Here is a 41246-nt window from a genome sequence, read left to right on the forward strand (position 1 = left end):
TTTAATACTGCGGTTGGATTATTATTAACGGCAGGCACATCATCATTTTGTACTATTCCCTCCCCAATGTCATCAGTAATATTACCAAAACTAGGGTTTGAGATTGTAACAGTAAAACTTTCATCATTTTCAATTGAAGTGTCACCACTAACACTAACTGATATTGTTTGAGAAGTTTCTCCTGCTAATATGGTAATTGTACCTGAACCCGTCGTGATATCAGAATTATCTGTAGGATTAACTGCTCCATGAGCTATTACGTAATCAACTGTTATATTTGAACCGTAAGCATTATCTAAACCTACTGTAAAATCAAAATTTGATGTCCCTGAGTTACCCTCTGCAGCACTAATATCATTTATAGATATATTTATAGAACATGGTCCTACACCATCGTTTAAAACAATGTTATTATAATCATCAGTACATAATGTATTATCTCTTGCTATAATATTATAAGTTGAAGCCGGTAAATTTGAGAAAGTTGCAGATGACTGCCAGTCCCCTCCATTTAATTGATATTCGTAACCGGTACCTGATCCCCCAGAAACTGAAGCAATTATTTCTCCATCTGAACCTCCCAAGCATGTTGGATCTGAAGATGAACTTATACCTGCAGTTAATTCAGGATTTACGGTATAACTTGCACTGTTAGTATTAAGAGACTCACATGTTCCCGAAGATATTTTTTGCATCTTAACAGTAATCGTTTCATTACCTGTAAGCTGTTGCGTTTCTAATGTTATGTCAGAACCATTTGTTGTTGACATTACTGAAAACCCAATAGGACTTCCTGTTGAAAGATCACCTTTCCATGGTGTATATACTACAAATCCTTCAGTATTCTCAACTGTTAGAGACCCCATTTCATTATAACAAATTTCCGAAGGTGTTGGGATAATCGTTAACGTATTAGTTGGAGCGTTACATGCAACTTCAACTATAGCTGATTGATCTGATTCACAGTTCGCTCCCGTAGTTGAGGATACACTCAATTCCGCATTTGCATATAATGGAAAATCCGTATGCAATGTAATACTCCATGCTCCTGAAGCTACCACATCGGTCGCAATTACCGACTGACTTGCATCGGTATAGGCATAATATCCGTCTAAGTATAATGTTACTACATCCCCTTCAGTTCCGCTACCTGAAACAACCAAGTCGCCTTCGGTATATGAGCCAGTAACAACAGCTGTATTCGCAGAAATTGTTCCAATGATTATTGAATTGGAAACATTACTTTGTGGTCGTGAACCATCTGTAGCAAAAGCAGTGATTATGTCTGCAGGGTTTAAACCAAGTCCTGTTACAGTCCATGATCCTGTTTCAGAAATGGCTCCTGTTATTCCTGAACCCGTTCCATTTACATATATTTCTACATTTCCAGATATCTCTTCAACATATCCAGATATCTCTGTTATTGTTGTTGCAGTGCAATAATCGCCTGTTATTGTTGGCGTATTGGTTTGAGATACGACCGTTGATGTTAAAGATAAGTTGGAGGCACATAATCCAGTTTCAAAAGCTCTGGCATATACGCTTTGTCCCTCTGTAAAAGTAAGAGGTGAAGCAGTCCAACTTGTTCCCGTTGCTGTAACTGACGTTACTATTTCATCATCAACAAAAATCTCAACGATAGCTCCTGATCCTGAAGTACCATTAAGTGTGGTTGTACTAGTTAATATTGGACTAGTTGTTATTGTGGGCGTAACAGATGCAGCTACACCTCCATAACACGCACTAGCTGGGTCTGATTCACATGCCCCTGTTTGTTGCTGTGTCATTTCATAATAGCCATCAGCCAAACATGGAGAACCGCTACTACAAGACGAAGTTCCATTACAAGAAAATACCCAAAGATTATATCCTGGGTTTGCTGCATCCGGACCTAAATCAGTAAACAAGTTATTTGCATCCTGAACAATTTCCACTCCATTAAAATATGCCTTAAATATAGCTCCTGGAATATATCCTGTTCCACATACCCCTTTAGCATTTGTTGAAATACCAAACAAAGGTGAACTACATGCTGCACCAATCAATCCATAGTTACAATTGTTATATGATTCTCCATATTGCACTGAATCAGAATATGCTGTTGCATCTGCTAAAGCGCTTGCCACAATTGTATCTCCTAAAGACAAAGTAACTCCCTCCCAGGTTCCATTCCCCGTATTATCTAAAATCCAGCTTCCAATCGCTTCATCCGCAGGAGCTGTTGTCCCCAATAAAGTTAAGGCTGCTCCCACTCTTTTGTAAACTTTAATTGTTGTTGGAGCCAGATATGTTTTTCTTAAACCTGTAGTATAATTTAATTCTGGGTCATATGTCCCTGTTATTACTGTAGACTCAGCGCTGCCCACATAAGGGCAGTTGGTTCTTTGTTTTACCGGCAGGCCATTTCCTAAATCATCAATCGAAATTGGATCAAGCTTGCCGACTAACAAATCGAACATTCCATCATAATTGTAGGCATATTTATCATCATCAATACCCCCTAAATCCGATGCAGCACTATTTCCTATAACAGGATGAGGATTCATCGAAGTGGCAAATAAAAACCTTAATGGAGTACTTGGAGTTACATCTGGAAAGGCTGCTGTTATTTTTGAAAATGGAATAAAGAAATCATAAAAAACATCAATATCTCCATGTTCAGTAGTTAGTGCAACCGATTTTTGTGCATATTGATCGTACGGCAAACCACCTGAAGCTATATCATCAGCCGGATCAATAACAGTAACAGGGTTAATTAAACCATCGATATCATATAATCCAACTCCAAAATTTGTTGCTAAGTCTATTTCTATCTCAAAACCAGGGTTACCATCTACGGCATTGGGATCTGCATTGGGTCCATCAAAACCAAATTTACCATCTGTATCAATTAGTAGGTTATATGATTTTGAGTTTGGGGAAGATCCTCCTAAACGAAACCTAACCAGTAAATTATTACTAGCATCTAATCCCACAAAAACAGCATTATTAGGTTCATCTGGGTTATCTACAATATCGTTAAATGCATGATTCGGTCCCGGCCCAGGATCTGCATTGGGTTCCAACGATATCACCGGAACAGCAACATACGGCAACTCACTTTCTGCTACATCGTCCGATATAAAACCATAAGCATTTACAGATACATACCCATCTTGATTAGGGTCTAACACTAATGCTCCAGCTCCCGTTGCTGGTTTATAAATTAATCCCGGCGTTTGCGAAAATAAAGGCATCGCAAGCATGATCAATATTATCGTTACCCAAAGTTTACTCCTGTTTTGCTTCATAAAAATTATAATTATTCTTTCCTTATTTTTCTCCAAAAAAATCCAATAGCCATTGATACGCAACACTCCTTCTAGAGTTCTATTGTTTTTGCTTATTCTGATTAACAGTCGATATTACCTGACAAATTGGTATTAAAGTACTGCAATTCGATCTATAGTGGATAAATTCTGGCGAGTATACGCTGCTTACACATTGAAGTTTGTAACATTCAGTAAGCAAAAAGTAAACATTACATCTTATCATAGCTTTTTCGGGAGATAACTCTTCAGCTCAAGAAACAAGCATTTACCTACTACAAAGCAACTTAAGCCCTGTCATCATCTAGAACATTCCTCTTCATGTAGGATAACTATTTAGTGATTTTTCACTCTGAATCCTGAGTTTAATATGAAATCACATGCTTAGACCACTTGTTAAATAGACTAGTGCCCAATTTTAAAAATAGTTCTGCTTTTCAACTCCCTTGAAGTTACACTGCGATGTAAAGACCGCCTCTATTGTTTACTACCACCTTAGGATATTAAATAACTCCAGAGAGATTAACTACTAATAGAGTCTGGAATTCCAGAACAATTCTTACAATCCCTATTAAAGTGTTTTATCAGTCAGTTATATCATAAACATTAAGCCTCAAGGAAGATTCGTAATAACTGGCACACTGCTGCGCAATAAACATAGATATAAGTAAGACTAAACTCAGACCAAACTCACATAATTGTGAGTTTGGTCTGAGTTTAGTATGTGTTTCATCAGGCTTGGCACAGAACTTGTTTCGACTCATACTAGGAATAGAACCCTATGTTTTGTAACAACTAACCTTTAACTAATTCAAGCATGGCACGATTAAAAACAAATATTCTGGATGGAGGCTCAGGAACCATTGGCAATGTTGTAATGTACCAATGGAGAGGAATATCCTGTATGAGGTCAAAACCTTCTTATTATTACGACAAAAAAAGCATTGCGCAACTACGCCAAAGGCAAAAGATGACTCTAGTACATAGTTTTTTACGATGCTTTGTTCCCTATTTAAATGATACTTTCTACGAAAACGGAATAGGACGATCTCCATACCAGTCTGCACAATCATATAATCTTAAATATGGTATAAGTGGTAATTATCCCAATCAATATGTTGATTTAAGAAAGGCTTTGATCGCGAAAGGAGATCTTCCGCTGCCTAATAATTTACGTGCTGTAAAAAGTGCGGACCAATTAATAATTAGTTGGGATATCGATAACGAATTGAGTACTAACCTGCAGCATAATGGGCTTAGGCTTTATTGGAATAGAGCAGATGGCACTAGTCATGCCAAATCAATAAATACAAAAGTCAAAAGGATAGAAGGCCAATATATTTTAGATTTAATACCTTTAAAATATGCCAATGAAATAAATATTTGGGCCGTATTCTTCCATACTCAGAACAAAGAGATAAGTAATAGCCAACTATTATTGTAAACAATAGGCTTACAAATATATTTTTGACACTCATAAATACACTTGCTTTTTTGAAAGTACTTGCTGCTTTGAATTGTTGCGAGAGTAGGAAGATTATTTTATCTTAAAGCAAAAATCTACTGCTATGGAAGAAAATTCAAACATGCCTCCTATTTACATCGTTTCTGGAGGAAAAGGAGTTGCTGGAAATACCTTGGTTCAGTCTATGCTAATTCAATATCCTAAGCATAAAATACCGGTTATAATAGAACCTGAGGTGAGCACACAAGAGCAGATTGATAAAATAACAGATAAGGTGATTGAAAAAAATGGTGTAATTGCACACACCATGGTTGACCATGTAGCCCGAAGAAAACTGATTGACACCTGTGAAAAAAAGGAAATCAGGCATTTTGACCTAGTGGGTAACATGACGGATTACCTGGACACTGTGCTGGATATGAAACCCGTGGAACAGCCTGGTCTTTTCCGTTTACGCGATATGGAATATTACCGCAGGGTACGAGCCATTGAATTTACCATGCAGCACGATGATGGCCAGCATGTAGATAAATTAGCTACCGCCGATATAGTACTAGCAGGAGTTTCCAGAACAGGAAAAACTCCTTTGAGTATTTATTTAGCTATGTTTGGTTGGAAGGTAGCTAATGTGCCTATAGTACCTGGCACACCTGTACCAGAAACCTTATTCCAAATTGATCCTAAACGCGTTTTTGGTCTAACTATTTCTATGGCGTATTTAATTGCCCAACGTAGCAGTAGAGTAAACCGAATTCATATGGATCCTAACTCTGATTATATCGATCGTCGTAAGGTTAGAATGGAACTAGATTATGCAGCCAACCTATATAAAAAAGGAGGTTTTACGGTTTTAAATATCACCAATAAACCAGTTGAATTTACGGCAAATGAAATTCTAACGATCCTAACATCACGCTTTGGTAGCGAAAAATGGAAACTAGACGAAGATCAGCACTAATACCAATATCCCAATGATATTAGCGCTATAACTCCATTCTATTAAGTGTATTCTACGTTGTAAAACATCACCATAGCTATGGCTATGACTCAATTTTACGCCTTGTATAAACTTAATATCTCTGAAATTATTTAACGCTAACCTCAAAGCTAAATTGATATAAGTGACTAGATAAAGAAGGATTGACAGTTGATCAATCCTTTTTTAATATATTTTTAACATACTCGACCCTCCAACACAAACTACTGATTTACAACAACCAAAACTCATTCACCCTTCCTAAATATCATTATTGTTCACTATTTATGTAGTTTTACTTAAACAATATTTAAACTTCATCGTTCTTCTTACAAACAATAACTATTAAAAACAGTTATTTATCTTGAAGGAAATGCATTTATGACAAAGCGAGTCAGTGCAATATCTTTATTAAGAATATGTGACAACAGAAAAGAAATATTAGATATGAAGGAAGTAATTGTAAAAACAGGAATAAGAAATACAAGGCCTCATCAAGTAGATAAGGTAAGTGGATTAAAGTCTGAAAGCAATGGACAATTCGATTACTTGAAAGATTTTGTTGCGAAAAGATTTGAACAGAAATACCCGTCGATGGATTTCTTGACGGCTTGGATTGAATATAACCATCTGCAGGATTTTAAGATATCAGATAACGTAGAATCGGTTGGCGGTATATCGGAACAAGCGCACTATATTATGCGAGTGATTACCGAATATCATATTGGGCAAGCCTTTAAGGCCATGAAGATAGACATGAATGATCCTAATGTAGGTGGCGAGAAAGGTACGCCTTATCGGGTAGCTAAAATGTATTGTGGTGATGACCTAAATGATGATTCAGAATTATTATCAGGACGTTGGTCGCACAGACCCCACATGGCTAGTTTCCCTAATGAGAGTGGACAAAAATATCCCATTACAAAACGTGTGGATATCGTTTCGGTATGCTCGCATCACACTGCTCCTTTTAGTACGCTTTTCAGAGATGGATCGTATGCCGTAATTAGCTATATTCCTGACGAAAAGGTTTTGGGCATCTCAAAATTACAACGCATAGTTGATTGGGTAGCACGCAGAGGTCATTTGCAAGAGAACCTGACTAAGATGATTTACGACGAGGTTAGTAAAGCCGCAGAAACAAAATCGGTATATGTAAAACTAAGTGGATTAGTACACACCTGCGAATCATTAAGAGGAACACAAAGTAACGAGGGTGCTTTTACCAGTGAATATTACGATGGCGGGTTTACAAATTATGATTTACGAAGAGAAGTTTCTTCTCAGTAAACAGAGAGCAATTAATCAGACAACAAATAAACAAACAACATGATCATTAGAAAGAAATTTAAGTTTGAGGGGGCGCATATTGTACGGGACTGCTCAAGCGATAGATGCAAAAAATCATTACATGGCCATAGTTATGTGGTAGAGGTATTCCTTACTTCTACAAAACTTGATTTTGGCCAAATGATATACGACTTTGGCTTAACCAAAGGAACCATTAAAGATATTGTGGATAGCTTTGACCACGCCTATGCTATGTGGAGTAAGGAAAGCGATGAATTTAAAACCTTTATCAGAGGGAATAGCGATAGGGTAGTTGAAATGCCTGTATCACCATCGGCAGAGTGCTTTTCGTTAAGCTTATTATTTATGATTGATAAGATACTTAAGGCAACAGAATTTAAAAATGGAGAAGGTGAAGTGAGTGTGAAATCGGTTAGAGTGCATGAAACTGAAACAGGTTATGCAGAAGCTTTTCAGGAAGATTTGGAATGGTTTAATTTTTCTTTGGATGACATTGTTTTTAGCGATGCCATAAAAAGCGAATGGAATGACCCTAAAATGTATGATAAGTTAATTTCCTACCACAGTCAATCAACTACTTCAAAACCGTTTATCAACCCTATTGTTGAGCGAAAATTTGAATAGTTATATTGTATAATCAGGATGAAATCAATATACTTCGTCCTGATTACATTACTCTTCCGCAACTTTCTACTGATACAATTATAGATTCAGAGCAAATTTTAATAGTTTCGTTATAGCATTGCTATAATCCTATTTCTGAAAAAATGATTCGTATCTCCTTATCCCTATTGCTACTATTTTCTGTATGTTATACAAAATGTTATTCGAATAATATACTGCAGAAAACACTTAAAAATTGTAGTGCAACCTTTGAAGGAGATGAGCTTGAAAAACAGATTTTTGAGATAGAAGGAGTGGCTAAGTTTATTCCACATCAGTTTATCGATAGTCCTCAAGAAATGAATACTCATTTAACTCAGGATATTTCCTTAATTCAAAGTTGGAACAATCAACCCGATTCTCTACATAAACTGCCAGCCTTTGGGTATGGAACTTACTATTTCAATATTACAATACCTGAAAAATATGTGGGTAGAAATTTTATTATTAGACCCAATCATTTTATAGCTTATGCTTCGCAAATAATGATTAATGGTCAGCAGGTATGCCACAACGGTTATGTGGGTGTTTCATCTTCCGACACTAACTATTTGCCTTACCGAAACACTATTGTCAACTCATTTACAGCAGACCAAAGCCATTTACATGTTGTTATATGGGTTTCAAACTTCGATCACTTTAGAGGAGGTATCTTTAACCCTATTCAATTTGGTTTGGCCAAAAACATGATAATTGAACGAGAAAGAAACATCAGCAAAGATTTATGGGTCATCATATGCCTTGTCGTTATGTTCTTATATCACCTTATCATATTTTTTGTGAATACAAGAGAGAGAACTGCATTGTATTTTAGTTTGACTTGTTTAATATTCGCTGTGGATTTCTCCTTCCAGGATTCCATGTCTTTTTTTCTGTATTTCCCTCAATCAAGTTTTAAACTAGGCTATATTCTGCACCACTCTATGCCTTATCTGCTGCCCTCTTCGTTTGTGTTTTTTCTGCATTCACTATTTCCCAACGAGGTTTCTATAAAAATAAGGAATATCACAGGTGTAATCACCATCGCATTAATTGCAGCCACTATAATCCTTGATAGTTCTTTAATTCAATATATTGCACGCCCTCATTATGCCTATGTATTAATGATTGTATTCTACGTTTACTACGTATCAATCAAAGCACTAAAAAATAAACGTGAAGAATCGAAGCTGTTTTTTATATCGTATTTGCTTTTTTCGCTGTTGGCGATAAATGACATTTTATATGTTTCAGAAATTATTCATACCGCAAGCCTTGTATCTACTGGGCTTATAGCCTTCGTTTTTCTTTTATCTATTATACAAGGAAGGCGCTTGGCAAATATGTACAACAAAAACCTACACTTATCAAACAACCTTAAAGAACTCAACGTGTCGTTAGAGAAAAAAGTGATTGATAGAACTCATAAGTTAAACGAGAACATTAATCAGATGAATAAGCTAACGCAGTTTAAAGAGGATATGACCAATATGGTTATTCATGATTTAAAGGCTCCTATTAATAGCATTATTAATGCAGAAATTATTCCTGACCATAAGGATAGAAACCTGATGGTAAAACGATCGGGATATAACATGCTTAATATGGTAGAAAACATTTTAGATGTTTACAAAGCTGAAAATACAGAATTGACTCTTTTTAAGCAGGATTTTAAGTATTCCGAATTAATGGATCAAGTGATGGAAGAGATTGGTTACTCGCTTCAAGCACATTCTATCAATTTACAAGAAGTCAATCGATTAAACTACCTAATAAATGGGGATAAAAATATATTGCAACGGGTTATTATCAACATCATTTCTAATGCAATTAAGTTTGCTCCTACAGGAAGTATCATACGAATGAAATCCATTTTAAATAATGGTGGTGTTTTAAAAATAAGCATTTCGAATGATGGTCCTGCTATTCCTGCAAAAGAGCAAAAGACTATCTTCGATCGCTTTAAACAAACCAAACAAGGTATTCAAAAGTCCGGTTCAACAGGCATAGGGCTTACCTTTTGCAAATTAGCTGTGGAGACCCATGGTGGACAAATTGGTGTAATTTCAGAAAATAAAGGAGCCGAATTTTGGATAGAGATTCCTCATGTAAAAGAGGTCAATTATAATTACCTCTTAGAATCCGAAAATAAAACCAAGCTACGCTTAAGCGAGGCGAATAAAACATACCTCAAACCATTTATCACTCAGCTAAAGCAACATAAAGCATTTGAAATTTGGGAAATCAATCAGATTATTAAAACAATTAATCGTACAGATGCCGGTATTGATAAGTGGTTAAAACTGCTGGAAGCGATTATTTATTCCGGAGACGATAAAGCTTTTCAGGATGCCTTAATTATGGGTTTAAAATTTAGCTAAATGAACTTCTAAATTATCGCCACTCGGTAGGTTTATTTTTTTTCGTAAACGATATCGGGAAACTTTAACGCTATCCGTTGTTTGATTCAGAACAGATGCAATCTCTTTATTCGTCATTCCTAGTTTTATGAACGAGCATAATTTTAGCTCCCCAGGAGTTAGTTTAGGATACTTCTTTGTTAAGTTTTTTTCAAAATCAGCATGTACTTTCGAAAAGGATAAACTAAATCTATTCCATGACTCTTGACTGTTTTGTTGCTCTAACTCATTTTTTAAATGCAATAAGTCCTTTTTTGCCTTTTCGGGATGGGCATCAATTTCAATACCTATATTATCGATAGTATTACCAATGCTTTTTAAAAACTGGCTACTCTTTACAATTGAAAGCGCATTTTCGGTAAGCTCCTTATCTTTTTGTTTTACGATCTGATTATAATAATCGTTCAGCAACACAGCCGATTTGGAACGAGCCACTAATTCTATTGGATCTAACGGTTTGCGAATATAATCAATCGCTCCCGCCTCTAATGCAATTTTTAAATGTTCGTTGGTAAGCATTACTCCTGTGGCTATAATTACAGGAATATCTTTTAAAGCCTCATCCTCTTTTATCTGTTTAATTAAATCAAGCCCCATTAACTTAGGCATTTCCCAGTCTGTAATTATTAAGTCGGGCTTTATCTGCAAAGCAATTTCCAATGCATTTTCTGAGTTACTACATTGGTAAGTCTTATATGAGGGTAGATACTCCGCATACACCGACACCATAAGTTTTAGGTTGTCAACAGAGTCATCAACTATCAATATTTTGGGGCTATTCATAAATCCAAATTGTTAACCTGAGCAAGTTCTTAAATTACAATAAAGAAAATACTTCAAAATTGTAATATTGAATTCAGTTGGTAAGCAAAAAGTAAACACTTTATTAAAACTAACTTGCTCTAACACTCTGTTTTCAGCATACAATAACTATCATGCTTACTAAAGCAGCTAAAACAATTACGGTTACAATTGTGCCTATTCCAGAATAAAGCCACGCTTTACGCTGTTTCTGAATCGTTTTCTTTCTAATCTTAGCTTTAATTTTTTCCAGTTCTTCCTGACTAATATCCTTTTTACGAAAATCGATATGATGTGTTTTTCGAATCTCTTCTTGGTAGGCATCTTTTATATCTCTCATTCTCTCCATACGCTTTCTTCTGATAGAATCGTTATAGCGAGAACGTTTGATCATATCTAATACATGTCCTGCTGAGCTCATAGGGTTAGTTTTTGCTAGTTAATAACAATATAAAGATATATAAATATTGCCATTGGTCATTTACAAAAGTACTCCTAAAGCTATTTTGCTTACAAGAAAAGAGCCTGTCGCCACTCTATAACGAATGAAGCGGACAGGCTCTTCCTTTTACTTTATAAACTCCCTGTAACTCCCTACTCTACTTATAGTCTTCCATTTTATCTTTGAGTTTATCTACATCATCAATTTTAAAGTCACCAAAGAAGGACAACAACACCCCGTTTTTTTCTCCCTGAAAAATCACGTGACACTCATACACTTTGCGGCCCTTACGATGCACCCAAACTTCTGAATCTTCATCGTTATCATCATCCTCCACTAAGGAGTACTTTCCCTTTTTCATGTATTTACGAACCTGATCAACAAACTCAACATCAGGTGCTACTTCAGGCTTAAACAGCACTACCTTTACTTCGTGTAAATCACCAGTTACTTTATGTTCCTCTCCATCTTCATCGCTCTCCACATCAAAATCCACAAAGTTTAAAAGATTTTTAGATAGCGATAAATAAGTCACCTCATCTCGACCTCTAAAATCATTAAACATCTTTTCTGCCACTTTCTGCTGTGCAAAAATGGATAAACTATTAATTCCTACTAACAGTATGACGATTGATATTCTTAAAACATTCTTCATATTTCTAATATTTAGTAAAACCAAAATAACCATTGCAAATTTCAATCATACTTTTATCTGCTCTGGCCACGCTAGCTTCATTGTTAATTGGTTTAAGTTTAATACTTGTTAATCTAAATTATCATATACAACCCATTCCAGTTCATCGGCTACCTCAACTTTTACACCTTCAGGAACGGTAATCACCACAGTCAGTTTTTGATCTCTAATCTTACTGTTTTCTTGAATGGTAAATACAGGATCGATGCTAATTATACTATCTTTCTGCATCCAGAAGAACTCAATATTATCACAATTTTGAAGTGCATTAGAAAGTGACCTTCCTCGTGCCATTTTCTTAATATCCATAGCAAACTCATCACCTCTAACCAACTCTATTCGTGGCCTACCTTGTATATGCACTTTTTCATCTGCCAAGTACACATCTAAACGGTTAACATCAAATAAGTGCTCTTGATATTCAGGAATATGTGTTTGTGTATTTGCATTTAGGTAAATAGTGCTATCCTGCGGAATTGTTAATTGCTCCTTTTTATATTTGTCCTCGGTAACCGAGAATTCGCGAGCCACTCTAGCTGTTGTATACACCACCAATATTAGTCCTGCCAACCAAAGTACTAATGCCGAAATTCCTACCACTCTATTTCCTGATCTAAACCTAAATACAAGTCTAAACCCTAAGTAGAAAAGCAATAAAATTGGAATACACGTGACTAATACAATACCTATGGAGCCAATAATCATATCCGAACTCGCCAGAAAATATCCAGGTAAGGAGGTATAATAATTTCCTAATCCTGAGAAATCGAAAAAGGTAAATCCAAAGGTGAAAGTTAAGATAAGCGAAACCAGTGCGGCCAAGGTTCCAACCATAATAGCCACGCCTAATATCGACAACAGAATTCTTACTGTAGTTCGCAAAGCATTACCCATAGCGTCTGTTCCTTTTGAAAAAGAGCCAGAAAAATTTTGGTAGGTCTGCGACTGTTTAAACTTTTCCGAAACTTCCTGATATTCGTTTCTAATATTTTGCTCCCAAGCTTCGTAACTTGCAGGCCCCTTCATTTCAAGCTTTTGCGTAATGGTTAATGCTTTGGGCATCACAATCCACAATACAATATACACGGGTAACGATGCACCATAAAGAATAAAAGTGATTAAAAAGATGATTCTAAAAACCAGTGGGTCAATATCGAAATATGCACCCAAACCACCACAAACACCACCTAAATACCTGCTATCCGTATCTCGATATAATCGTTTTCTGTAAATAGGAGCTGCAGCCGATGAACTGGACGAATTAGAAGAGGATGCTTGCGGCTCTTCCTCGTCGGCAATATCCTGAGGCTCGCCCATGGTGGTTATTACTTCTTCCACCTCAGTTAAAGTAATTACCTCTTCTGCACTTCTTTTTTTACCGCTAAATAATTCGGCAATACGCGCTTCAATATCTGCTACAATCTCTTTAGCCTCATCCTTATCCGAAAAGCTATTCTCTATTTTTTTAAGATATTGATTAAGCTTATCATACGCATCTTCATCAATATGAAAAGCGAATCCGTTTAGGTTTATATATAATGTTTTCTTCATTTTTTTTAGTATTTAGATATGAATCCCAGTTGATATCTAACGTTTACACTGCTTAGCAGAGCATAAATACACTGCCCATTAAAAAACCTACCACTTTTAAACCTATAATGGCTAAAAACATAAATGCAATAAAGTAGATAATAATCTTAAACAGTGATTTAAATATTAATCCTATTATTAGGAGTACAAAAATGGTAACCAAAAAACCAGGAAAATGAAAGAATGGCATATGCCCTAGTTGAAAATTAACATGATGTACAAAATCCTGATGGTACCAATTTATATCAGCTAGGCCACCTAGAAAAAAAAAAGCTCCAACTATTGCTATGATGGAAATGATTGTTTTATCGCGTTTGGTAAACTTGCTCCACCAGGTTTCGCCTTTTCTGTAGGCATTGGTATTCCGTACCTTACTAAACCGTTGCTTTACGTCTTCGTATTCATTACGAATAGCTTTTTCAATATTACTAATAGTTACATTCTCGCCTCGCATTTCAAGCTTTTGAGCTGTTGTGATGGCAGCAGGAACCACAATCCAAAGAATAATATAAATAGGAATAGTCATACCTAAACCCAGAAAGATAAACAACACAAATAAAATACGTACCAGTACTGGATCGATATTTAAATAGGCAGCAATACCGCCACAAACACCACCAAGCACTCTGCTGTCAATATCTCTGAACAACCTCTTATTAGCCTTACCATAAGTATACTTCGCATATTCTTGCTTAGACTCCTTACGTTCCTTAAACTCTTCTCCTTCGTCATCAAACTCCTCAGGCTGTCCCATTTTGGCAATAATTTCATCCACCATATCCATGGTAACCACACCCGATTTTTCCGAAATTCTATCTCCCAACAATTCAGCAATTCGGCTTTCTATATCGTTAATAATCTCCTGGCCTTCGTCTTGCTTTTTGAAGTAACGCTCCAGTTTATCCAGGTATTCTCGTAAACGAGCAAAGGCATCATCATCGATGTAAAACACTCTGCCGCTCAAATTAATGTTTAATGTTTTTTTCATGACTATATGCTTTTACTATTTGTTTTTCACAATATCTACTGCATCCACTAATTCATTCCACGATGCATCTAATTCTGATAAAAATCCTCTACCTTTTTCGGTCAGTTCGTAATACTTACGTGGCGGTCCTTGTGTTGACTCTTCCCATCTATAAGTCAGCAGTTCTGCATTTTTTAAACGGGTTAGTAAAGGGTAAAGCGTACCCTCAACAACAATCATCTTTGCCTCCTTCAACTCACTAATTACATCAGAAGCATACTTATCGCTACGTGAAAGGATAGCCAGAATACAATATTCTAATACTCCCTTTCTCATCTGCGCTTTTGTATTTTCTACCTTCATATCTAATTCCTCCTATTGACTTAGTAAACAGTATTGATTACCTCGTTCCTAAATTTTATTACAATCTTATTGAGCGTTCCCTGCCTATTTTAAAGTCTACTGAAACTTCACTTGTATCAAACACATCGTTAATATCAATGGCGTGTTGTTCTATAAACTCAACCTCGTTATTTAATAAGGTATGTTTTGCAGGTAGTACCGGAACAATCAGCGTTAATCCTAAGATTACAGCTGACAAAACTATCATTACTCTATTTCCGGATGTTTTCATGTCTACTATATTTTTATAATACCTTCTATTACCCTGAATATTGTATTACAAATATATGTCTTTTACTAGGTACTATGCAATACATATTACTGTATTTTTTCCATTTATTTTCACAACACACACCTTAATGCCTCATTTACTGCTAATTAATGAATATATAAAATTTCATATTTATTTGGCTAATAATCATAATACCAAGGTGTTTTGACTAAATAACTTCAAAACAGAGCAAAAAAAAGAGCCAAGAATTACATCCTGACTCCATCTTTTTTCGAAAATTGATATTTATCCTAAAGAATAATCTCTATCTTTTTTATAATACTCTACTTTTTTCAATAATGGATAATCACTTATTTTCGCTAATAGGTTCTTTCGATATTCTTCATCTACCTGACTCATCCTTTTTACAAATTCTATCTTTTCCTCCAACATGCTAACATTATCCGTTCCTACAATTAAAGAACTAATTGGCATGGTCCAAGCAAATTGAATAGCTTCCTCAACAGAAATTACATCGGGGATTAAAGGCGTTTCTGTTTGCCATATTTCTCTTCCAAAACGAAGCTTCTTCTCAAAAAACCGACCATCTGCTAAGGATTTCATACCTAGAACAGCTATGTTTTGTTTGTTTAGCTGAGGCAACACATGATTGATAAAACTAGGATCACTATAGGCATCAATTACATTAATGGGCATTTGAGCTGTTGAAAAGAGTCCACTCCCTTCAGCTTGCTCTAGCATACGCAACATAGCACGCGGACTGTTGTGACAGGTGAAACCAGCATACCTAATCTTTTTTTCTTTTAGAGCTTCCTCAACTGCCTTTAACACACCATTATTAATTCTGCTATCAACATCTTCAGGATTCTTTAGGCTATGCAGCTGCCATAAGTCTACTTGGTCTGTTTTCATTCTGCTTAAGGAACGTTCTAATTCCTCCTTGGCCGTTTTATAATCTTTAGCCCCAGACTTAGTCATAATAAAAACCTCATCTCTATATTTAGGCACTAAAAACTTACCATATCGTTTCTCCGACTCCCCTTTGTGATAATCGTGTGCATTATCAAAAAAGCGAATTCCTTTCTCTATGGCTTTTTCTATCATAGCCTGCGCTTCCGCTTCGGAAGGCTGACCAATATGAAATCCTCCAAGCCCCAACATGGTTATTTTTTCGCCCGTATTACCCAATTTTCGATAAGGTAATATAGCGCCATACTTATCCTTTTGTGATAATATACTCGGCCATGGCAACATCACTCCCGAAGTCAGCATGGCCATTTTCATTAAAAACTCTCTGCGTGATTGCATAACTAATTTGTTTTAATCAGTTTAAGTTACGAATTGAAAATGGCTAAGTCAAAAAGGAATGGACATAAAAAAGCCGTGAGAAAATTCCCACGGCTCTTAACAGTACTATTATATGAGTTTAGAATCTTTTAATTCCAATTATTTCTCTGAGTTCTTTAACGGTTTTTTCAGCACTAGCCTGGGCTTTTTCTCTACCCATTTTAACCACCTTGTTTAAATAATCACTATCCGCTTTTATATCTTCAATTCTTTCGCGTATTGGTGTAGTAAACTTGATGATATCCTCAGCTAATTGCTTTTTAAGATCGCCATAACGAATTTCGCAGCTAGCATATTTTTCTTGAAAAAACTGCAATGTATCTGATGTAGAAACTACATCCATCAAGGTAAATAGATTTTGAATCGGTTCTGAAACAGGTGAGTTAGGCTCTGTAGGACCACTATCTGTAACCGCTCTCATCACCTTTTTTTGCAATGGCTTTGGCTCATCTGCCAGGTAAATTCCATTACCCTCCGATTTACCCATTTTACCCGACCCATCTAAACCTGGAATTTTAACTAATGCCTCACCATAGTTAAATGATTGAGGTATCTTAAAATAATCCTGTTTGTACATATGATTAAAACGCCCTGCAAACTTACGTGTCATCTCCAGGTTTTGCTCCTGGTCTTTACCTACAGGTACTTTATCTGCCTTGTGAATTAAAATATCACAAGCCATTAAAACAGGATAAGTCAATAAGCCTGCATTTACATTCTCTGGTTGCTTACGAGCCTTGTCTTTAAACGAAGTGGTACGCTCCAATTCGCCCAAATATGCATTCATGCTCATTAATAAGGACATTTCTGCAATGGCCGGCACATCACTCTGAACATAGATAGTCGATTTTTCTGGATCCAATCCACAAGCTAAATATTCAGCTAAAACCTGGCGAACATTATTATGCAAGTTTTCAGGCGTTGGATGGGTGGTTAATGAGTGATAATCTGCAATAAAAAAATAACAGTTATACTCATCTTGCATACGCAAAAAGTTTTTTACCGCTCCAAAATAATTCCCTAAATGTAAGTTTCCGGTTGGCCGGATACCGCTTACTACCGTTTGCATAATATATTACTTTAATTGATTCTTCTTAAATATTTTGACCGACAAAAATCGCAAAATTTTCTTAAAACATGACCATTGCAATGATTTATTTCAGGAAAAACCTAAGAATCTACATTTAGCTATATACAAAAAGACTACCTCCTGAAAAAACACCTTAAAAAGACTAACAAAACCTTGTTGTAAAATAGCCCTACTAAATAAAAAGGATTAAAAACTCTTTTTTTATTTAAAAATCTGTCAGGAATTTTTCTGTGACCGACTATACCGGCAAACATCACAGAAAACTCATGAATTATGAAACATACACTCCTTACTTTTTTAACCATAGCTTTGCTTATATCGTCGTGCTCTAACGACAATCAGGAAGAATTTTATGATGCGTCAGAATGCGACACTTCAAATGTTACTTTCTCAGCCACTATAGATCCTATTATTTCCCGCAACTGTAAATCATGCCATGGTGTGGGTAATGGAACAGGCATTACCCTGGTTAGCTATAGCGACATCAAAAAACATGTGGACAATGGTAAGCTGATGGGCTCTATAAAACATTTACCTAGCTATAGTCCAATGCCACAAGGCGGAAAACTAGATGATTGTACCATCTCCAAATTAGATGCATGGATAGCCAATGGCGCATTGGATAATTAAACAAGCCTTCAACTATAAAAACTTATTTTATGAAATACATACTATCAATACTATACATTTTTGCCATCCCGTTTTTGCTTGTTGCACAAAGCGATGATGAATTAATAGACGATTTATTGGGCGAAGAAAGCTCTGTAGTAAGTAGCACTTTTAAAACTTCTAGGGTAATCAACGGTCATTCGGTAGAGCAGCCTGCCAAAGGAGAAATGGACTTTAGAATTTCGCACCGCTTTGGTCAGTTAAACACAGGTTCCTACGATTTATGGGGATTAGATCAGGCAACCATTCACTTTAGCTTAGAATATAGTCCGCTAGATTATTTAACTATTGGGATTGGCCGAAGTAGCTACAGAAAAACCTATGATGGATATGCCAAGCTAGCCATTTTAAAACAACAAGCAGGTATGCCTTTCTTTTTATCTTATGTAGCCACTACCGAAATAGTCACCCTAAAAAATGAAATTCCTGATTACGAGTTTAAGCACCGTGTAGGATATGTACACCAATTATTGATAGCCCGTAAATTTTCCAAGAACTTTAGTTTACAGCTTTCCCCAACCTTAGTTCATAAAAACCTGGTACCTGAAGCGGGTATGAAAAACAACATTATGTCCTTGGGAATTGGAGCTCGATATAAACTAAGCAAACGCCTAAGTGTAAATGCCGAAACCTTTTTAACCGATTTTGGTCCAATGCCAGAGGGTATTGAATATCACCAGCCCATTTCTTTAGGAATAGATTTAGAAACGGGCGGTCATGTTTTCCAGATCATGGTAACCAATAGTTTACCGATGCGCGAAGTAGGTTTTATTACCGAAACTGCAGGTGACTTTTTTAAAGGAGATATCCACTTAGGGTTCAACATATCGAGAACCTTCAATTTACACAAATAAAGTACTGATCACTTAAAACTATTACGATGAAAATATACCTATTGATGTTACTTATGCTAGGATGCACTGCATTACAAGCTCAAAAATACATGACCAAAACAGGCTACATAAAATTTTACTCGCACTCTCCTATTGAGGATATAGAGGCAGAAAACGAGGAAGTAGCAGCAATATTAAATGGTGAAACAGGCGCGTTAACGTTTGCTTTACTCATTAAATCATTTGAATTTGAGAAAGCCCTCATGCAAGAGCATTTCAACGAAAACTATTTAGAATCGGATGAATATCCCAAAGCTATATTTAAAGGACAAATCAAAGATTTTTCATCTAAACTAGTTAAAGAGGAAGGGGAGCATAAAGTAAATGTTACAGGTGAGCTTACCCTACATGGAGAAACCAACACCATTAATGCTTCAGCCACATTAACCGTGAGTAAAGATGGCGTATTAGGTGCTACACAATTCATTGTAAAACCTGAAGACTATCGTATTAGAATACCCAATGCTGTGCGCAACAATATTGCCAAAGAGATTGAAGTAACCGTGCGCGTTGACTTACAAGAACGCTAAAAACAAATGCCATGAATAAAAAGATAATCTTACTGTTTATAGGCGCCATTGCTATTTCTGCAGGAATTATTGCCTACCTGCAATACAATAAACCTCATATCAATTACGAAAAAGCTTCTGTTGATTTAACAACAACAGCTGATGCTTTATTACAGGCTTTTGAGCATAACGAAACAATTGCCAATCAGCAGTATTTAAACAGGGTGGTTGAGGTTAGTGGCAAACCTATTTCGGCTCATACAAATCCCAACGGATCGGTAACCATTGCATTGCTCGATGAGCTGCAAGGTGTTTCCTGCACATTTGATTCCGCTTACGTAAGCCAACACCTCAGTTCTTTTGCTCAGGTTAAAGAAGTAAGCTCACTTGTTATAAAAGGAAGGTGCGATGGCTTTTTAACGGATGTAAGACTATCCAAGTGCTCATTCACTCATAAATAAACCAATGACTTTTTTATTAACCATAGAATAGTTTAGCGCAACAGGACTTCAATGCACGCAAGTTTTAAGGCGCTCACGCTATTCTATAAAAACCATAATTAAATGAAAGTAAATAATGTATTTAAGACAATGGCTATGTTATTAGCCGTAACTCTTTTTGTGAGTTGTTCAGATGACGATGACAAAAAAGATGAAGGTCCTGATGAAATTATGATTACGCAAGCACAGTTGAATGCAGCCACCAACATGTTAGCAACAGAAACTGGAGGTACGTTTGCTCATGGTGGTCCGGATGGTACAACAGGTAGTGAAACCGTGCGTAAAATATATTCATCCGTGACAGATCTCGACGGCACAATTGCTCCTGGTACTATCGTTACTAAAAAAACGTATGCTTTAGATGGCGAGGGTAATATGGGTAATTTATACGTTTCGTTTGCCATGGTAAAACGCGAGCCGGGTTATGATACAGCCAATAAAGATTGGGAGTATATGAAAATTGGCTTTGATGCAGACAACGATTATGATGCCAATCCGTTTGGTATGTTACCTGCAGAAGGTAGTGCTGATCGTGGTAAGTTAGCAGGATGTATTGGTTGCCATACCGGAGCAGGAGGCGGCGACTTTTTGTTTGTGAACTAATAGAAGTCAAAGGTTAATTTTTATTAAGGCTCATTGGAATTTTCCGATGAGCCTTCTTTTTATAGAATACTCTTGATATTAACTAAACCGTTTGCAAATTGGTGAGGGTATTATTGTCTTTGCCATTGGAGCTTGGTTGCTAAAAAAAGAATTTGATAAATCCGATCCTATTAGCGAATAGTCGTCATATTCAGTATTTATACGCAACCCATAGCTTTTTAAACTATCATAGCTACAAACACTAAAACTATGATACAAAAACACTTGAACTACGTACTCATTGTAATTCTATGCATATTCTCTTTAGGTTGCGAAAAAGATGCCACTAGTTCTGGTGGTAAAGTTGAATTATACCTAGTGGACACCTTTTCAACCATTGGAAACTCCTCTCAAATAGATGAAGCTACAATTAAAACTAAAACATTGCCTCTAATAGAGTATTCCGACTTTTTATCATATAATCCAACATCTTACACCTTTGCTTTATCTGACAAAGCCAGAAGTGTAATAAAAGATATGGAGCTTTCTGTGCACGGGGTTCCTTTTGCTATTAAAGCGAACAATGCATTTATTTATTCAGGATATTTTTGGCCAAGTATTTCATCTACTAGTTGCGATTGGCTAGTGATAGACCCTTTAATGACCTATTCAGAAAATGCAATTGAAGTTCGACTAGGTTACCCAGGACTTCTTTCTGGAATGGAGATTCCAGACAAAAGAAATGATAGCAGAATTATTAATATATTTAAAGACGACAATAAACTAGCCAGTGGCTGGCACTTTAATTAAGGCTATTGGTATTTATTATTTACTCATATAAAAAGATTACATATTAAAACAACAAATCCCCTGCCGCACATCGACAGGGGATTATTTATTCTTGATAAAAATTTATCCAGATCAATACTTAAATTTTCAAACCCTTCCTTAAGTCCAACTCTATCTTTTTATCCCACAAGCGATTTAACACCTGTAAAGATTGTTTCTTATATTTTTCAGCTAATTCGTCCTCTCCTATCTTTTTATATAGTTTGCTTAACTTATTTAAAGTAGGTAAGTGAATATCATTTATTTGCAAACAAATTTTAAGCTGATCGATTGCCTCTTGATAGTAACCTGTAGCTTCTAGTCTTTCGGCTTGCTGTAAATGAAGTTCCAGTTCAGAAATATCGTTATCAATTTTAAGCTCAATAATGTCCTCTGTTTTTGTTACTATTAAAGAACAATGTAGTTCCTTAATGATTAATTCGGTAACACTACCTAGTACCATTCTTTGCAAATAAGATTTACCTGTAGCTCCCATAAAAATTAAATCAATACCATTTTGCTTGCTAAAGGATAATATTTCGGAGTGAGGTTTTCCTTTTAATACAAACACCTCATAATCTACGTCAGTAAAGTCAAAATCTTTTAAAAATGCATCTAACTCTTCTTTATTTTCCTTCTTTAGCTTATCATTTTCCTCATCATAATCAATTTCAAGGCGGATGGATAAGCGCTCTTGCAATGGCTCAAAAACATTTACTACAAACAACTTCGATCCAAAGGTTCTTGCTAATTTAATGGCATTATTTAAGGCTGTTGCTGAGGCCGTTGAAAAATCAACAGGACAAAGCACCTGTTTTACCTCATTAATGCTTTCAGAATCTACAAACAATACAGGCTTTAATGATCGCTGTAATATTTTCTCAGAATGTACATTAACCTTCTTATCTTCCTTAAAATACTCGGCACTTTTAGTTACCACAATTAAATTCACATCCTCTTTTTCCGAAAGATGAATAATTTGATCTAATGGATTTCCGTACTGAATGATGCTTCGGGCTTTAATACCTTTTGCCTGCAATTCATCAACAAACGCTTGCAGTTTGGGCTCGGCATAACGAAGCACTATTGAATTAATGGAATTTAGCTTTGCCTCCTTAGGCAGTACATGAAGTAACAATAATTCAGATTGCATTTTACTGGCCAATTTAGAGGCTGCAAAAATTTGCTTTGTAATAGCTGTATTTTCTAAATCTATTGGGACTAATATTTTTTCTAATAGTTTCATTGGTATAATAATTTGTAAAACGCTTATAGCCAACGCAAAATACAATCACATTTCAATATGCTTGATTATTTGCTTTGGATATGTCTGTTTCGTCTTTTAAGTTTTCAACATTAAAACTAGTCATTATGTTCATGCTACGCAATTGGGCTCTATTATTTATAGATTAATAATACAATTTAAACCACATTACACAAAACAAGCCACTAATATAAAAGAGTTCGCAGATTTTTATTATTTTGAAAACAAAAATCTATACTATGTCAGAAAGAGTTAGTTTAATAGAACACAAAGGAGCTAAAGTAGCTTATCTGAATTTCTCAGGATTAAAAACAATTGAAGAGGCTGAAAAAGCCATACAAGAGAGTAAAAACTATATTCGTATTCAGCCTGAAAACTCTGTATTAACCTTATCAAACATGGAAAATATGCATTTTAATAGTGATATTAAAAATGAGTTTTCCACTTTTATTGGAGGTAACAAACCCTACGTAAAAGCAGGCGCTGTAATTGGTCTATCGGGCTTATTACGCATAATATATAACGGCGTAAATAAAATAACGGGCCGTAATATAAAGTCTTTTGATACAAAAGAAGATGCACTTGACTGGCTAAGTATGCAATAGTATATAAATGTTCATTTCTCCAGATTAATGATCTGGAGAAAATGCTACGCTATCATAGAAGCATCGCTAGGACAATACTTAGAGACCTTATTTGCTTTAAGCAGTCTTATCGTATAGCTTATACAGAATATTTTCCTCTCTGCTTATTCTACCCGCTAGCGTGGATACTAATTTACCAAAGTTCTGAGCGTACTCCATAGGTGTAAACGCATCCTTTTCTATCTGATCGAAAAAGAACAGCACAAATTGGGTGATCTCATCCATATCCTGAGCAAATATTTTGAGTTTCCTCTCACAATCCTCATCCGTTTCTCCCCGTTTTTTCAATGAAGGATATAATTCTTTATCTTCTTTATGTAGGTGGAGCAATAAAGCTCCTTTGGCTTGTATAAGTAGTTCCTTAGATTCTTCTGATGAAACACCTAAAGACTTTACTTTAGTCAGTATTTCAACTAAAGCAGCATGCTCTTTTTTTAATTGTTCAATCAAGTTGCTCATACTCTTTTTTATTTCTGTTTATAAAACAATTATCCTATACCGTTATAAGATAGTATTTTAATACGAGTATGAATAATGATTAATCCTGAAATATTAAAAATGAACTAGATTAAACGTTGCGTTTAAAACGTCAAAAGCCACAATACTTGTATTGCAGCTTTTGATATTTGCTTATGTAAGAGATACTCTATTCTAACCAAGAAAATGAGCTTATTCGAACCCCTTGATAACAGTCATCTTGACAACCATCTGGTACAAAACCACATAAATTCATCAATCCATTACTTTCGGTTTCAAAATATAAAGTATTATCGCAAGGACAAGCCACTAAAAACTCGCTGGCACACGATTCGTATAATTCGTCAATACTAACTGGCTTTGCTCCTTTTTCATGATCTCCAACCTCATCTCCTACTTCTTTATAGGATTCTAATTGAATTTCACCAGAAGCTCCTTCATCGGCATTAAATTCGGTATAGGTACGCTCGGTAACTACGCCTTCTTCCACCTTAAATGTAGTTGTACTTCCAAATCCCGTCCACGAGGTAAATGTAGTTTCGTACTCATACGAATTACCATTTTCCTTTTTCATGTCGTTCCAAAAGGACTTACTCTTGTTATAAGAAATTCCACTCTCACCTTTTATGTTATCAAAAGGATCTCCATCTTCTTTTTTACATCCTGCTATCAGGATAAAAGCAAGTAATAATACAGCTAATCTCATAGTTTATTATTTTACCATATTGATGGTGATTATACAATAAGGTTGCTTCAATAGGTTTCATTATTTAAGCACTTGGCTTACTACATTAATTTGTCTGGTCATATCTTCTAAAACAGTCACCGTTACATCATACCTTTTGGCAGGTAACAAAGAAGAAATCTTCTCAGGCCACTCTACAAAACAATAGCTATCCGAATAAAAGTAATCTTCATAGCCAAGGTCAAATGCTTCTTCTTCTTCCTTTAGACGATAAAAATCGAAATGATAAACCTTATCGTCCTTATCGGTATTATACTCGTTTACAATAGCAAACGAAGGACTATTCACTACATCTACCACTTTTAACTGCTCGCATAAAGCCTGTACAAAAGTTGTTTTTCCAGCGCCCATTGAACCGTAAAAACAAAATACTCCGGGTTGATTGTATGTATTGATAAAGTCTTTTGCTACTTGGTCAATGTTGTCTAATGAAGAAATTAAAAACGTACTCATTCTTTTAATTGTTTGCCCAGCTAAGCTGGTTAATTATTCTTTGGTGATAAAACGATATATGGAATTAACATTTCTTCCATAGAAATACCTCCGTGTTGGAAAGTATCTTTATAATAACTCACATAATGGTTATAATTATTAGGATAGGCTAAAAAATCGTCGTTGGCTGCAAATATATAACTTGTTGAAACATTTACCTTAGGTAATTGAATCTCTTCTGGCTTAGTTACTGCAAAAACTTCCTTCTCATTATAATTCAAATTTTTGCCTTGCTTATAACGAAGGTTAGTGGTTGTATTTTTGTCGCCCACTACCTTTAAAGGATTTTTTACCCGTATTGTTCCGTGGTCGGTAGTGATAATTACTTTCACGTTCTCATTCTCCAACTTGCTCATTAAATCATTCATCACAGAATGCAAAAACCACGATTTACTTAATGATCGATAAGCCGACTCATCATAAGCCAGTTCTTTAATCATCTTGCTCTCGGTGCGCGAATGTGATAACATATCCACAAAATTAAATACTACGGCAGAAAGGTCAGCATCTAATAATTGAGAATAATTATCCATTAACTCCTTGCCCGATTCCATATTACTCACCTTTTGATACGAGTGTGTATACTTGGTTCTGAATCTTTCAAGAAAAGTTCCAATCAGCTCGTCTTCAAATTGATTTTTGCTACCTTCCTCATGCTCATCGAGCCAATACTGAGGATATAACTTTTTAATTTGCGCAGGCATTAATCCCGAAAACAGACTATTACGAGCATATTGGGTAGCCGTAGGTAAAATACTGCTATAAATCTCTTCCTTCTCCAGGCGATAACCTTTGAGTACATCTTGCTTAATCATTAACCATTGATCAAACCTGAAGTTATCAATCACCAGCATCACTACCTTTTCTCCACTCTCTAATAAAGGCAATGTAACGTCCTTCATAAACTGATGGGACATTAAGGGTGCATCATCATCCACTCCTTCAATCCAATCGATATAATTACGTTTTATAAACTTGGTAAAAGCATGGTTGGCATCTGTTTTTTGCATTTTAAGTACCTCGTCCATCTCACCTTTGGTTTCCTCCAGCTCAATTTCCCAATAATTAAGTTGCTTATATACTTCAGCCCATTCCTTAAATGTATATGAGTCGTTTATTTTAAGACCTATCCTACCAAATTCTGTTTGATAACTGCTCGTTGTTCTTTCTGCGACCAAGCGATGCTGATCCACATGCTTTTTAATCGTTAGCAATATTTGGTTCGGATTAACAGGTTTAATTAGGTAATCGGATATTTTGCTGCCAATGGCCTGGTCCATGATATTTTCCTCTTCACTCTTGGTAATCATGACCACAGGTATTTCAGGCATCATATTTTTCAGTTTACTTAATACCTCTAAACCACTTAAACCAGGCATGTTTTCATCTAAAAAAATCAAATCAAAACGCTCCTCTTCAACCATAACCAAAGCGTCGTGACCATTGTTGGCCGTTTTGACCTCAAAACCCTTTTCCTGCAAATAAAGTATATGAGCTTTTAAAAGATCTATTTCGTCATCAACCCATAGAATATTTACTTTTTTTGCATCTACCATCCTCTGTTATTTAGTAATTAGATTTATAAAATGTATCGTATGCTGTAAAAGATTCCTCATCCGTTAATCTGGATAAGTTATTATCCGTTATGGCCCATAAATAATGTTTCGCCCTAGAGATTTCACGCATCAAAAAGCTATTTAGTTTTACCTTATTCAGATAATCCTGCACTTCTTTAGCTGTCGCAAATCCTTTTACAGTAATGTTAAAGTAATCACTTCCCTTTTTATCCGATTCAACTTGATATTTAGTACCGTAATTACTCTTGGTATAGTTTTTAAAGATGAGTCCCGTTCTGTCGGTATTGATTTTCCCTTTTTTAAATAGGATAACAGCGATATGTTCGCCTTCCTCTTTTACAAAGTTAACCGATGGTTTCTCAATAATACTTTCTTCAACCACAGGTTCTTCCACAACTGCTGACTCTTCTTTTGCAGTTTCTACAACAGGCTCTTCTTCTTTAGTCGCTGTTTCTACTTGGCTTTCGGGTATAGTTGGAGCTTCTAGCTCTTTGGTCACAACCTCCTCTTTTTGCTCGGGTTCATTTGTAACAGGTGTTACAGGTTCCTTTTTCTCTACTATAGGTTCTGCTACCTTTTCTTCTACCACCGGTTTTTGAGCTTCCGCAGCTGCTTTCTTTTCTTCAGCTTGTTTTCGCAAGATTTCTTCCTGTGCTTCCTTTTCCGCTTCAATTACTGCACGTTCTGCTGCAATTCTTTCCTCTTTTAAATTTTTAAAGGCATCCGCAGATAAATAATTCTCATTGAAAAACTCGTCATATCCCATCTTATCTCCCGACGAAAGCAAGTATTCAATATTTTTATCGTGAATTACATACAGCTGCTTTTGTTTTAAATTTTCTACCTCAAAAATATCATCACGCTCTCTTATCGAATAAAAATAATCCAGTGCTTCTAATCTGTTTTGAAAGCCTTTAACGGCAAACAAAGGTGTTCCATCAGGTAAAGTAGCCGAGGTCATTTCATAATCATTCAGCAAAAATTTAGAAAAGTTATAATCGGCAATATTAAACTTCAGTCTGTTTAAATCAGCCTCCTCGTTAACCATTAAAATAAGTGCATGTGTAGATTTATGGTCGATAACATAAGAACTGGCTATATCTTTAAGAACATCTTCGTTACCCAATTCTACTTGTTCCTTTTTAAACTCCTCTTTACGCGTTGCTACTAAATTGGAGTTTACAGGACCTTTCACAGGCGTTCTCCCACTCTCGAATTGCGCAAGCATTTCAGCTGCTAAAGGAGCTACTTCGCTATCCGAATAATTATCCTTTACATCGGTTAATAGGCTTTTAAACTGTGATAAATCTCCCACCTTGGCATGACTTAAACCAGCAATAAATTTAAACTTCGGTATCAATGGGTTTTCTTCATCAATATTGATAGCACGATCAAGGTTAGCCACTGGCACATTAAATTCGTTGAATAAATAACTGCCATAAGTATCTTGATACAATTTCTCCATTTCCTTTTCACGCGCCTCTCTTTTCTCAAAGTAATCAGGATCGTTTAGGAAGGCCGTAAATTCTCCATCCGGAAATTCACGCACCAACTGATTTTTAACTCTATCCATGCCACTAGCATCATCTTGCTTATCGTAGCATATGTATAAATTCATTAACGCATCCTCTTTATAATGAGAATTTGGATATCGAGTTGCCAGCTCATCAAATGCTTTAATGGCAAATGGAATATTAGCTAACTCATCTTTATAAATTAAGCCTTGATTTAATAAGCCCTCTTGAATTTTTAAATGCGCTTGCTCCAACTTCTCTGGGCTCGAAGGCAAATCTTTTAAATAAGCCTCTCTGCTCAATGGACTTGAAGCCTGCTGTTTATCTGCCACATCTTTTAATACCTCATTCGCTGTTGAATCTTGCGAATCAGGCAAATCTCCGAATGGAGCATCAGGCAGTCCAATATCATTAACATCCTCTACTACTACTTCCTTATTTATTCTACGCCAGTTATCCTCATTTTTTCTTCTTCCCCATCTCTTCTCAAACTCCAACTTACCCATACCAACAGAGGTTTGGTTATAAAAATACCATTTACCTCCTTGCGAATTCTGGTTCATTCCCTGGCTCATCATAGGGTCGTAGAACAATCCTGCATCATTACCTTGAGCCAACAAGGCTTTTTCCTCTTCTTGTTTTTTCTTTTCCTGAGCAATTATATCATCTATTAAAGCTAAGCGAGCTTGCTCAGGCATCTCCATCAATGCGATTAAACTATCTTCACGTTCAACCACCTCAATATTAGAAACCAAATTGCCTAAACTTTTATGGCGCTCCTCAATGATTTCTATTCCTGGGTAATTTTCATTTAAGTTAATCACCGCAGAATCTAAGTTGTAATAGGCTGGTTTGTATTCAGGCCTATCGTAATAAATCTCTGACAATTCAAAAAAGGACATCCCTTTTTGATGCATATTATCCGTACTCTTTTTAATGGATAACAAGAAATTATCCATAGCCAGGTCTTCTTGTTCCTCGGCTTTGTATGCCATGGCTAAAGCGTAATAAATCTGATCTTCATAGTCTATGTTACGCTTATCTCTGAGTAGTTTTTTAATCTCTTTTTTAACTGACACCAAACCACCTTCCTCAAATAAAACACCCGCTCTATTTACCTTGGCATTAAAGGCCATTTCGTATGGAGGGTTAGATTTGATAACCGCCTCGTAGGCTTTACTTGCTTTGGCATATTGCTTTTGTTTTTGATAAACCTGCGCCAAAATAAAGTTAAGTCGTCTATGATAATACTTGGACCATGCACCTGCAACTGCTTCCTCTAAAAATGGGATGGCCTCTTCGTATTTTCCTTGTCGTAAATAAAAGTCGGCATAGGATGCAGCATAAAAACCAAATAATGCAGAAGGTGCCTTTCCTTCTATATCATATGCTTCCAATAAAATTTTAGCTTGTGTAAAATCATTTTGCTCAATAGCCGATCGTGCATTCCAAATTTCTGCTTCGCACCATTCTGGTCCATCCTGAAACTCACGAAACATATAGGCAAAACTCTGTTGCGCTTGGTAGTACTCATGTTTGTAAAACTGAGATTTACCAATCATTAAATAAGCATTATCAACCCATTTATTAAATTCGTTCTGGCTAAGAAACTTTTTATACTTTACCGATTGGTCATCTCTTTTATTTTTGGGCTTTTTACGAATAGAATGCTTTTTTATAAGCTTGGTTCCTTTTTCAATGGCTCTATCCATTTGGCTACTGGCTACTTGTTCGCTTCCTGTTTTAGATTCAGGAAAAACCATTAACACCTGCGTATAATCATCCTCATTGGCCTCCTCTATAGACTTTACTCCATCTTTAAAACTTTCGTTTCCATTAAAGTAAACATTATAATGAGCGGTTAAGTTATGATAGCCCCTGCTTAATGAAGTATTCTTTTTGGTGGAACACCCCCACAAAATAACAAGCAGAAGTAGAAAATATATCTTTTTATAGGTCATTCGTTTCATTACGCGATTTTTAGGCAGCTTCCATCTCAATTAAAACTGCCTTTATACAAAAATATTATATCAAAAAATTAAAAACTCACCTCAGCCATAAACAATTTTAATATATTGTACCTTGTTTTTAGAAGGCGGTGAATTCCTCTTTTGGATTAATAAAAAACAAATATATTTGAATTATCACAAAAAGTTAGCTATTAATGAAAATTCATGTAGTAGAAGACGATAGGGTTTTTAATAAATTGATTGAGCATTCATTGTCGTTAAATCCAGATTTTGAGATTGACACGTTTTTTGATGGTGCTTCTTTTTTCAAACATTTGCCAGATAACCCTGATGTGGTAACTTTAGATTTAGGGCTGCCTGACTTTACAGGTGACGAAATTCTCAAAAAAATAAAAAAGTACAATCCTGACATTGAAGTCATTATGATTTCAGGACAGGATAGTATTACTACTGCAGTAAACCTACTGAAGGAAGGTGCCTACGATTATATTGCTAAAGATGAAAATATAAAAGACCGCCTTTTAAACAGCGTTAACAACATTCGAAACAAAAAGAAATTACTGGATGAAATTTCGCAATTAAAAAGTGAGATTGCCACCAAATATAATTTTGGGAATGCCATTATAGGTGACAGCCCCGTAATGAAAGAAGTTTTTGCCTTGCTTGAGAAAGCGGTAAAAGTCCCTAACATCAATGTTTCGGTATATGGGGACACAGGGACAGGTAAGGAACTAGTTGCTAAAACCATCCATTATAACTCAGTCAGAAAATCAAAGCCTTTTATAGCTGTTAACATGGGAGCAATTCCTCGTGACTTAATAGAAAGCGAACTCTTTGGGCACGAGAAAGGAGCTTTTACAGGCGCTATCATGACCAAAAAAGGTAAATTTGAAGAAGCTGAAGGAGGAACTATATTTCTAGATGAAATTGGAGAAATGGACATTAACCTTCAGGTGAAATTACTGCGCGTACTTCAAGAACGTGAGATTACGCGTGTTGGTGGTAACGAGGTTATTAAAGTAAATACCCGAATTGTTACTGCTACCAACAAAGACTTGATGGACGAAGTGAAAAAAGGAAACTTCAGGGAAGATTTATATTATCGTCTTCTAGGTTTACCTATTCACCTACCTCCTTTAAAGGATAGACAAAATGACATCATCACATTAAGTCAGTTTTTCTTGAATAGCTTTTGTGAAGACAACAAACTTGAGCCGATGGCATTTACTTCCAGAGCTAAAAAGAAGTTATTGGGATATGCATTTCCTGGAAATGTTCGTGAGCTAAAAGCCATCATTGAGTTAAGCGCCGTGATGGCTAGTTCTCAACAAATTGACGAAGAAAATATTCTTTTTAACTCCAACAATACAGAGTTAGATATTTTGGCGGAAGAGATGAGCCTAAAGGAATATACTGAAAGAATCATTCGTCATTACCTAAGACAATACGATAACAATGTACTTAAGGTGGCCAAAAAACTGGACATCGGAAAATCCACTATCTACAACATGATAAAACGCGAAAAAGATAGTGAAGTGGAGAAATTGGAGTAATGACCATTGAATTAAATCTTCAACGGTCGTTTTAAATTTTTCAAGGATTATAGCTTATTATGGGTTCCATCGCACATTGGTTTATTTCCTGTCTTTTTACAACCACATAAATAATGTTTTCCCGATTTTTCTGGAACATATTCTACCGGAGAAAATTCTGTGCCTTGGTGAGAACCGTCACAAAACGGTTGATTAGCACTCTGGCCGCAAGCGCACCAATAAACTGATAAACCTTCTTTTAAATCAACTTCGAACGGACTCTTTTGAGCAATCTTGGGTTCCATAATATGTAGCTTTAATTAAAATCAGAAACTCAAGTTACAACATCTACTTCAGAATGTAAATGTTACTTATAATATTCTGGGTTTGTTTTTAAGTGATACTTACAACCCTAATGCAATCATCAACTCAGAAGCTTTATCTAACTCCCAAAAGTTTTCTAACTCCTCTGAATGTTCAACATGCTCATGAATCCAAGTGGTATGAAAAGGAATATGTACTGCAGAACCACCCAATTTTAGTACTGGAAAAATATCTGACTTTAAGGAGTTCCCAATCATTAAAAAATCCTTTGCTTCAATTTCAAGATGGGCCAATAGCTTTTTATAATTATCCTCTTGCTTATCACTCATCACCTCAATATGATGGAAGTATTTCTCTAGGTTTGAACGACGTAATTTTCGTTCCTGATCGAGTAGATCGCCCTTAGTAGCCACAATAAGTTTATAACCTTTTTCTGTTAGCTCTTTTAATACTCCCTCAATACCATCAATAAGAACCACTGGTTTATTGAGCAATTCCTTTCCTAAAGCAATAAGTTTAACAATCACCCCATTAGAAACCTTTCCTTTACTCAGTTCATTGGCTGCTTCTAACAAAGACAATATAAAACCTTTAATGCCATAGCCATAATCCTTTAGATTTGTAATTTCGGTATCGTACAAAGCTTTCATAGCCGTTTCTCTATCGGCAAAATCACTAATTAGCTCACAAAACACCTCCTCTGTTTCACGAAAAAAAGTTTCGTTCTCCCATAGGGTATCGTCCGCATCAAAACCAATATATTTGAATTGTTTATTCATTCTTTTTATTAATCGTGTATAAACAACAAAAGTCGATATTAATCGACCTCTGTTTTTATTTTTTTGTAATGATATCAAGCTTAATCTACAGCCAATACCTCTTTTACATTAGGCATGGCTTTTTTTACCACTTGCTCAATTCCGTTTTTCATGGTTTGGTAACTCATAGGGCAATCTACACAAGCCCCTAATAGCTTAACCTTAACCACTAAATCTTCCGAAACATCTACCAAAGAAATATCACCCCCATCTGCCTTTAAATAAGGTCTTATTTCTTCTAGAGCATCCTCAATTATCTTAAAGCGATTATTATTTTCCATAATTATTGCGTTTTAATTTCAACAATTTTAGTAGGAGGAAATTGATTATTGCGCTCCTCCATGGCATCTATTACTTTTTTAGCCACATCAGCAAAAGCAATACCTGTAGCACTCTCTTCATTTAAGGCAACCGGCTCTCCACCATCGCCACCTTCGCGAATACTTTGCACAATAGGAATTTGACCAAGCAATGGCACTTTTAATTCCTCAGCTAGCTTTTTACCACCATCTTTACCAAAGATATAGTATTTATTATCTGGCAATTCAGCAGGTGTAAACCAAGCCATATTCTCTACCAAACCTAAAATAGGAACATTGATATTCTTACTTTTAAACATGCTCACCCCCTTAATAGCATCAGCTAAAGCAACATCTTGAGGTGTCGTTACTATTACAGCACCATTAATTGATAAGGTTTGAACTAGCGTTAAATGTATATCGCTGGTTCCAGGCGGAAGGTCTAATAATAAATAATCTAAAGCTCCCCATTTTCCTTCCGATATTAACTGCTTCATCGCATTGGTAGCCATAGCACCACGCCAAATAGTAGCATCCTGAGGATTCACAAAGTATCCTATGGACAGCATTTTAACCCCATATTTTTCTACTGGAATAATACGGTCTTTTCCATCAATTTTATCCAAAAGAGGTTTCTCGTCCTCAGTTTTAAACATCTTAGGAACCGAAGGCCCAAAGATATCAGCATCTAATAAACCGACTTTATAACCTGCTTTAGCTAAGGCAACGGCTAAATTTGAAGTAACAGTTGATTTTCCAACACCTCCTTTACCCGAAGCTACAGCAATAATGTTTTTTACATCAGGCAATAGTTTAACTGGCTCGGCTTTAGCTCTAGGTTTAATCTTTATATAGATATTTCCTTCAATCTCAGCATCCTCACCTACGTAAGTTTTTACCGCTTGCACACATGCCTTCTTTAACGAAGGAATCATGGGGTCGTTAGGACGATCAAACAATAAACTAAAACTGATTTTTTTTCCATCAATCTTTACATCATCTTCCAGCATTTCAAGAGAAACAATATCCTTTCCTTTTCCAGGATGACGAACATGTTTTAGTGCATCTATAACCAACTGAGGATAAAAACTCATATTCTAAAATTTTAGTTATTATTTAATCACATACGATTTATCTAAAACCTTATGCTTATTTAATTTTATTAAAAATAAGGACAAATATACAATAGATTCAAATAACATGTATAACTGCCATTAAATATTTGTTAGAAACATGTAAAAAACGGATTAGATAATTTCCTTATCTAGCTCAAATGGGTCCCAGAAAACCTTCTCAAAGTCTACCACTTGGTCATCTTTCACTTTTATCCCTTCACTTTCAAGTAGCTCTTGCATTACTTTTTCACCTGCAAAAGCCGCTTTACCTGTCAGTAAACCTTTTCTGTTTAAAACTCGATGGGCTGGAATATTTTCACCACTTGAACCACATTTATTTAAAGCCCAACCAACCATTCTACTGGCTCTGGCTGTACCTAAATATTTAGCAATAGCACCATAAGAGGTCACTCTTCCGTACGGAATTAGCTTAACTACTTGATAAACTTGCTGAGAGAAATCTGCTTCCACAATAGTAAAATCTAATGCTTACTAGTTTTAGATTCTTCGGGCATTTTGGAGCCTCTATTATAGCTTCTGTACTCATCAAACTCAATTTCAATATCAGGTTCAATTAGTTCTTGCCCTTGAGGAATTTGAAATTTAATGTATTTGATTGGAATACCTTGCTCATAAAACTGCGATTCGTAAAACGTTTTTATAGATAATACTTTATCCACAATATCACTATTGTATAAATCTGTTTCATTAATCTCAGCAGGTAGCTTATTTTCTTTTACAACCGCATCTGTGTAGGTATACAAAAAGTTGCTATCTGTTTTAAGGTGAAGTAAACCCTGAGGTTTCAATATTTCACGATAGAAATTTAAGAACTTGGTTGAAGTTAAACGTTTGCGTGTTTTCTTCATTTGCGGATCAGGAAAAGTAATCCATATTTCATCCACTTCACCGGGTGCAAAAAAGGACGTGATCAACTCAATTTTAGCACGTATAAAAGCCACATTGGTCATTTCCTTCTGTAAAGCTTGGGTTGCCCCTGTATAAATGCGAGCTCCTTTAATATCCATCCCAATAAAATTCTTTTCAGGATACAGCTCACCTAAACCTACAGTATACTCGCCTTTACCACAACCTAACTCTAATACTAAAGGATGATCATTTTTAAAAAAAGATTCTTTCCATTTTCCTTTCATATGGAAATCTTCTCTGTTCGGCTCGTCAAACGAAGCCTGAAACACATGAGGATAAGTTTCCAACTTGGCAAACTTAAATAATTTATTCTTACCCACTTTACACTTAGTCTGCAGTTTCCAGCCTACAATTAGCAGTCATCAAATGCAGCCATTAAATACTGCGGACTGAGAACTGTGTACTGAATACTATTATTCTACTTCTATTATTTTAATACCCACCTCTGAAATGCCTGATAACACAGTATCTCGCATTCCTTGTATGAGATAATATTTATACAACCCTTCCTCGGGAAATTTGATATTAAGTTTATAAGGGTGAATACTTTTAAACTGATCACCACTCATATTACTCTTCCCAAACCAATCACCCGCATCGTTGGCTAATGTACATTCAATAGTATCTCTCTGTACATTTCCTGACGGAAACACAGCATCTACAAAAAGCCAAATATTACTGTAAGCGTATGACTTGCTATTATTGACTTGCAACAACAAATGACATGATTCGTTGAGGCTCGTAATTTCGCTTTTAAAAACCGCTACTGTATCTTTATGCCAGCCATCCTGAGGTACCTGAACCGTGCTATCGAACACCACACTTGGCCCACAAGAAAAAAGTGCCATAAGCAAGCTTATGGCACTCAAGATTACCATCTTATTTTTTATCATTTCTTCCCGAATTATTCTTATTCATCGGTTTTCTTCTTCTTTTTTTGCGATTCCTACTATTGTTTGATTTTTTAGGATCATCAAATCTAGAAATACTATCTTCTCCCACCACATTTTGATAATCTAGTGGCTTGACTTCTTTTTTGGTAAGTACCTTTTCATCCACCAAGTTATCCACTTTTTTCCCTTTACGGTTAGTACGAATAACTTCTTTCACTCTATCTACAGGCATCTCAACTAGGTTGGCTGGAATATATTTATCCGTAGAATACCACATTGCACGTTTAAAAATATCCGTTTTAAAGTGATAATATGTACCATCCTGTGTTTCTAATGGAATATTCGTTCTCGGAAAATCCTTTTGTGCATCGATATAAGCATCCAGTTCAAAGTTTAAGCAACACTTAAGCTTTCCACATTGTCCTGCTAATTTCTGAGGATTTAAAGAAATCTCCTGATAACGAGCAGCATTCGTGGTTACTGAAACAAAATTTGTTATCCAAGATGAACAGCACAACTCTCGTCCACAAGGACCAATACCGCCAATACGTCCAGCTTCCTGACGAGCACCAATTTGGCGCATTTCAATTCGCACTTTAAACCTATCTGCCAATACCTTAATAAGTTGACGAAAATCTACCCTTTCATCAGCAATATAATAGAAAATAGCTTTGGTTTTATCTCCCTGGTATTCTACATCACCAATTTTCATATTTAAATTGAGGTCAAGGGAAATTTTACGACTCTCAATCATGGTTTCGTGCTCCAGCTTTTTAGACTCTTCCCACTTTTCAAAATCAACAGGTTTTGCATGTCTATACACACGCTTAAAATCGTAATCTTTAATATTCATACGATTTTTCTTCATCTGCATCACGGCAATTTCTCCTGTACATGATACCGTTCCAATATCATGACCTGGAGAAGCTTCTACGGCAACTACATCTCCTTTGCCCAGCTTTAATCCATTGGTATTTTTAAAATATGATTTTCGGGTATTTTTAAATTGAATTTCAACTATATCTGATACATTGCAACTTTCAGGTACATCGGCCAACCAATCAAAAACATCAAGTTTACCGCACCTGTCAGAGCAACTACTACACTTTGACTGTACTTCTTCCATTCTTTAATTTTTATAAGATAAGCTTCCTTATCTTGAATATATATTAATTGCCTTTCGCATCTTTCCGTAATGGATCAATTACTTTAGGCTTTCTGTGCTCTACATTAATTCCCCTCTTTTATCGAAATAATCAGTTTTAATCCTAAATCGAATAAAACTACTTTACTATTTCCATTTTGTCCAATATGCGAATCGGCCAAAGCAAAATCATCGGCAATAGTTAATGCATTTTTATCATTAATAAATGGTGAAAACTTTTTTGACCATTCCATTTGCTGTGGGGTGAGATAAACAATATCAGGCTGCTTAAAGTTCATGATATAATTTTCTCGAATCATATTAATGGCGTAATTTAAAAAATTACGTTGCAATTCCCTTGGCTGTCGGCTCATTTCTTCCACCCAAGTTAACAAATCTCCTACTTTACGTCCATAGCTGTGGCGCATCATTTGAATAAACTTATCGAAGAAGAATTGATTCTCCTCACTCATTAGAACTTGCTCTTCTCCATAAACTAGGTTGCCGTTGGCCACTTTTGCTGCACCTTCGGCTTCATCTTCTGAAATCTGGTATTTATCCTGTAAATATCCTTGAATTTCAGATTGAGATAACGCTGGTATTTTTAGTTGCTGTGTACGAGATAGGATGGTGGATATCATCTCATCTGGCTTGTTAGAAACCAGAATAAAGACTGTACTCTGTGATGGTTCTTCCAGAATTTTCAGCAACTTATTTGAAGTTGCCTCGTTCATCTTTTCTGGCATCCATATAATCATGATTTTATGTTTACCTTCAAAGGTTTTTAAGCTCAGTTTTTTAATAATTTCTGAGCTTTCTGAAGTAAAAATAGCACCTTGTTTATTATCTCCTTCCTTACGAATTTGACTTAACCATTTGGTTAAACTAAAATAAGGTGTCTCATTCACAAGCGCTCTCCATTCGCTAATAAAAGTATCACTCACAGGATTACTGGCCGAATTACTTTTTATAACAGGAAAAACAAAGTGTAAATCGGGATGAACTAACTTGGCAAACTTTTTACACGAAGAACATGTTCCACACGAATCATTTTCTGTTGGATTTAAACAGTTTAAATACTGCGCAAAAGCAATAGCCATAGCTAACTTTCCATTACCCTCTGGACCTGTAAAAAGCAACGAATGACTCACACGGTTATCCTTTACCATGCGCACCAATCTTGACTTTACATCCTCCTGACCTACTACTTCTTGAAACAACATTAATTTGTGCGTTAATTTTGGAATCTGCCAAAGATAACAAAATCGTCATATAATTTAGCGATACCTTCATCTGGAATCAAGGTGATTTTAATTTTTCGAGTACATTTGCAAACAATACATGAAAATAATAAAAATGGGAACTTTTCTTTTCGATAAAATTATATTTGGACCAGTTCAAAGTAGGAGACTTGGTGTTTCATTGGGTATTAATCTACTACCGGTAAATAAAAAGATTTGCACCTTCGATTGCATTTATTGCGAATGTGGCTTTAATGGAGAGCAGGCTGGCATAATTACAAAAATGCCCACACGAGAAGAAGTTAAAACTGAACTTAAACAAGTGTTGACAAAAATGCAGGATGACAAGCAAGAACCCAATGTAATTACCTTTGCGGGAAATGGAGAACCTACCATGCATAAAGATTTTGAAAGCATCATTGATGACACCATTGAGTTAAGAAATTCCTTTTTTCCTGAAGCTAGGATTGCTGTTCTTTCAAATGCTACGTTAATACATAAAGAATCAGTAGTTAACGCGCTTAAAAGGATTGACGACAATATTTTAAAACTAGATTCAGGCCTTGAAGAAACGATTAAGACACTAGACCAACCCAACCCAGGGTTTACCTTACCCAATCTAACAAATAATCTAATCCAATTTAAAGGCCAGCTTACCATACAAACCATGTTTGTAACTGGCGAATACAATGGTGTAAAGATTGACAACACATCTTCAGAAGATGTTAGCGCTTGGCTGAAAATTATCACTGAGGTAAAGCCCAAAAGCGTAATGATTTATACCATTGAAAGAGATACTCCTGTAAAAGGCTTAACCAAAGTAGCATTAGAAAAACTTAAAGAAATTGCTTCCGAAGTAGAACAACTAGGAATCCCAACTCAAGTATCTGGCTAATTTTGGATAAAAAACTAACATATCTGGTTTGCCCTTTAAATTGGGGACTTGGTCATGCATCTCGTATGATTCCTATAGTTTATGACTTATTAGAGAAAGGTTATGAAGTAATTTTAGGAGGCGATGGCGATGCGCTAAAATTAATATCTCAAGAGTTCCCAACTTTAAAACAAATTAAAATTCCTGATATTAAAGTAAGTTTTAAATATCGTTGGATGACCTTAAACCTGCTATTACTCATCCCTAAAATCATTTTCTCTGCAGTAAGGGAGCATAAACTTATTAAGAAAATACAGAAGGTTAATTCAATAAATGTTATTATATCAGATAATAGGTATGGACTTTGGAATAAAGATGTCAAGTCAATATTTGTCTCACATCAAATCATGATTAAGCTTCCAAAGCCATTTAAGTCATTCGAATACTTTACTCACTTCATTATCAAAAAAGCCATCCTGCAGTTTAATGAATGCTGGATTCCTGATTATGAAAATCCCAACAAGTCAATAAGTGGAGATTTAAGTCATAAATATACACCTCCTTCCAATTCGAAATATATTGGCCCTCTAAGTAGGTACACAAACGTAGAAGCTAGCACAATCGACAAATCTTACGATATCGTTGCATTGTTATCTGGCCCTGAACCTCAGCGAACACAATTGGAACGAAAGCTTATTAAACTCATACAAAGCACTAAGTATAGAGCTATGGTTATCCAAGGAAAACCCAGCTCTAACAACAAGTCGATTCTCATCAACAATATAGAGGTTACTCCACACCTGCCTGCTGGTGTAATAAAATCGCTCATCCAGCAAAGCAAATTTGTGCTATGTCGGTCAGGATACACTAGCATTATGGATATTACACTGCTTAATTCCAAAGCATTAATCATACCCACTCCAAAACAAACAGAACAAGAATATCTTGCGAAGCACCTTAATTCTTCCTTCCATTCAATATCTCAAAAAAAGATAAATCTAGAAACGCTTAAGGCATTTGACTTATAGACACTAATGCTCAATTAATAATTGTTAAATAATTCTTATCTGTAACTTTTCGCCCGTTTGTTTCGTTTCAAAATATGTTCGTCAATTAATAATAACATTTTACCACGAAGAAGGTACAAAAAGGCAGTTGACAAGAGTAAATGATTTTATTGGTAAACGATTTCAAAAGTTAGAGAGATGATGTATGTATTAATAGCGATTTTAGCAGTGACACTTGTCACTTTAGCAATAACCCATAAATCGATTATGAGATTTATTGCAGAAAAAAGAGCATTACCAATTGTTGAAGACATTCTATTTTCAGAAAATAACAATAATAAAGAGGAAATATTACGCGAAATTCAGGAACTAACTAATTATCGTTTAAACGATGATTTAGTTATGGATTATTTTTACAAAATAAAAGGTTTGCAGGTGGTAAATATTAATCAACCTACTAATTTTTGGGTAAAGATGTACTTAACCAGTCCAACTAAAATAAAGCTTAACTATTTTGAACAAGTGAAATTTTACGAGAACTTTTTAAATTACGCTAGTAGTCAAAAAACACAAAAAGAATCAAAACTCAATAAAACCGCAAGTTCTTTTGAACGCAAAGTAAAAGCACAACTGTTGGGTAACCTTATCCCACAAAAATTGGCATAGATTACATTCTACAACTAACACCATACACATGAAAAAAACCAGTTCGAAACTC

The 41246-nt window shown here is 35.6% G+C and carries 41 protein-coding genes; 16 read left to right on the forward strand and 25 right to left on the reverse strand.

Annotated elements, in window-relative coordinates; genetic code table 11:
• The coding region (locus A8L32_RS22555) for a Calx-beta domain-containing protein (RefSeq protein ID WP_143525208.1) at positions 1–3290 on the reverse strand (3290 nt) is incomplete at its 3' end.
• 835 nt (positions 3291–4125) lie between these two features.
• Between A8L32_RS22555 and A8L32_RS22560 the strand changes: the two genes are divergently transcribed.
• The 5 genes from A8L32_RS22560 (at position 4126) to A8L32_RS22580 (ending at position 10083) form a co-directional block, all read left to right on the forward strand.
• Positions 4126–4752, forward strand: coding sequence for a DUF6266 family protein (locus tag A8L32_RS22560; protein WP_066633521.1), 627 nt, complete (start codon positions 4126–4128; stop codon positions 4750–4752).
• A gap of 124 nt (positions 4753–4876) precedes the next feature.
• Entirely contained in the window at positions 4877–5731 is an 855-nt protein-coding gene (locus tag A8L32_RS22565) for a pyruvate, water dikinase regulatory protein (RefSeq protein ID WP_066633525.1), read from the forward strand.
• A gap of 465 nt (positions 5732–6196) precedes the next feature.
• A complete protein-coding gene (locus tag A8L32_RS22570; protein WP_066633527.1) occupies positions 6197–7039 on the forward strand; it encodes a GTP cyclohydrolase I in 843 nt (280 codons plus the stop codon).
• 39 nt (positions 7040–7078) lie between these two features.
• The gene (locus A8L32_RS22575) at positions 7079–7684 is read left to right on the forward strand and encodes a 6-pyruvoyl trahydropterin synthase family protein (protein WP_066633529.1); all 606 of its coding nucleotides are present in this window, start codon (positions 7079–7081) and stop codon (positions 7682–7684) included.
• Positions 7685–7827: 143 nt separating this feature from the next.
• Positions 7828–10083, forward strand: a complete 2256-nt coding sequence (locus A8L32_RS22580) for a sensor histidine kinase (RefSeq protein ID WP_066633531.1) — start codon at positions 7828–7830, stop codon at positions 10081–10083.
• Here the strand turns inward: A8L32_RS22580 and A8L32_RS22585 are convergent.
• The 9 genes from A8L32_RS22585 to trpS all read right to left on the reverse strand — a co-directional run bounded on the left by A8L32_RS22585 (position 10069) and on the right by trpS (position 17666).
• Complete coding sequence (locus A8L32_RS22585; protein WP_066633533.1) at positions 10069–10905, reverse strand: response regulator; 837 nt, start codon at positions 10903–10905, stop codon at positions 10069–10071. The genes A8L32_RS22580 and A8L32_RS22585 overlap by 15 nt on opposite strands.
• Before the next feature lie 133 nt (positions 10906–11038).
• Complete coding sequence (locus tag A8L32_RS22590) at positions 11039–11344, reverse strand: hypothetical protein (protein WP_066633535.1); 306 nt, start codon at positions 11342–11344, stop codon at positions 11039–11041.
• A 178-nt stretch (positions 11345–11522) separates the two neighbouring features.
• The gene (locus A8L32_RS22595) at positions 11523–12020 is read right to left on the reverse strand and encodes a DUF4252 domain-containing protein (protein ID WP_158027286.1); all 498 of its coding nucleotides are present in this window, start codon (positions 12018–12020) and stop codon (positions 11523–11525) included.
• Between the two features lie 108 nt (positions 12021–12128).
• Positions 12129–13610 (reverse strand): PspC domain-containing protein, encoded by a 1482-nt coding sequence (locus A8L32_RS22600; RefSeq protein ID WP_066633540.1) that lies wholly within the window; start codon positions 13608–13610, stop codon positions 12129–12131.
• A gap of 52 nt (positions 13611–13662) precedes the next feature.
• A complete protein-coding gene (locus A8L32_RS22605) occupies positions 13663–14637 on the reverse strand; it encodes a PspC domain-containing protein (protein WP_066633542.1) in 975 nt (324 codons plus the stop codon).
• Positions 14638–14652: 15 nt separating this feature from the next.
• Complete coding sequence (locus A8L32_RS22610; RefSeq protein ID WP_066633544.1) at positions 14653–14979, reverse strand: PadR family transcriptional regulator; 327 nt, start codon at positions 14977–14979, stop codon at positions 14653–14655.
• A gap of 58 nt (positions 14980–15037) precedes the next feature.
• On the reverse strand, positions 15038–15250 hold the full coding sequence (locus A8L32_RS22615; RefSeq protein ID WP_066633546.1) for a hypothetical protein: 213 nt from the start codon (positions 15248–15250) through the stop codon (positions 15038–15040).
• 285 nt (positions 15251–15535) lie between these two features.
• Entirely contained in the window at positions 15536–16558 is a 1023-nt protein-coding gene (locus A8L32_RS22620) for an aldo/keto reductase (RefSeq protein ID WP_066633548.1), read from the reverse strand.
• A gap of 118 nt (positions 16559–16676) precedes the next feature.
• Complete coding sequence (trpS, locus tag A8L32_RS22625; protein ID WP_066633552.1) at positions 16677–17666, reverse strand: tryptophan--tRNA ligase; 990 nt, start codon at positions 17664–17666, stop codon at positions 16677–16679.
• 294 nt (positions 17667–17960) lie between these two features.
• On the opposite strand from trpS, the gene A8L32_RS22630 reads away from it, so the two are divergent.
• The 6 genes from A8L32_RS22630 to A8L32_RS22655 all read left to right on the forward strand — a co-directional run bounded on the left by A8L32_RS22630 (position 17961) and on the right by A8L32_RS22655 (position 21650).
• A complete protein-coding gene (locus A8L32_RS22630; protein ID WP_075591614.1) occupies positions 17961–18317 on the forward strand; it encodes a cytochrome c family protein in 357 nt (118 codons plus the stop codon).
• 29 nt (positions 18318–18346) lie between these two features.
• Positions 18347–19210: a DUF5777 family beta-barrel protein gene (locus A8L32_RS22635; RefSeq protein ID WP_066633557.1), complete on the forward strand. Its 864-nt coding sequence runs from the start codon at positions 18347–18349 to the stop codon at positions 19208–19210.
• A gap of 26 nt (positions 19211–19236) precedes the next feature.
• Entirely contained in the window at positions 19237–19779 is a 543-nt protein-coding gene (locus tag A8L32_RS22640; protein ID WP_066633560.1) for a YceI family protein, read from the forward strand.
• Positions 19780–19790: 11 nt separating this feature from the next.
• Positions 19791–20219, forward strand: coding sequence for an OB-fold protein (locus tag A8L32_RS22645; RefSeq protein WP_066633563.1), 429 nt, complete (start codon positions 19791–19793; stop codon positions 20217–20219).
• 102 nt (positions 20220–20321) lie between these two features.
• Complete coding sequence (locus A8L32_RS22650; protein WP_066633565.1) at positions 20322–20861, forward strand: hypothetical protein; 540 nt, start codon at positions 20322–20324, stop codon at positions 20859–20861.
• Positions 20862–21110: 249 nt separating this feature from the next.
• Complete coding sequence (locus A8L32_RS22655; protein WP_066633567.1) at positions 21111–21650, forward strand: hypothetical protein; 540 nt, start codon at positions 21111–21113, stop codon at positions 21648–21650.
• A gap of 118 nt (positions 21651–21768) precedes the next feature.
• On the opposite strand, the gene A8L32_RS22660 is transcribed toward A8L32_RS22655, so the two are convergent.
• On the reverse strand, positions 21769–22914 hold the full coding sequence (locus A8L32_RS22660; protein ID WP_066633569.1) for a universal stress protein: 1146 nt from the start codon (positions 22912–22914) through the stop codon (positions 21769–21771).
• Between the two features lie 257 nt (positions 22915–23171).
• Here A8L32_RS22660 and A8L32_RS22665 point away from each other — a divergent pair, with 257 nt between their 5' ends.
• A complete protein-coding gene (locus A8L32_RS22665; RefSeq protein WP_066633571.1) occupies positions 23172–23537 on the forward strand; it encodes a SpoIIAA family protein in 366 nt (121 codons plus the stop codon).
• Between the two features lie 96 nt (positions 23538–23633).
• On the opposite strand, the gene A8L32_RS22670 is transcribed toward A8L32_RS22665, so the two are convergent.
• The 5 genes from A8L32_RS22670 to porW all read right to left on the reverse strand — a co-directional run bounded on the left by A8L32_RS22670 (position 23634) and on the right by porW (position 30351).
• The gene (locus A8L32_RS22670) at positions 23634–24035 is read right to left on the reverse strand and encodes a hemerythrin domain-containing protein (protein ID WP_066633573.1); all 402 of its coding nucleotides are present in this window, start codon (positions 24033–24035) and stop codon (positions 23634–23636) included.
• Positions 24036–24222: 187 nt separating this feature from the next.
• The gene (locus tag A8L32_RS22675; RefSeq protein WP_066633574.1) at positions 24223–24759 is read right to left on the reverse strand and encodes a hypothetical protein; all 537 of its coding nucleotides are present in this window, start codon (positions 24757–24759) and stop codon (positions 24223–24225) included.
• A 60-nt stretch (positions 24760–24819) separates the two neighbouring features.
• On the reverse strand, positions 24820–25251 hold the full coding sequence (gene tsaE / locus A8L32_RS22680) for a tRNA (adenosine(37)-N6)-threonylcarbamoyltransferase complex ATPase subunit type 1 TsaE (protein WP_066633577.1): 432 nt from the start codon (positions 25249–25251) through the stop codon (positions 24820–24822).
• A 29-nt stretch (positions 25252–25280) separates the two neighbouring features.
• Positions 25281–26846: a T9SS response regulator signal transducer PorX gene (gene porX, locus A8L32_RS22685; protein WP_066633581.1), complete on the reverse strand. Its 1566-nt coding sequence runs from the start codon at positions 26844–26846 to the stop codon at positions 25281–25283.
• 10 nt (positions 26847–26856) lie between these two features.
• A complete protein-coding gene (gene porW, locus A8L32_RS22690) occupies positions 26857–30351 on the reverse strand; it encodes a type IX secretion system periplasmic lipoprotein PorW/SprE (RefSeq protein WP_143525211.1) in 3495 nt (1164 codons plus the stop codon).
• Between the two features lie 194 nt (positions 30352–30545).
• On the opposite strand from porW, the gene A8L32_RS22695 reads away from it, so the two are divergent.
• A complete protein-coding gene (locus A8L32_RS22695; protein WP_066633585.1) occupies positions 30546–31904 on the forward strand; it encodes a sigma-54-dependent transcriptional regulator in 1359 nt (452 codons plus the stop codon).
• Positions 31905–31951: 47 nt separating this feature from the next.
• On the opposite strand, the gene A8L32_RS22700 is transcribed toward A8L32_RS22695, so the two are convergent.
• The 9 genes from A8L32_RS22700 to A8L32_RS22740 form a co-directional block, all read right to left on the reverse strand.
• A complete protein-coding gene (locus tag A8L32_RS22700; RefSeq protein WP_066633587.1) occupies positions 31952–32188 on the reverse strand; it encodes a CDGSH iron-sulfur domain-containing protein in 237 nt (78 codons plus the stop codon).
• 99 nt (positions 32189–32287) lie between these two features.
• Positions 32288–32986 carry an HAD family hydrolase gene (locus A8L32_RS22705; RefSeq protein WP_066633592.1) on the reverse strand — a complete coding sequence of 233 codons (699 nt, stop codon included), beginning with the start codon at positions 32984–32986 and terminating at the stop codon, positions 32288–32290.
• Between the two features lie 80 nt (positions 32987–33066).
• Complete coding sequence (locus A8L32_RS22710) at positions 33067–33306, reverse strand: NifU family protein (protein ID WP_066633595.1); 240 nt, start codon at positions 33304–33306, stop codon at positions 33067–33069.
• Between the two features lie 2 nt (positions 33307–33308).
• On the reverse strand, positions 33309–34418 hold the full coding sequence (locus tag A8L32_RS22715) for an Mrp/NBP35 family ATP-binding protein (protein WP_066633598.1): 1110 nt from the start codon (positions 34416–34418) through the stop codon (positions 33309–33311).
• A 153-nt stretch (positions 34419–34571) separates the two neighbouring features.
• Complete coding sequence (locus tag A8L32_RS22720) at positions 34572–34910, reverse strand: MGMT family protein (protein WP_198931838.1); 339 nt, start codon at positions 34908–34910, stop codon at positions 34572–34574.
• 11 nt (positions 34911–34921) lie between these two features.
• Positions 34922–35689 carry a tRNA (guanosine(46)-N7)-methyltransferase TrmB gene (gene trmB, locus A8L32_RS22725; RefSeq protein ID WP_066633602.1) on the reverse strand — a complete coding sequence of 256 codons (768 nt, stop codon included), beginning with the start codon at positions 35687–35689 and terminating at the stop codon, positions 34922–34924.
• Positions 35690–35782: 93 nt separating this feature from the next.
• Positions 35783–36262 (reverse strand): gliding motility lipoprotein GldH, encoded by a 480-nt coding sequence (locus A8L32_RS22730; RefSeq protein WP_066633605.1) that lies wholly within the window; start codon positions 36260–36262, stop codon positions 35783–35785.
• On the reverse strand, positions 36249–37388 hold the full coding sequence (locus A8L32_RS22735; protein WP_066633606.1) for a PSP1 domain-containing protein: 1140 nt from the start codon (positions 37386–37388) through the stop codon (positions 36249–36251). Before A8L32_RS22735 ends, A8L32_RS22730 begins: the two co-directional genes overlap by 14 nt.
• A 104-nt stretch (positions 37389–37492) precedes the next feature.
• The gene (locus A8L32_RS22740; RefSeq protein WP_066633607.1) at positions 37493–38629 is read right to left on the reverse strand and encodes a DNA polymerase III subunit; all 1137 of its coding nucleotides are present in this window, start codon (positions 38627–38629) and stop codon (positions 37493–37495) included.
• A 133-nt stretch (positions 38630–38762) separates the two neighbouring features.
• Here A8L32_RS22740 and A8L32_RS22745 point away from each other — a divergent pair, with 133 nt between their 5' ends.
• The 3 genes from A8L32_RS22745 (at position 38763) to A8L32_RS22755 (ending at position 41194) form a co-directional block, all read left to right on the forward strand.
• A complete protein-coding gene (locus tag A8L32_RS22745) occupies positions 38763–39542 on the forward strand; it encodes a radical SAM protein (protein WP_066633613.1) in 780 nt (259 codons plus the stop codon).
• Between the two features lie 2 nt (positions 39543–39544).
• The gene (locus A8L32_RS22750) at positions 39545–40549 is read left to right on the forward strand and encodes a glycosyltransferase (RefSeq protein ID WP_143525212.1); all 1005 of its coding nucleotides are present in this window, start codon (positions 39545–39547) and stop codon (positions 40547–40549) included.
• 177 nt (positions 40550–40726) lie between these two features.
• Entirely contained in the window at positions 40727–41194 is a 468-nt protein-coding gene (locus tag A8L32_RS22755) for a hypothetical protein (RefSeq protein WP_066633620.1), read from the forward strand.
• Positions 41195–41246 lie beyond the last annotated feature (52 nt).

The sequence above is a fragment of the Labilibacter marinus genome (genome assembly GCF_001659685.2).
Classification (GTDB): domain Bacteria; phylum Bacteroidota; class Bacteroidia; order Bacteroidales; family Marinilabiliaceae; genus Saccharicrinis; species Saccharicrinis marinus.

Excerpts from the sequence above, each read along its gene's own strand:
- A8L32_RS22560 (WP_066633521.1), top strand. The coding sequence starts at position 4,126 with ATGGCACGATTAAAAACAAATATTCTGGATGGAGGCTCAGGAACCATT.
- A8L32_RS22565 (WP_066633525.1), top strand. The coding sequence starts at position 4,877 with ATGGAAGAAAATTCAAACATGCCTCCTATTTACATCGTTTCTGGAGGA.
- A8L32_RS22570 (WP_066633527.1), top strand. The coding sequence starts at position 6,197 with ATGAAGGAAGTAATTGTAAAAACAGGAATAAGAAATACAAGGCCTCAT.
- A8L32_RS22575 (WP_066633529.1), top strand. The coding sequence starts at position 7,079 with ATGATCATTAGAAAGAAATTTAAGTTTGAGGGGGCGCATATTGTACGG.
- A8L32_RS22580 (WP_066633531.1), top strand. The coding sequence starts at position 7,828 with ATGATTCGTATCTCCTTATCCCTATTGCTACTATTTTCTGTATGTTAT.
- A8L32_RS22585 (WP_066633533.1), bottom strand. The coding sequence starts at position 10,905 with ATGAATAGCCCCAAAATATTGATAGTTGATGACTCTGTTGACAACCTA.
- A8L32_RS22590 (WP_066633535.1), bottom strand. The coding sequence starts at position 11,344 with ATGAGCTCAGCAGGACATGTATTAGATATGATCAAACGTTCTCGCTAT.
- A8L32_RS22595 (WP_158027286.1), bottom strand. The coding sequence starts at position 12,020 with ATGAAGAATGTTTTAAGAATATCAATCGTCATACTGTTAGTAGGAATT.
- A8L32_RS22600 (WP_066633540.1), bottom strand. The coding sequence starts at position 13,610 with ATGAAGAAAACATTATATATAAACCTAAACGGATTCGCTTTTCATATT.
- A8L32_RS22605 (WP_066633542.1), bottom strand. The coding sequence starts at position 14,637 with ATGAAAAAAACATTAAACATTAATTTGAGCGGCAGAGTGTTTTACATC.
- A8L32_RS22610 (WP_066633544.1), bottom strand. The coding sequence starts at position 14,979 with ATGAAGGTAGAAAATACAAAAGCGCAGATGAGAAAGGGAGTATTAGAA.
- A8L32_RS22615 (WP_066633546.1), bottom strand. The coding sequence starts at position 15,250 with ATGAAAACATCCGGAAATAGAGTAATGATAGTTTTGTCAGCTGTAATC.
- A8L32_RS22620 (WP_066633548.1), bottom strand. The coding sequence starts at position 16,558 with ATGCAATCACGCAGAGAGTTTTTAATGAAAATGGCCATGCTGACTTCG.
- trpS (WP_066633552.1), bottom strand. The coding sequence starts at position 17,666 with ATGCAAACGGTAGTAAGCGGTATCCGGCCAACCGGAAACTTACATTTA.
- A8L32_RS22630 (WP_075591614.1), top strand. The coding sequence starts at position 17,961 with ATGAAACATACACTCCTTACTTTTTTAACCATAGCTTTGCTTATATCG.
- A8L32_RS22635 (WP_066633557.1), top strand. The coding sequence starts at position 18,347 with ATGAAATACATACTATCAATACTATACATTTTTGCCATCCCGTTTTTG.
- A8L32_RS22640 (WP_066633560.1), top strand. The coding sequence starts at position 19,237 with ATGAAAATATACCTATTGATGTTACTTATGCTAGGATGCACTGCATTA.
- A8L32_RS22645 (WP_066633563.1), top strand. The coding sequence starts at position 19,791 with ATGAATAAAAAGATAATCTTACTGTTTATAGGCGCCATTGCTATTTCT.
- A8L32_RS22650 (WP_066633565.1), top strand. The coding sequence starts at position 20,322 with ATGAAAGTAAATAATGTATTTAAGACAATGGCTATGTTATTAGCCGTA.
- A8L32_RS22655 (WP_066633567.1), top strand. The coding sequence starts at position 21,111 with ATGATACAAAAACACTTGAACTACGTACTCATTGTAATTCTATGCATA.
- A8L32_RS22660 (WP_066633569.1), bottom strand. The coding sequence starts at position 22,914 with ATGAAACTATTAGAAAAAATATTAGTCCCAATAGATTTAGAAAATACA.
- A8L32_RS22665 (WP_066633571.1), top strand. The coding sequence starts at position 23,172 with ATGTCAGAAAGAGTTAGTTTAATAGAACACAAAGGAGCTAAAGTAGCT.
- A8L32_RS22670 (WP_066633573.1), bottom strand. The coding sequence starts at position 24,035 with ATGAGCAACTTGATTGAACAATTAAAAAAAGAGCATGCTGCTTTAGTT.
- A8L32_RS22675 (WP_066633574.1), bottom strand. The coding sequence starts at position 24,759 with ATGAGATTAGCTGTATTATTACTTGCTTTTATCCTGATAGCAGGATGT.
- tsaE (WP_066633577.1), bottom strand. The coding sequence starts at position 25,251 with ATGAGTACGTTTTTAATTTCTTCATTAGACAACATTGACCAAGTAGCA.
- porX (WP_066633581.1), bottom strand. The coding sequence starts at position 26,846 with ATGGTAGATGCAAAAAAAGTAAATATTCTATGGGTTGATGACGAAATA.
- porW (WP_143525211.1), bottom strand. The coding sequence starts at position 30,351 with ATGAAACGAATGACCTATAAAAAGATATATTTTCTACTTCTGCTTGTT.
- A8L32_RS22695 (WP_066633585.1), top strand. The coding sequence starts at position 30,546 with ATGAAAATTCATGTAGTAGAAGACGATAGGGTTTTTAATAAATTGATT.
- A8L32_RS22700 (WP_066633587.1), bottom strand. The coding sequence starts at position 32,188 with ATGGAACCCAAGATTGCTCAAAAGAGTCCGTTCGAAGTTGATTTAAAA.
- A8L32_RS22705 (WP_066633592.1), bottom strand. The coding sequence starts at position 32,986 with ATGAATAAACAATTCAAATATATTGGTTTTGATGCGGACGATACCCTA.
- A8L32_RS22710 (WP_066633595.1), bottom strand. The coding sequence starts at position 33,306 with ATGGAAAATAATAATCGCTTTAAGATAATTGAGGATGCTCTAGAAGAA.
- A8L32_RS22715 (WP_066633598.1), bottom strand. The coding sequence starts at position 34,418 with ATGAGTTTTTATCCTCAGTTGGTTATAGATGCACTAAAACATGTTCGT.
- A8L32_RS22730 (WP_066633605.1), bottom strand. The coding sequence starts at position 36,262 with ATGATAAAAAATAAGATGGTAATCTTGAGTGCCATAAGCTTGCTTATG.
- A8L32_RS22735 (WP_066633606.1), bottom strand. The coding sequence starts at position 37,388 with ATGGAAGAAGTACAGTCAAAGTGTAGTAGTTGCTCTGACAGGTGCGGT.
- A8L32_RS22740 (WP_066633607.1), bottom strand. The coding sequence starts at position 38,629 with ATGTTGTTTCAAGAAGTAGTAGGTCAGGAGGATGTAAAGTCAAGATTG.
- A8L32_RS22745 (WP_066633613.1), top strand. The coding sequence starts at position 38,763 with ATGGGAACTTTTCTTTTCGATAAAATTATATTTGGACCAGTTCAAAGT.
- A8L32_RS22755 (WP_066633620.1), top strand. The coding sequence starts at position 40,727 with ATGATGTATGTATTAATAGCGATTTTAGCAGTGACACTTGTCACTTTA.